Source organism: Pseudomonas sp. GM30, from assembly GCF_000282275.2.
Lineage (GTDB): Bacteria > Pseudomonadota > Gammaproteobacteria > Pseudomonadales > Pseudomonadaceae > Aquipseudomonas.
The window spans coordinates 115,344-172,618 of record NZ_AKJP02000026.1 but is presented as its reverse complement, the minus strand read 5'-3'; the positions used below and the strand labels follow the sequence as shown (position 1 = coordinate 172,618).

The 57,275-nt window shown below is 58.6% G+C and carries 53 protein-coding genes (2 of these 53 cut by a window edge); 25 read left to right on the top strand and 28 right to left on the bottom strand.

The window, feature by feature from the left end; all coding sequences use genetic code 11:
* Positions 1–335, top strand: the end of a protein-coding gene (locus PMI25_RS16465) for a LysR family transcriptional regulator (protein ID WP_007967075.1). 580 nt of this gene lie to the left of the window's left edge; the window shows 335 of its 915 coding nt (coding positions 581–915); its start codon lies off the left edge, out of view; the stop codon is at positions 333–335.
* Positions 336–380: 45 nt separating this feature from the next.
* On the opposite strand, the gene PMI25_RS16460 is transcribed toward PMI25_RS16465, so the two are convergent.
* Together PMI25_RS16460 and PMI25_RS16455 are read right to left on the bottom strand one after the other, a co-directional pair.
* On the bottom strand, positions 381–1,451 hold the full coding sequence (locus PMI25_RS16460; RefSeq protein ID WP_007967077.1) for a maleylacetate reductase: 1,071 nt from the start codon (positions 1,449–1,451) through the stop codon (positions 381–383).
* A 24-nt stretch (positions 1,452–1,475) separates the two neighbouring features.
* Complete coding sequence (locus tag PMI25_RS16455) at positions 1,476–1,898, bottom strand: nuclear transport factor 2 family protein (protein WP_238547084.1); 423 nt, start codon at positions 1,896–1,898, stop codon at positions 1,476–1,478.
* A 228-nt stretch (positions 1,899–2,126) separates the two neighbouring features.
* Between PMI25_RS16455 and PMI25_RS16450 the strand changes: the two genes are divergently transcribed.
* The gene (locus PMI25_RS16450; RefSeq protein WP_150113641.1) at positions 2,127–2,747 is read left to right on the top strand and encodes a TetR/AcrR family transcriptional regulator; all 621 of its coding nucleotides are present in this window, start codon (positions 2,127–2,129) and stop codon (positions 2,745–2,747) included.
* Positions 2,748–2,756: 9 nt separating this feature from the next.
* Here the strand turns inward: PMI25_RS16450 and PMI25_RS16445 are convergent, their stop codons facing one another.
* Both PMI25_RS16445 and PMI25_RS16440 read right to left on the bottom strand, forming a co-directional pair.
* Complete coding sequence (locus PMI25_RS16445; protein WP_007967083.1) at positions 2,757–3,521, bottom strand: hypothetical protein; 765 nt, start codon at positions 3,519–3,521, stop codon at positions 2,757–2,759.
* Positions 3,522–3,628: 107 nt separating this feature from the next.
* Entirely contained in the window at positions 3,629–4,990 is a 1,362-nt protein-coding gene (locus PMI25_RS16440; protein WP_007967085.1) for an outer membrane protein transport protein, read from the bottom strand.
* A 379-nt stretch (positions 4,991–5,369) separates the two neighbouring features.
* Between PMI25_RS16440 and PMI25_RS16435 the strand changes: the two genes are divergently transcribed.
* Together PMI25_RS16435 and PMI25_RS16430 are read left to right on the top strand one after the other, a co-directional pair.
* Positions 5,370–6,518, top strand: coding sequence for an MFS transporter (locus tag PMI25_RS16435; RefSeq protein WP_007967087.1), 1,149 nt, complete (start codon positions 5,370–5,372; stop codon positions 6,516–6,518).
* Positions 6,519–6,591: 73 nt separating this feature from the next.
* Positions 6,592–7,209, top strand: a complete 618-nt coding sequence (locus PMI25_RS16430; protein WP_007967089.1) for a TetR/AcrR family transcriptional regulator — start codon at positions 6,592–6,594, stop codon at positions 7,207–7,209.
* A gap of 92 nt (positions 7,210–7,301) precedes the next feature.
* Here PMI25_RS16430 and PMI25_RS16425 read toward each other — a convergent pair whose 3' ends face one another.
* From PMI25_RS16425 to PMI25_RS16405, 5 genes are all read right to left on the bottom strand, one after another.
* A complete protein-coding gene (locus PMI25_RS16425) occupies positions 7,302–8,612 on the bottom strand; it encodes an ArnT family glycosyltransferase (protein ID WP_007967091.1) in 1,311 nt (436 codons plus the stop codon).
* A 349-nt stretch (positions 8,613–8,961) separates the two neighbouring features.
* Positions 8,962–11,583, bottom strand: a complete 2,622-nt coding sequence (locus PMI25_RS16420; protein ID WP_007967093.1) for a bifunctional diguanylate cyclase/phosphodiesterase — start codon at positions 11,581–11,583, stop codon at positions 8,962–8,964.
* A 168-nt stretch (positions 11,584–11,751) separates the two neighbouring features.
* Positions 11,752–12,690: an AraC family transcriptional regulator gene (locus tag PMI25_RS16415; RefSeq protein WP_007967094.1), complete on the bottom strand. Its 939-nt coding sequence runs from the start codon at positions 12,688–12,690 to the stop codon at positions 11,752–11,754.
* A 24-nt stretch (positions 12,691–12,714) separates the two neighbouring features.
* Entirely contained in the window at positions 12,715–13,548 is an 834-nt protein-coding gene (locus PMI25_RS16410) for an oxidoreductase (protein WP_007967096.1), read from the bottom strand.
* A 165-nt stretch (positions 13,549–13,713) separates the two neighbouring features.
* Complete coding sequence (locus PMI25_RS16405; protein WP_007967098.1) at positions 13,714–14,574, bottom strand: type 1 glutamine amidotransferase domain-containing protein; 861 nt, start codon at positions 14,572–14,574, stop codon at positions 13,714–13,716.
* Between the two features lie 101 nt (positions 14,575–14,675).
* On the opposite strand from PMI25_RS16405, the gene PMI25_RS16400 reads away from it, so the two are divergent.
* Positions 14,676–15,590 (top strand): LysR family transcriptional regulator, encoded by a 915-nt coding sequence (locus PMI25_RS16400; protein WP_007967100.1) that lies wholly within the window; start codon positions 14,676–14,678, stop codon positions 15,588–15,590.
* Between the two features lie 30 nt (positions 15,591–15,620).
* Here PMI25_RS16400 and PMI25_RS16395 read toward each other — a convergent pair whose 3' ends face one another.
* Both PMI25_RS16395 and PMI25_RS16390 read right to left on the bottom strand, forming a co-directional pair.
* Entirely contained in the window at positions 15,621–16,364 is a 744-nt protein-coding gene (locus tag PMI25_RS16395) for an anti-sigma factor family protein (protein WP_007967102.1), read from the bottom strand.
* Entirely contained in the window at positions 16,357–16,869 is a 513-nt protein-coding gene (locus PMI25_RS16390) for a sigma-70 family RNA polymerase sigma factor (RefSeq protein ID WP_007967104.1), read from the bottom strand. The genes PMI25_RS16395 and PMI25_RS16390 overlap by 8 nt, the downstream gene beginning before the upstream one ends.
* 153 nt (positions 16,870–17,022) lie before the next feature.
* On the opposite strand from PMI25_RS16390, the gene PMI25_RS16385 reads away from it, so the two are divergent.
* From PMI25_RS16385 to PMI25_RS16345, 9 genes are all read left to right on the top strand, one after another.
* Positions 17,023–17,991, top strand: a complete 969-nt coding sequence (locus PMI25_RS16385; RefSeq protein ID WP_007967106.1) for a metallophosphoesterase family protein — start codon at positions 17,023–17,025, stop codon at positions 17,989–17,991.
* A gap of 14 nt (positions 17,992–18,005) precedes the next feature.
* Positions 18,006–18,314 (top strand): plastocyanin/azurin family copper-binding protein, encoded by a 309-nt coding sequence (locus PMI25_RS16380; RefSeq protein WP_007967109.1) that lies wholly within the window; start codon positions 18,006–18,008, stop codon positions 18,312–18,314.
* A gap of 238 nt (positions 18,315–18,552) precedes the next feature.
* Positions 18,553–19,221 (top strand): GntR family transcriptional regulator, encoded by a 669-nt coding sequence (locus PMI25_RS16375; protein WP_007967111.1) that lies wholly within the window; start codon positions 18,553–18,555, stop codon positions 19,219–19,221.
* A 79-nt stretch (positions 19,222–19,300) separates the two neighbouring features.
* Positions 19,301–20,107, top strand: coding sequence for an ABC transporter substrate-binding protein (locus PMI25_RS16370; RefSeq protein WP_007967113.1), 807 nt, complete (start codon positions 19,301–19,303; stop codon positions 20,105–20,107).
* Positions 20,108–20,118: 11 nt separating this feature from the next.
* Complete coding sequence (locus PMI25_RS16365; RefSeq protein ID WP_007967116.1) at positions 20,119–20,895, top strand: amino acid ABC transporter permease; 777 nt, start codon at positions 20,119–20,121, stop codon at positions 20,893–20,895.
* Positions 20,896–20,897: 2 nt separating this feature from the next.
* The gene (locus PMI25_RS16360) at positions 20,898–21,677 is read left to right on the top strand and encodes an amino acid ABC transporter ATP-binding protein (protein ID WP_007967119.1); all 780 of its coding nucleotides are present in this window, start codon (positions 20,898–20,900) and stop codon (positions 21,675–21,677) included.
* Between the two features lie 20 nt (positions 21,678–21,697).
* The gene (locus tag PMI25_RS16355) at positions 21,698–22,789 is read left to right on the top strand and encodes a polyamine ABC transporter substrate-binding protein (RefSeq protein ID WP_007967120.1); all 1,092 of its coding nucleotides are present in this window, start codon (positions 21,698–21,700) and stop codon (positions 22,787–22,789) included.
* A 23-nt stretch (positions 22,790–22,812) separates the two neighbouring features.
* Entirely contained in the window at positions 22,813–24,423 is a 1,611-nt protein-coding gene (locus PMI25_RS16350; RefSeq protein ID WP_007967122.1) for a gamma-glutamyltransferase family protein, read from the top strand.
* A 107-nt stretch (positions 24,424–24,530) separates the two neighbouring features.
* Complete coding sequence (locus PMI25_RS16345; RefSeq protein ID WP_007967123.1) at positions 24,531–26,390, top strand: ABC transporter ATP-binding protein; 1,860 nt, start codon at positions 24,531–24,533, stop codon at positions 26,388–26,390.
* Here the strand turns inward: PMI25_RS16345 and gabP are convergent.
* Entirely contained in the window at positions 26,381–27,787 is a 1,407-nt protein-coding gene (gene gabP, locus PMI25_RS16340; RefSeq protein WP_007967124.1) for a GABA permease, read from the bottom strand. The two genes, PMI25_RS16345 and gabP, sit on opposite strands and share 10 nt — an antisense overlap.
* A 391-nt stretch (positions 27,788–28,178) precedes the next feature.
* Positions 28,179–29,081 carry a LysR family transcriptional regulator gene (locus PMI25_RS16335; protein WP_007967125.1) on the bottom strand — a complete coding sequence of 301 codons (903 nt, stop codon included), beginning with the start codon at positions 29,079–29,081 and terminating at the stop codon, positions 28,179–28,181.
* A gap of 122 nt (positions 29,082–29,203) precedes the next feature.
* Here PMI25_RS16335 and PMI25_RS16330 point away from each other — a divergent pair, with 122 nt between their 5' ends.
* Positions 29,204–30,634 carry an aldehyde dehydrogenase family protein gene (locus PMI25_RS16330; RefSeq protein ID WP_007967126.1) on the top strand — a complete coding sequence of 477 codons (1,431 nt, stop codon included), beginning with the start codon at positions 29,204–29,206 and terminating at the stop codon, positions 30,632–30,634.
* 70 nt (positions 30,635–30,704) lie between these two features.
* On the opposite strand, the gene PMI25_RS16325 is transcribed toward PMI25_RS16330, so the two are convergent.
* A complete protein-coding gene (locus PMI25_RS16325) occupies positions 30,705–31,754 on the bottom strand; it encodes a 3-oxoacyl-[acyl-carrier-protein] synthase III C-terminal domain-containing protein (RefSeq protein WP_007967127.1) in 1,050 nt (349 codons plus the stop codon).
* A 451-nt stretch (positions 31,755–32,205) separates the two neighbouring features.
* Here PMI25_RS16325 and PMI25_RS16320 point away from each other — a divergent pair, with 451 nt between their 5' ends.
* From PMI25_RS16320 to PMI25_RS16305, 4 genes are all read left to right on the top strand, one after another.
* Positions 32,206–32,877, top strand: coding sequence for a lipopolysaccharide kinase InaA family protein (locus PMI25_RS16320; RefSeq protein ID WP_007967128.1), 672 nt, complete (start codon positions 32,206–32,208; stop codon positions 32,875–32,877).
* 398 nt (positions 32,878–33,275) lie between these two features.
* The gene (locus tag PMI25_RS16315) at positions 33,276–34,730 is read left to right on the top strand and encodes a DUF1254 domain-containing protein (RefSeq protein ID WP_007967129.1); all 1,455 of its coding nucleotides are present in this window, start codon (positions 33,276–33,278) and stop codon (positions 34,728–34,730) included.
* 34 nt (positions 34,731–34,764) lie between these two features.
* The gene (locus PMI25_RS16310; protein WP_007967130.1) at positions 34,765–36,258 is read left to right on the top strand and encodes a DUF1254 domain-containing protein; all 1,494 of its coding nucleotides are present in this window, start codon (positions 34,765–34,767) and stop codon (positions 36,256–36,258) included.
* An 83-nt stretch (positions 36,259–36,341) separates the two neighbouring features.
* Positions 36,342–37,376 (top strand): hypothetical protein, encoded by a 1,035-nt coding sequence (locus PMI25_RS16305; RefSeq protein WP_238547083.1) that lies wholly within the window; start codon positions 36,342–36,344, stop codon positions 37,374–37,376.
* 156 nt (positions 37,377–37,532) lie between these two features.
* Here PMI25_RS16305 and PMI25_RS16300 read toward each other — a convergent pair whose 3' ends face one another.
* Entirely contained in the window at positions 37,533–37,802 is a 270-nt protein-coding gene (locus PMI25_RS16300) for a hypothetical protein (RefSeq protein ID WP_007967133.1), read from the bottom strand.
* Positions 37,803–38,124: 322 nt separating this feature from the next.
* On the opposite strand from PMI25_RS16300, the gene PMI25_RS16295 reads away from it, so the two are divergent.
* The 3 genes from PMI25_RS16295 to PMI25_RS16285 all read left to right on the top strand — a co-directional run bounded on the left by PMI25_RS16295 (position 38,125) and on the right by PMI25_RS16285 (position 40,428).
* Complete coding sequence (locus PMI25_RS16295; protein ID WP_007967135.1) at positions 38,125–39,099, top strand: quinone oxidoreductase family protein; 975 nt, start codon at positions 38,125–38,127, stop codon at positions 39,097–39,099.
* Positions 39,096–40,034, top strand: coding sequence for a LysR family transcriptional regulator (locus PMI25_RS16290; protein ID WP_007967136.1), 939 nt, complete (start codon positions 39,096–39,098; stop codon positions 40,032–40,034). The genes PMI25_RS16295 and PMI25_RS16290 overlap by 4 nt, the downstream gene beginning before the upstream one ends.
* A 151-nt stretch (positions 40,035–40,185) precedes the next feature.
* Positions 40,186–40,428 carry a hypothetical protein gene (locus PMI25_RS16285; protein WP_007967139.1) on the top strand — a complete coding sequence of 81 codons (243 nt, stop codon included), beginning with the start codon at positions 40,186–40,188 and terminating at the stop codon, positions 40,426–40,428.
* A gap of 50 nt (positions 40,429–40,478) precedes the next feature.
* Here the strand turns inward: PMI25_RS16285 and PMI25_RS16280 are convergent, their stop codons facing one another.
* The 9 genes from PMI25_RS16280 to PMI25_RS16240 form a co-directional block, all read right to left on the bottom strand.
* Entirely contained in the window at positions 40,479–41,381 is a 903-nt protein-coding gene (locus PMI25_RS16280; protein ID WP_007967141.1) for a bestrophin family protein, read from the bottom strand.
* A gap of 164 nt (positions 41,382–41,545) precedes the next feature.
* Positions 41,546–42,832 (bottom strand): carbohydrate porin, encoded by a 1,287-nt coding sequence (locus PMI25_RS16275; protein ID WP_007967143.1) that lies wholly within the window; start codon positions 42,830–42,832, stop codon positions 41,546–41,548.
* A 105-nt stretch (positions 42,833–42,937) separates the two neighbouring features.
* On the bottom strand, positions 42,938–45,343 hold the full coding sequence (locus tag PMI25_RS16270) for a glucose/quinate/shikimate family membrane-bound PQQ-dependent dehydrogenase (protein WP_007967144.1): 2,406 nt from the start codon (positions 45,341–45,343) through the stop codon (positions 42,938–42,940).
* Between the two features lie 205 nt (positions 45,344–45,548).
* Positions 45,549–45,992: a tryptophan-rich sensory protein TspO gene (gene tspO / locus PMI25_RS16265; RefSeq protein ID WP_045122098.1), complete on the bottom strand. Its 444-nt coding sequence runs from the start codon at positions 45,990–45,992 to the stop codon at positions 45,549–45,551.
* Positions 45,993–46,049: 57 nt separating this feature from the next.
* Complete coding sequence (locus PMI25_RS16260) at positions 46,050–48,239, bottom strand: ATP-binding protein (RefSeq protein ID WP_007967146.1); 2,190 nt, start codon at positions 48,237–48,239, stop codon at positions 46,050–46,052.
* A gap of 160 nt (positions 48,240–48,399) precedes the next feature.
* Positions 48,400–49,938 carry a cryptochrome/photolyase family protein gene (locus tag PMI25_RS16255; RefSeq protein WP_007967147.1) on the bottom strand — a complete coding sequence of 513 codons (1,539 nt, stop codon included), beginning with the start codon at positions 49,936–49,938 and terminating at the stop codon, positions 48,400–48,402.
* Entirely contained in the window at positions 49,935–50,477 is a 543-nt protein-coding gene (locus PMI25_RS16250) for a DUF3833 domain-containing protein (protein ID WP_007967148.1), read from the bottom strand. Before PMI25_RS16250 ends, PMI25_RS16255 begins: the two co-directional genes overlap by 4 nt.
* Before the next feature lie 390 nt (positions 50,478–50,867).
* Positions 50,868–51,992, bottom strand: a complete 1,125-nt coding sequence (locus PMI25_RS16245) for an alkene reductase (RefSeq protein ID WP_007967150.1) — start codon at positions 51,990–51,992, stop codon at positions 50,868–50,870.
* A gap of 94 nt (positions 51,993–52,086) precedes the next feature.
* Complete coding sequence (locus PMI25_RS16240) at positions 52,087–52,764, bottom strand: type 1 glutamine amidotransferase domain-containing protein (RefSeq protein ID WP_007967152.1); 678 nt, start codon at positions 52,762–52,764, stop codon at positions 52,087–52,089.
* A 197-nt stretch (positions 52,765–52,961) separates the two neighbouring features.
* On the opposite strand from PMI25_RS16240, the gene PMI25_RS16235 reads away from it, so the two are divergent.
* Both PMI25_RS16235 and PMI25_RS16230 read left to right on the top strand, forming a co-directional pair.
* Positions 52,962–53,546 carry a TetR/AcrR family transcriptional regulator gene (locus PMI25_RS16235; protein WP_007967154.1) on the top strand — a complete coding sequence of 195 codons (585 nt, stop codon included), beginning with the start codon at positions 52,962–52,964 and terminating at the stop codon, positions 53,544–53,546.
* Positions 53,547–53,706: 160 nt separating this feature from the next.
* On the top strand, positions 53,707–53,955 hold the full coding sequence (locus PMI25_RS16230) for a CsbD family protein (protein WP_007967156.1): 249 nt from the start codon (positions 53,707–53,709) through the stop codon (positions 53,953–53,955).
* A gap of 132 nt (positions 53,956–54,087) precedes the next feature.
* Here the strand turns inward: PMI25_RS16230 and PMI25_RS16225 are convergent, their stop codons facing one another.
* Positions 54,088–54,747 (bottom strand): carbonic anhydrase, encoded by a 660-nt coding sequence (locus PMI25_RS16225; protein ID WP_007967157.1) that lies wholly within the window; start codon positions 54,745–54,747, stop codon positions 54,088–54,090.
* Between the two features lie 242 nt (positions 54,748–54,989).
* Between PMI25_RS16225 and PMI25_RS16220 the strand changes: the two genes are divergently transcribed.
* Positions 54,990–55,601: a dTMP kinase gene (locus PMI25_RS16220; RefSeq protein ID WP_007967159.1), complete on the top strand. Its 612-nt coding sequence runs from the start codon at positions 54,990–54,992 to the stop codon at positions 55,599–55,601.
* A gap of 184 nt (positions 55,602–55,785) precedes the next feature.
* Here the strand turns inward: PMI25_RS16220 and PMI25_RS16215 are convergent, their stop codons facing one another.
* The 3 genes from PMI25_RS16215 to gmtZ all read right to left on the bottom strand — a co-directional run.
* Positions 55,786–56,301 carry a cupin domain-containing protein gene (locus PMI25_RS16215; RefSeq protein ID WP_007967161.1) on the bottom strand — a complete coding sequence of 172 codons (516 nt, stop codon included), beginning with the start codon at positions 56,299–56,301 and terminating at the stop codon, positions 55,786–55,788.
* Positions 56,302–56,484: 183 nt separating this feature from the next.
* Entirely contained in the window at positions 56,485–57,144 is a 660-nt protein-coding gene (gmtX, locus tag PMI25_RS16210) for a gamma-mobile-trio protein GmtX (protein WP_007967164.1), read from the bottom strand.
* Positions 57,119–57,275: the 3' end of a gamma-mobile-trio integrase GmtZ gene (gene gmtZ / locus PMI25_RS16205; RefSeq protein WP_081755214.1), read on the bottom strand. It continues 2,432 nt past the right edge of the window; only the last 157 of its 2,589 coding nucleotides appear in the window; the start codon falls outside the window, past its right edge; it ends in the stop codon at positions 57,119–57,121. The genes gmtX and gmtZ overlap by 26 nt, the downstream gene beginning before the upstream one ends.

The window sequence follows — 57,275 nt, the reverse complement described above, 5'->3', positions numbered from 1 at the left end:
GCCACGCCAACCAGCCTGGAATCCTGAACTTCCGGCAGGGCACCACCGAGGCGTCCATCACGGTTGTACCCAAAATGGAAACCAACGATGGGCAGATTGTCAGAGCAGCGGCTTTGGCAGGCTTGGGCATCCTGGTGCAGCCGATGTACATCATTCACGACGATATCGTTTCCGGTCGCCTTGTCTCTGTGCTGGATGACTGGCGCCTGCCGAGCCTCACGATCAATATTGCATTCCAGAGCCGACGGTACATGCCGGCCAAGACACGCCTGTTCATCGACTTCCTGCTGGAAGAGTTTGAAGCGCAGCAATACGAGAAATACTGGACGCGCTAAGGTCTGAAATTCCGGCCCAGGTTCGCCGCCTTGGCCGGAGAACCCTTACATCGGACGATTGCCCTCGAACGCGTTTTGCAGCAGTTCGCGAATCGCCGCACGTTCGATTGTCCTAGGGTTCCAGTAGGGGTTGGCCAGTGCGATCTCGGTGGCACGGTCCAGATCAGCCTCCTTCATCCCTAGCTCCTGAAGCGTCAATGGCGCACCGAGCGAAGCGGCCAGGTCATAGAGCGCTTGCCCTGCGCTTACGCCTTCGGCACCCAAGGCGCGGTTAATGCGCTGGGCCGCTTCAGGTATGTGTGCGGCGTTGTAGGCGATGGCATGAGGCAGCACCACGGTATGAGTCGGTGCATGGGGCAAATTAAAACTGCCGCCCAATGTGTGGCACAACTTGTGGTGAAGCGCCATGCCGACGTTGCCCAATACCGTGCCGCACAACCAGGCGCCATACAGGCAATTGCTACGCGCCGCGATATCTTCAGGGGCGTTGACGATAAGGCGAAGCCCGCTGGCAAGTGCGCGAATGCCTTCCTCGGCGAGCAACGACATCACCGGGTTGCCATCCTGGGCGTACAGGCCCTCTGCAGCGTGGGCAATGGCATTGATACCGCTGGTGACCGAGAGCCCGACCGGAAGCGAAAGGCTCAGGGCAGGGTCATAGATAACCGTCTTCGGCAGCACGCGCGGGTTCTTCCCCGTCTTCTTGATTCCGTTTTCGGTCAGGCCGTACACCGGCGTCATCTCCGAACCGGCATAGGTGGTCGGGATGGCGAGGATAGGGAGCCCGGAGTCCAGGGCAATCGCCTTGCCGAGGCCAGTGGTCGAGCCGCCACCTATCGCCACAGCACAATCTGCCCCGAGATTGCGGGCAACCTCACGTGCTTCCCGGGCAGACTCGATCGGGACATGCATGACCGCCTTGTCGAAAATTCCGGCAGCTCGACTTCCCAGGATCTGAGCGATTCGCTCGGCCTGGGGACGCTGTTCGGGTGTACACAAGATGAGCGCACGCCTCGATCCAAGGCGGTCGATCTCTTCTTCCAGTTTGCCGATTGCGCCTTGGCCGAAGATGACGCGACCGGGCTGTGAAACACAGGTGAAATCCATGAGTGACATTAGAAGTGTCCCGGTAGTTGAAGATCAGGCGATGGGGGTTGGCTGGTAAGCCAGGAATTTCCAGGTATCGCCATCGTTGACCCATACTGCGAGCGACTTATTGCGCAAAGTCTTGGGGACACCGCCGGAGGTGATTTGCGCGTTCATCTCACCGAACACCAGAGCAACGCTGCCTTCTATGCGGATGCTGTCGATCGGATGCTCGACCTGATGGTAAACATAGAATCCTTCTCGACACTTCTTGAGGTAAGAGTCGACCGTATCAATAACTCCGTTGGAGTGGGCGTACTGAAGGTCGGGGTGGGAAAGGTTGGCAAACGTGTCGTATGCCCCTTCAAGGATTGCCGCATAACGCAAGTCTTCTTGAGCGCGGATGAGTGTTTCGATATCGCTGGCACTATTCATAACAGTCTCTTTGTTGTGAGGAAGCCGCTGCAGAGCGGTCATGAGATGTCTTTAGGCTCGAGTACATCTGATCGTCTGCAGCCTATAGCCGCACGACAGTTGAAAAAATGCGTGAGATGAAAATCTAAATTCCCGCGCTGGAAGAATGCGGCGACCTGAATTTCATCGAGTACAAGCTGAGCGTTTTGTATTGGGTTCCGCCTTTTTGGAATAAGCGCTAATGTAGGCGGCAGTTGCCCGCTTTGGCTCAAGACACCTGCTCGGTTCACCGTGTCTATTGATGAAAAACATGAGATGAATGAAAAAAACCAACAACAGGCACCCAGTAGACGCGTGGGTGGTCGCTCAGCCCAGGTAATTTCTGCTGTCCATAGCGCAACCCTTTCCCTGCTTGAAGAAAAAGGCTTCAGCGGGTTTGAAATTCCAGAGGTTGCTGCCAAAGCCAACGTTAACAAAACGTCTATCTATCGCCGTTGGCCCTCCAAGCTGGAGCTGGTCGCTGATGTCGCCAGGGCTCAGGCAAAGCTTGATGTGCCATTGCCTGACACAGGCTCATTGCAAGGGGATCTTCATGCCTTGTTGCTGCACCTGAGGACCACACTGGAAAGCCCACGTGTGTTGGGCTTGCTTCAGTTGGTTATTGCACTCGGGAGCCAGGACGTTTCCATTCAGAGAGAGCGGGATTCATTCTGGCTGGAGCGCTTCGAATTAAGTGGAAAACTGGTAGAGCGCGCAATAGAAAGGGGAGAGCTACCCGAGCAAACCCAACCTCGGGAGTTTCTCGAGTGCGCCTGCTCCCCGCTGTTTTTTCGAGCACTGATCACCCGTACGGGAAGCTCCGATCTGGAGATCGAGCGGGGCGTCAGTCGTTCGATCAAGGCATTTGCGTAGGCTTGGTGGTTAACAAGGCTTCCAGTGGCTTGCTGAGTTTTCAGAGGCCAGATAGTCAGCACGGGCGGCCGCTTCGATCCAGTTCGAGAACTCACTGGCCAGATGAAATCGATGGCAGCGAATCAGCCACGGCATGACGGCGTAGGGAAATTCGACGGTCAGTTTCGCGCGAAATCCATTGGCCTCATTTCTGAATTGATGCCTGACACCCCCTATCGCGAGGCCGGTGGAGTCTCTGGCGACACCGGCAATCTGGTAGGCGTAGCTGGGGTCTACGGGGGATTTCAAGCTGCTCAAGTCTTCGTAGTCGATGAAAAAGTGGGTGGCTAAAGGCGAACCACCAGTCGTCTCGATGACTTCCTGGCAATTATTCCCGTCGGTGTGAATGACATAGTGATCGGGCGCTGCGGCGATCATCGAGACCTCATCATTTTTAATCCCGCACTCAATAAACCAGCGCAGGAAATCTTCTGCACGGCCGTGATCGACCAGAATCTCAATGACGCTGAAACGTCGCTGGTTGAATGACAATCCAGCGATGACCTTGGTCAGCATTTCAGCGGTCGCCAGCTCTGTTCGCAAAAGCGTGCGTAGCCCCTCATTGCCGAGCTGCATTTTTCTCTCTAGCAGTGTTTTCCGTAAGCGTTCCAGCGACCAATTCGAGTCAAATGACACGCCCAGCTTTTTTAGCACACGGTGGGTACGACGTTTTTCCCAGTTGAGGACATCCTGGGTAGGAACGAGTTGGCCCTTGATGTAGATATTGATGTTCATCGCCTATGCCGGAGGAGCAAGGCCTCATACCCGACGGATTTTTTCCGGGGTGAGACAGTGCATATATGTGGTGAGGCCTCTCGTTCGAGAGGGTGCCCGAGTGGTAGTTAAAAACGGTAGGTAAGCTGGGCTGTAAGGCCGTGGGCACTGTTGTCATACTGGGCCTTGTAGGCCGGGACAATCGGAAGTGACAAGCCTGAATCGGTGGTTATATTTCTTCCGGGCTGATTGACCGACGCGGTGCTTTCCCACAAATAGGCATACGCCATATCGAACGTCAGATCAGGGGTGGGCGAGTAACCGGCCCCGAAGGTAATGGTTTTTCGATTGCCGACAGGTGCTCTTACACTGCGGTTGTCATTTCCTGCCGGGGAGGGGTCATAGGCAAAGCCACTGCGCAGGACCAGACTGTCTGTCAACTTGTAGGAGGCGCCAATCGATGCGGCAACGGTATCTTTCCAGTCCATCGTTTCGCTAATTTCTCCGAACATGGCGTCTGCTGGAGCTGACAATCCGCTATTTCTTACATTAAGGCTCTTGATTCGGCTCCAGCGCGTCCACAACAGTCCGGCATACAGTGTCCACTGATCATCAAATTTGTGAGTGATGGACGTGTCAATCGACTCGGGAAGGGTCACATCCAGTTTTGCCGAGTATTCTCCATTTAACGCTTGAGCCAAAGTGCCAGGTGTGGGCGTGCCCGTTATTATTGAAAGCGGTGTATTGGGGGCGTTGCTGATCGAGGTATTTCCGCCCATATGCAAATCGACCTTGGAATGATAAGTAAGCCCCCAGGTGGTGTCTTTATTGATGTCTACCATTACACCCAGGTTATAACCAAGCGCGGTATCGTCGCCTTTGATACTGACCCGCGTATCTCTACCCGTCCCCCCCAATGCGGGTGGTAGTCCACCGGTATTCAAATCGTTTTCCAACTTGCCCTTGCCGTAGTTGATAGTGGGGCCAAAGCCCACAGATATGTTGTCGCTTATCCGGTAAGCAATCGCGGGCTGAACAGCGACAACTTGTACATTGCTGTAAGAGCCCAAACCGCGACCAGCAAAACTGCCTTCGTAATCATTGATCAGTCCGAAAGGAACATAGATGCCAATACCTGTGGAAACACGGTCATTGATTGGTGTAGACAGAAAACCGAATGGAATGGCGCCTATAGGGATGGAATCCCCCTTGTTGGTCCCGCCTGGGGAACCGCCCGAAGTGTTGCTGAGGTCATCCTTTGCTGAAAATACGGCAACCCCACCACTGACCTCCGCTCGTTTTAACCTGGTTAATCCAGCAGGGTTTCCGTAAATCGTACTGGCATCATTCACGCTGGATGAACGACCTGCATAAGCAGTTCCAGCGGAACTTGAACTTTGTTCGTTTATTGCAAGCCCATTGGCAAAAGCCGCAATGCAATTTGAATAGACAGCAATAGTAAGGATGGACTTCGGCCAGTGTATTTTCATTGTGTCAACCGTAGGCTGGTTATTGTTTTAATTTGGTCGTTGTACACAGCTTGTTTTGCGGGGGGCCTGTCAAACCCTGTTGTCGCGCAGGACGATTCCTGCGCTGAATCAGCCGTCCAGACAAGGTATTCGACAGGCTTATAGCAACTGTAGTTGCGTTAAATTGACGTGTCAAGACCATCCGCGAGCAGCCGTCGTCAGTGACTGAGCCGCGAGGGAAGGGGATCACGTAAAACTAATTATCTCTTGCGATACGCTACGTATCGTTACAGTATGTGTTCGCAATGAGCCATGCTCAGCCCTGCAAGCCTTACCTCCGCTGCGAGTGGGAGAGGGCTCGCGCCTACTTCATCGAACATCCTTCAGCTCAGGTTTATCCATGTACTTTCGTTCGCTCTGTCTACTTGCCACCTTGATGTGTGCAGGGTTGATGGCTTCTGGTCAGCTCTATGTAACCATTCCCATCGCCGATGGCATCGCCCAACACTTTGGTGTATCTGCGGAAACGGCGGCGCTGGTGGGCACGATATTTGGCGTCGCCTACTCGATGGGGTTTCTTCTTTGGGGGCCGGTTTCGGATCGATATGGGCGCCAGATCGTGCTGGTGCTCGGCGTCGCGGCGACCAGCGTTGCGACACTCGGCGTAGCGTTTGCCCCAGGTTTTCAGTGGGAACTGGTTGCGCGTGCTGTTCAGGGCGTATGTGCCGCCAGCATCGCCCCTATCGGATTGGCAATGATTGGCGAAAGCCTGCCAGTTGCTCTGAGGCCCACTGGCTTGGCGATGATGAGTTTTTCATTTATCGCGGCCGCCCCCATCGCCCAGACGTATGCTCAGGAAAGCCGATTGGCCTTCCCGGCACTGATGGCTACGGGAGCGGTCAGCTACGCCGCCTGCGCATGTGCTCTGGCGTTGCTGGGCTGGAAACGCAATGATCATGGTGATCACCGTCCCCATCTGGTGAGCAGCAGTATCAGTCAACTGGTGCGGGATCCGGTCATCCTGACCGCCTGGCTTATTTCGCCGGTGGTGCTGTTCAGCTTTGTTGTATTTCAGGTTTCTCTTCACGGCGTTATTGATACCCATGGGTGGGATAACGCGTGGATTCGGGGTTTGACCCTGTTCGGCATGCTAGGCAGCTTTTTAGCCGGCTCGATCATCAACAAAGTCGGTGGTATCACCACCACCAGGATTGGTTTGTTTGCCTCGGCAATTGCGCTGGTAATGGCTGCGGTTTGGCAACCTTTGCTGCCTGTTTCGGTGGTCGTGTTGTCGCTGGGCATCTCTATTACGTTGCCCGGTATCATTTCGACCATTTCGCAGCATGCCAATCACGGTAGTCGTGGATTGGCCATCGCAATCTATTCGTTTTCTGTATTTCTGGGGGCCAGCCTGGCTCCGATCTTTGTTCACAGGGTGCCCGTGTCTGCGCACAGTGTGTTGTTTCCTCCCGTCGTGTTGCTGTTGCTCGCGGCCGCATGCATAAGCCTTCCCTGGATACGCATTCGGGGGCGTCAGCCTCTCAAATAGCTTCTCGCGTATCATGGGCGGCCAGGATTCTCGACACATACCGTGCAGAGACAATCGATACCAGAGTATTCAGATGAGTATTGAGAAGGCAGCCCCAAGGCGGCGTAATCAAGCGACATTGGAGGTCATCCTCGCCGCGACTTATGAGCTGCTGCAGCAGAATGGCTTTGATCGGCTGACCATCGAGGGTGTAGCCGCCAGAGCCGGCGTGGGCAAGACCACCATTTATCGCTGGTGGCCCAGTCGCGGAGCACTGGCGGTCGATGCCTTCCTTGCCGTCGTTTCGCCTCAGTTGAGCTTCAATGAAACGGCGTCTGCCAGTGAAGATATTCGCCAGCAAGTCAGGCGCTTGGCGGCGGTATACGATGGTGAAGTCGGGAAAATCGTGCGCGAGATGATTGGGTCCGCGCAGTTTGATAGCACGACATTGGCGTTGTTCAACGAAGGTTATCTCCAACCTCGCCGAACCGCCGCAAAAGCGGCGCTCCAACGCGGCATCGAGCAAGGGGAGTTTCGTGCCGATCTGAATCTTGAGCACGTCATCGATGCGCTGTATGGCCCTGTTTACTACAGGCTTCTGACTGGAGCATCTATACGGGATGAGGCATTTTTATCCACGCTGGAAGCCTATGTGCTCGATGGCATTTCTCTCAAAGGTACTGCCTGTGATCAGCGGAGCCTGCGCGAATAATCGTCTACCCACGATCCAAGTGGGGTTGTTTTGAAAGGAAGACACAGCACCTTGGCCGGTACTGCCGCAGACTCATGAATCAGGAAGAGGCTTCACCAAAACCAATATGGCAGAAACTTTGGCGTGGGTTCGATCATGAGTTCCAGGTGGTAGGTGATCGGGTTGAAGAAAAACATATCCAGTATCAAAAAGGCTCCTACCCCATAGGAAAGTGTCATGAACTCACGATAGGGGTGTTCGACGAAGTACTCCTGTTTAACACGGTAGAAGCTCAACAACGCAGACAGCCCCAGGCCTGCGCCGAGGTAGTTGGGTTGTAACGGGACATCGGCGAAATTGTTGTAGACCAGCACCGCCACCAGCAGCCCCAACCCCAGCAGGGGCAACTTCAGGCAGAAATTCATCAGGCCGTTTCTGGCGCGGACGAAACTGGTTTCCTTGCTGACGAAGAGGTAAGCGGCCAGCAGCGAAATCGCCGGGGTGATTGCCAGGATGTAGCGCGCTTTCTTCGAACTTGGAATTGTGAACAGCACCAGCAGCACCAACAGCCACCCGGTTAGATACAGCAGCAGGTCGATGTCTTTATCGCGGGTCGAGCGGAAGAACTGTTGGTACTTCTTGAGAATTACATTAATGGCGTAAAACACCGTGATGCCGTAGGTAAACAGGCCTGCGGAGAAGTAGAAGTAATAGCGTGGCGCGTGGTCGGAACCGAAACGTCCGATGCCTTGCATGTTCAGCACGTCGTCGAGGAACGCTTGCCCCCCTTGCAAGTAGGCCGCCCATGCCAGCAGCGCAACCCCCAAAGCCAGAATCACGCCCGAGAGCAATGAAAACAGCAGCAACATGCGCCACTGTCGGCTCAGCAAGTAATAAGCGCCAATGACACTCGCCGGTCCGATTAAGCCGATAGGCCCACGAAACGCGAATCCCAGCGCCAGGCCGAGGTACAGAAACACCAGGCGCCGCGGGTCCTTTTTCATTTCCGCCGAATAGGCAAAGTAGAAGCACATCACCGTTAACAGCGCCGGATAGATATCCAGGGCCAGCGAGTTGACGCCGTCAAGAAAGGCCCAGGTCAGCAGGCTGAAAAGCACGCCATACGCACCCCATTTCTTGCTGTGCAGCGCCCCCAGCCGATAAATGAATACCAGCATCAGCGACGCGGCTACGCAGGACGGAATACCCATGGAAAGAACGGACACCCGGCCGAACGGCAGGGAAACCAGATAGACCAACAAGGTATTGAGGACCGTGTAGTCGGGATAAGGCTTGAGGTCATCGGCAATCGGAAACAGCGTGACGCCGTGCTGCAACATGTACTCGGCAAAGTCGACAAAGCGTGTTGTGTAGTTGAGGACAGCGGGTTTGTACTGCAACGCCATGAACACGGCCAGTGTCATGAAAAAAATGCTCAGGCATGGATTTCTCGTAATCAATCCCGTCAACATTCCAGCCCGCGAAGTGCGTTCTACAACAAGCGGGGCATCATATCGATCCATCGTTAACCCTTTAGTGAAGTTGTTCTTTTGACCGTAATCCTGACAGTCCGGTGACGCCTGCATTGAACTTGTGTGTGGCGCGAAATAGACGTTGAGCCTGGCCCGCGGCGAGGACTATTCAAGCATGACGGCCCTAAACACACCCTGAACAAAACCCATTGAAGTCAACACGAACACCTTATTAATGAAGCGTGTCGAGCCGGGCTGTGTGCATTTCGATGATTGATTATTGCCAGCGATGCAAGGCCGGCTAAATGACGCGTCCTTTCTTTGGCGACGGATGATCGGCCGGTTCGGCCCTGGCGCTTTTCAACAACTGCGCAAACGCGCCCTTGTCGATCGGCCGACTCATGAAATAGCCCTGCACCTCGTTGCATTGATCCTTGCCGAGAATCTCCAGTTGCTCCTCGGTTTCCACGCCTTCGGCGGTCACGGTCAGACCCATGGCTTTGCCCAGGCCAATGATCGCCTGGACCACCGCGCGGTCATTGGCGCCGTGGCTGATCGAGGCGATGAAACGCTTGTCGATCTTGATCCCGTCGAACGGGTAGGCGCGCAGGTAACCGAGGGACGAGTAGCCGGTTCCGAAGTCATCCATATTCAGGCGCACGCCGAGTTGCTTGAGCGCATTCATCGTGGCCAGCGCGCCGTCGGTGTCGACCAGCATCACGTTTTCGGTGATTTCCAATTCCAGGCGACTGGCCGGGAAACGCGTCTGCACCAGTACTTCGCGCACGTCCTCGACGACATCGCTGAGGGCAAACTGCGCCGGGGACAGATTGACTGACAACAGGATGTCCGCGGGCCAGGTGAGGGCGGTTTCACAGGCCTCGCGCAGTACCCAGCGTCCCAGCGGCACGATCAGGTCGGTTTGCTCCGCCAGGCCGATGAACACGTCCGGCCCGAGCAGGCCCTTGGTCGGATGCTGCCAGCGCACCAGGGCTTCGACCGAGACGATGTGCTTGCCGTCGACCGTATAGCGCGGCTGGTAGTGCAGGACGAATTCGTCGTTCTTCAACGCGCCGCGCAAATCGCTTTCCATCTGCCGGCGTGTCTGGATCTGGTCGCTCATGTGCGCTTCGAAATAGCACCAGGTGTTTTTGCCCTCGGACTTGGCCTGATACAGCGCGATGTCGGCGCAACGGATCAACTCGCTGGGCACGAAGCCCTGACGCCGGCTCAGGGCGATGCCGATGCTGGCGCCGACGTGCAGCGGATGATGTTCGAAGACCATCGGCTGATGCAGGCTCTCGACCAGCCGGGTGCAAAAGCGGTCGACCTCCTGCCGAGTGTCCATGCCATTGAGCACCACGACGAATTCGTCACCGCCCAGGCGCGCGACAATGTCGAGCTCACGGGTGCATTCGCGCAGGCGACTGGCGACTTCCTGCAACACGGCATCGCCGGCCGGGTGGCCGAGGGAGTCGTTGATCGGCTTGAAGTTGTCAAGATCGATCACCAGCAGCGACAGCGCTGGCGCATGCTCCTTGAGTTGCAGTGCATCATCCAGATAACGCGCCAACTGGTTGCGATTGGGCAGGCCGGTGAGGGCGTCGTGCATGGACAGGTGCTGGATCTGCGCATGGGCGGCGACTTCGTCGGTGATGTCGCTGGCGGTGCCGCGATAGCCGCTCACGGCGTGTTTGTCGAGGATCGGGCGTGCCGACAACCGGCAATGACGTTGCTGCCCGGCGTGATCGCGGTAGGTGCAACGCAGATCACTGGCGTTGCTGTCTTCGGTAAGTTTCTTCAGCCACAGCTCCAGCGGCGTGGTATCGCATGACACCAATTGCCCGATGCTCTGGCCGATCCACTGGGGTTGCGGGTAACCGGTCACTTCACTGAAGCGCGCCGAGAGGTAGGTCAGGCGCAGTTGATTGTCGACCTCCCAGATCCAGTCCGACGCTGCTTCGGCGACCGCGCGAAAACGTTCTTCACTGGCTTCCAGCGCATGATTGGCGGCTTCCAGCGCCTGATTCGAGGCCTGCAGCGTGCTGAAGCTGTGGTCGACGTAGGTCGAAGATCGCAAGGCGTGACGCAAGAAATACCCGGTCAACAGCATCAGCACCGCCATTACCCCGCCGAGCGTTGGCAACAGCGACCACAGCAGTTGCCGGCCGGGGCGTTCGAGGTCCGCGCTGAGGCTGTAACCGGTGCTGTCCAGCGGCACCCGAGGCTGTTCCTCGGCGAGCGTGTCATCCGGGGCAAGTTTCAGGTTCTGCAGGCCATAGGCAGTGCCGATCGCCTGCAGTTTGCTCGGCGTCAGCTTGTCGACGAACACCAGCACCGAGGTCTGTTTCGGATCGCCCAGCGGCCGCTCGTCGTTGGGCAGGATCGCCGCGGCCGTGACCAGTGCCGGCGAGCCGTCGAACAGCGAGTAAGTACTGATCGGCACTGTCAGATCGGTCTGGGTTTGCACCTGATCGATCAGTGACGCGGCAGAGACCTTGAGCAGGGCGTTGATGTCCACGTCGTCGAGTTGACCCTGCACGACGGCGTACTTCGTGCGGCCCCGATCCAGCACAAACACACCGTCATAGCCGTCGCTGGTGAACAGGGTCTTGCCGATGTTCTGCTGGGTGTAAGCCCAGTCGGTATCGATTTGGGTATGCAAGTGTTCGTAAGCCGTGGTCCAGTCGGCGTAGCTGGTGATGTAGCTTTTGGAGGCGGCGATGCGATTTTCCAGCGCACGGGCCGTATAGAACCGGGTTTGCTCGACATCCTCGCGATCCAGGCGAGCGGCAATGCCGAGCAGGGTACCAATGGCGGCCATCACCCCGACGATAAACAGCGCACCGACCGCAAACGCCAGCCGGCGGGTGATTGTGCTTTGCTGAGGCGGAACAGGCGCAGCGGGAGCGAAGACATCCATATGTTCGTCCTTGACTCTCTTTCTGAATCATCTGGAACAGCGGCCCGCGTGCAATGTTCAATGTGTTTGCCGGGCTTGCACCGAGGCGGATTTCTCAAGCGTAGTGAATGCGCGGGGATTTTGCCTTGAGACTGCGGCGGGCGTGCGATGGCCGGGAGCGAATGGTGCTCAGTGCGAAGACACGTACAGGGAGGGCGTGGTGGACTGGGGCAGGGCATACGTGGCCTTCATCCACGCGATCTCGGCCAGCGGCGTGCGGCCGAAGAAGCGCTTGAATTCGCGGCTGAACTGCGAGGCGCTTTCATAACCGACGTTGAACGCCGCCGTCGCGGCCGGCATGGCGCCACGCAGCATCAGCAAGCGCGCCTGATGCAGGCGCGTGGCCTTGAGGTATTGCATCGGCGATGAGTCGGTGACGTTGCGAAAATGCACATGGAAGCTCGGTACGCTCATCCCCGCTTCCTCGGCGAGAGACTCGACATCCAGGCGTTGCTCATAGCTGCTGTGAATCCGCCGGATCGCCCGGCTGACCTTGCCGAAATGCCCTTGCTGCTGGAGCGCCGCACGCATCGAACCGCCCTGGGCACCGGTCAGGATCCGGTAGTAGATCTCCCGAACCAGCGCCGGCCCGAGGATGTGCGCGTCGCCGGGATTGCTCATCGCTTCGAGAAAACGCAGGGTCGAGGCGCGCAATGGATCATCCATCGGCGAGGCGTACATGCCTTTGGGTGCAGCTTCGCTGGGGCCGAACACCTCGTCGACCTGCAACATCAACTCGCTGGCCAATTGCAGGTCGAGGCGCATGTACACCGCGAGCATCGGCTCGGCCGCACTGGCCTCGGTTTCCATGGTGAACGGCACTGGCACCGAGACCACCAGATAATGCTGGGCGTCATAGACGTAGACGTCATCACCCAGATAACCGCGCTTGCGCCCCTGACAGAGAATCACGATGCCCGGGTCATACAGCACCGGAGTATTGCTCAGCGGCCGATTCGAGCGCAGAAACCGCACGTCCTCCAGCGCACTGAGGTTGTAGCCCTCCAAGGGTGCGAGTTGTTCGAGCAACTGCACCATGCGCGCGGTGTACGGATCGGATGGACTCATGGGCATTGACCTCTGTGCCGGGACTCAGCCATCGGTGGAGCGGGTCAGGGTTTCCCACTGCTCGATGTCGCTGAGGCTGCGTTGCAGTTTATCGCGCACCAGATTCAGCGCATCGCTGCCCAATAGCAAGTGTGCGGGTGGTGCGGCGCTGGCGATCAGTTGCAGCATGGCCCGCGCCGCCTTGCGCGGATCGCCCAATTGCTTGCCGCTTTTCTCTTCGCGGGCCTTGCGCACGGGATCGAAACTGGCGTCGTAGTCGGCGATGCTGCGCGCCGTACGCTGCATCGAACGCGCGGCCCAGTCGGTACGAAACGAACCGGGGGCTACCGCCGTGACAAAAATGTTGAACGGCCGTAGTTCCTTGCTCAGCGTATCGGAGAGCCCTTCGAGGGCAAACTTGCTCGAACAGTAATAGGCAATGCCGGGCATGGTGATGGTGCCGCCCATCGAGGTGATATTCAGAATGTGTCCGGCGCGCCGTTGCCGGAAATACGGCACGAACGCCTTGATCATCGCTGCCGCGCCGAACACGTTGACGTCGAACTGACGCCGCATCTGCGCCAGCGGTGACTCCTCGAAAATGCCCTCATGTCCGTAACCGGCGTTGTTCACCAGCACATCGACCGGACCCAGTGTGGCTTCGACATCGGCGATCACCCCGTCGATGCGTTCGAAATCGGTGACGTCGAGCAACACCCCGTGTGCCCGATCCGCTGACAGGGCCTCGAACGACTTCAGATCGGCGTCATTGCGCACGGTACCGATCACCCGGTGACCGGCGTTGAGCGCTTCCTGTGCGAGGGCGCTGCCGAAGCCGCTGCTGACACCGGTGATGAACAGGGTTTTGCTGCTGTGCATGGCAATCTCCGATGGGTAAGTGAGAGGCCATGGTAGGCAGCCAGGAGCGAGAGGGGTATGCCGGTTTGTCTGCGAGGATTGCCTGTTCCTATTGGCAGACCGGTGGGGAAATGGCGCTCCACCAGATAACAACGCCGCTCATTGAGCGGCGCGGTAACAGAAGAATCAGCCCTTCGCTGGGTCAAGGGGCTTGAGCCGTTCGAGGATGACGTTGCCCACCTCCAACGCCGAGCCAGGATTCTGGCCGGTAATCAACTCGCGGTCAGTGACGACGTGAGACGTCCATGGCGCCGTGTTGCTGCTGAAGATGCCTCCGGCTTTTTCCAGCGCCGTTTGTGGATAGAACTTCATCGCGCCGCCATTCAACAGTCCCTTGGCGAGTTCTTCCTCCTGATTACTGATGACCGTGAACTGGTAGCCTGCGTAGGCCCAACCGGCGGCCGTGGTCTGGCTGCCAGTCTCGAGCTGGCGGGTGAAGGTTGTCGGGTCGTTGAGCGTCGACAGCAAGGCAATCGGTCCATGACAGACGAGGGCAGTGGTCTTGTTGTTGACGTGGAAGTTGTTCAGCAGCTTACCCAACGCTGCACTGTGCAGCAGGTCCTGCATGGGAGCGTGGCCGCCGGGTACGTAGACCGCATCGAAATGTTCGTAGCCGATCTGTTCGACGCGCGACAGGCTGATGACCGGGGATTCGCCCGGCGCGGTGATCCGCAGTTTCTCCAGCAGCGCCTTGTGCTCCTGCAGTGCCGTTACATCGTTGTTGAAGTACATCTTGTCATTTGACGACGGGTCCAGCGTAGGCGCCTTTCCCGTCGGCGTTGCAAAGGTCACCGAGTGCCCGGCATCAAGCAGCAGCTTCACCGGTTGCATCAGTTCGTTCAGGTAGAAGCCGGTCGCAAAGACTTTACCGTCCTTGAGGTCGAGGTGGTCGGAGTCAGACAACACGACCAGCACATTGCTGGCCTGGGCGTTCAAGGCGCCAGTGAAAAGGGTCATTGCCAAAGCGATTCGGGTGATGGGGCGCATGGGATTTCCAGGGGGTGAATGAGCGTTGCGACAACTGTATTCATGCCCATACAGGCGATAAACTGGCTCGCGCGAACATCACTTGTTCTTTGGAGGTAAAGGTGAGCCGGCGATTCGATTATCTTGCGGATGTTGAAGTCTTCGTCACAGTGGTGGAGAAAGGCTCACTGAGCGCGGGTGCCGTGTCACTGGCCACAACGCCGTCGGTGGTCAGTCGGGCGATTTCGCGTCTGGAAACGCGTCTGGGCGTTCAGTTGCTGCGGCGCACCACGCGACGCCTGAGCCTGACTGATGCGGGTTTGCTGTACCTGGAACAGTCTCGTACGGCGTTTTCGCTGATCGATGACGCAGAGCGGGCGATTCTCGGGCAGGAAGGAGCGTTGAGCGGTCGGGTACGACTCAGTGTCCCGACCACTTACGGGCATTACCGGCTGCCGGCATTACTCTCTCGCTTCAATCGCCAGTATCCGCAAGTGCGCATCGAACTGAGCATCAGCAATCGCAATGTGGATCTGGTGGCCGAAGGGTATGACCTGGCCATTCGCCTTGGGCCATTGCCGGATAGCGGCCTGATTGGACGCAAGCTTGAGGACGCGAGTCTGTGCGTGGTCGCCTCGCCGGATTACCTGCAGCGTGCCGGCATTCCTCGCAGCGTCGATGAGCTGGCCGGGCATGCCTGTCTGTCGTTTGTGATGCCCAGCACCGGCCGGGTCGGGCCCTGGCTCTTCCGCGAGCATGGCGTTGACCGCGAGTGGATACCGCAGGCGAACGTTCAACTGTCTGATGACGTGCTCGGCACTGTCTCGTTGGCCGAGCACGGTATGGGCATTTGCCAGACGTACGACTTTATTGTCCGGGAACGGATTAAGAGCGCACGTCTGATCCCGTTACTCGAACAGGCTGGCGGTCGCTCCCGACCGTTCTCGGTGATTTACCCGCCCCATCGCCAGTTGTCGGCGGCGTCCCGGGCGCTGATCGACTTTCTGACCCAGGAAGTGGCAGACGAAGCGCTCTGAACGTGATGCCGACTCGGCACGCCGCCCGGATCAGGAGCCATTCCGGAGCAACTGCCCCAGCGCCTCCAGCTCAGTTTTCTCCACATCCGACACCAATACGAAGTGCATGTGTCCGGCCTGCCACGACACCACGTTGAATCCGCGCAGGCTCTGGCTCTGCACGGCTTTATCAGCCTCGCTCGTGGGCAGGATGAACACGTTGATGATGTGTTTGGCATGCCCGTAACTCAGGGCCGCGGTGGTCTGGTGCTGCAGGTAATCCAGGCGCCCGCCGAGCAGCGGAAAGCCCTGCGCCGAGTAGTCGAACACCGGGGGGGAGAAGTCGAGTTTGCCGGTGAACCAGGGCTTGACGGTGTGGCGGTCGGAGGACACCACGTCGTTCAGGTGTTCGCCCATCAACGAGCGCACGTGGCTGGACACGGCCTCGTCGATCAAGGGTTGCTCGCTGCCCGGAGTGGCGACATACAGCACCATCGCCAAGGCCAGCGCTGCGGCGGAAAAGGCCGGGGCCAGCCATTTTTGCCAGCGCTGGATCAACCCCGGCGCAGGTGTGTCGGCGGCGAACACGCTGGCCGTCAGTGAGGCGGGGGCGCGGTAATAGGGGGCATGGCGCTGCACGCTGACCTTGAGCACCTTCGCTTGCTCGTGCAGCCGCGCGCACTCGGTGCAGGCGCTCAGGTGCGCGGCCACCTGCGCAGTCGTCGCCGGATCCAGCTCCTGATCCAGATAGCCGTGTAGTCGGGTCTGGCATACCGTGCAGTCGAGTTCATTCATGATCGTGCAACTTCAGCAGTTCGAGCTTGAGCAGGGCCCGCGCCCGGGCCAGCCTGGACATCACGGTGCCGATGGGAATATCGACCACCAGGGCGATGTCCTTGTAGGGCAGGTCTTCGAGTTCCTTGAGCACGATCACCTCGCGAAACACCGGCGGCAGGGCGCACAGCGCTTGCTGCAGCAACGCGGCGTTTTCCGTATGAATGGCCAGCAGTTCCGGGGTCTGGCCATGGCTCAGCGGGCCATCGTCAGTCACCATGTCGTCATCGATGGCGACCCAATGGCGTCCGGCCGAGGCTTTGAGCCAGGTGTAGCTTTCGTTGCGCACGATAGTCAGAAACCACGCTTTGGCATTGCCATCGGCGAAACGCTGCAAAAACCGGAAGGCGCGCAGGGCGCTTTCCTGCACCACATCGCGCGCAGCGCTGTCGTTGCCGGTGAGCCAGCGCGCAAGGTTGTAGGCCGCGTCCAGATGGGGCGCAATCAGTTCCTCAAATCGCTTCATGGTCGGTTCCGCACCGTCACCCCCCTATAACCGTGCAGCGGCAGGTTTTATTCGCGCAAAAACATTTATTTTTTGCCGTGGAATAAAGCCTCGCGCCGCCAGGTTTACCTCGTGTCAGCTACCTCACTGTAGTTCGCCCGCGAGGACACACCGATGGACATTCAAGCAAAACATCCACAGCGCACCGATGGCCCGCTCGATCCCGATCGGCGAACCCTGCTCAAATGCTCGGCGTGGGCCGGGGCCGGGGTCCTCTGGGCCTTGAGCGGCGGCATTCCCAAAGCCTTTGCGCTCGACGAAGCGGGCAACGTCAGCGACCCCAAGGCGCTGGCCAGCAGCTTTCACTTCGTGCAGATCAGCGACTCGCACATCGGCTTCAACAAGGAGGCCAATCCGGAGCCGGTCAAGACCCTGCAGGTGGCGATCGACAAAGTCATCGCGCTGCCCAAACGGCCGTCGCTGATCCTGCACACCGGCGACATCACTCACCTGTCCAAACCTGAGGAATTCGACACCGCCGCACAACTGCTCAAAGGCCTGCCGTCCACCGTGCATTACATACCCGGTGAACACGACACCCTCGACGAGGGCGGCGGCAAGCTGTACCTGGAGCGCTACGGCAAAGGCACCAAAGGCAACGGCTGGTACAGTTTCGATGACCATGGCGTGCACTTCATCGCGCTGATCAATGTGTTCAATTTCCAGGCCGGCCATGAGGCCAACCTCGGCGCCGAGCAACTGGCCTGGCTGGCGGATGACCTGCGTGCGGTTTCCACCAGTACGCCGATCGTGGTGTTCACGCATATCCCGCTGTGGACGATTTATCAGCCGTGGGGCTGGGGCACCGAGGACGGTGATCAGGCGATTGCGATGCTGCGCAAGTACGGTTCGGTGACGGTACTGAACGGGCACATCCATCAGGTGATCCAGAAAGTCGAAGGCAACATCACCTTTCACACCGCCCGTGGCACGGCCTATCCGCAGCCGGCACCGGGCGCGGCACCGTCGCCGGGGCCGATGACAGTGGCAGCCGATCAATTGCGCAATTACCTGGGGATCACCGACGTGCGCGCGACCCAAGGCGAGCATCCGCTGGCCCTGATTGATTCGACACTGGTGTAACCGAGGGCGAACCGATGAAAACGCGACTGTTGGCGCTGATGGGCCTGTTGCTGGCGATGCCGGTGTGGGCGGCGGAAGTGAGGATCGACATCAAGGAATTCATGTTCGCCCCCAAGGACCTGACCGTGGCCGTCGGCACCAAGGTGACGTGGGTCAATGACGATCAGATTCCGCACACGGTGGCGGAAACCCACAAGGTATTTCGCTCGGGGGCGCTGGACACCAATGACAGCTTTTCCTGGGTGTTCGATACGCCGGGGGCGTTTGAATATTTTTGTGTTTTGCATCCGCAGATGATTGGGAAGGTGGTGGTGACGCAGTGATGCATACCGCAAGGGTGCGGTTGAGGCGAGTGTTACTCAGCTACCAATCTGCACCTTTGCGGGGCTCGCCATGGGCCATCGGGTAGCACCACTCAAGTTTCGAGCTGCAGGATCTGCTCGCTGTTGTTTTCTTAAATCATTTAAATCAAGCGCTTGGCACGGTGCAGAGAAATCTGGCATGCATCGTGCTTTTTTGTATCCGTGGATAATTGGATACAAAAAGACAAAAGGTGCTGCCATGCAATTCGCTCCCGCCTACGACCAGCGTCAACCGATGACCGCCGAGGAAGAGGCCTACAACTTTCTGTTGGAAGGCATTTGCGGTGGGCGTTACCGCAAGGGCGACCGGTTGATCGCCGAGGACATCGCCAGTGAAATCGGCATGAGCCGCATGCCGGTGCGCGAAGCCTTTCGCCGCCTCGATGCGCAGGGGCTGGTGACGCTGAGGCCCAATCGCGGCGCCGTGGTCAGCGGTCTGGATGTCGAACAAATGCACGAAGTGTTCGAGATGCGCAGTGCGCTGGAGGGCCTGGCGATTCGCATCGCGGTGCCGAAGATCAGCGAGCGTCAGTTGACCGCGCTGGAGCGGCTTCTCGATGAAATGGATGACTACCGCGAGGAGAGTGCGGCGTGGGTCAGCCGACATCGCAAGTTCCATGAATACCTGTGCAGCCTCAGCGATCGGCCACGGCTGCTCAAGCAGATCGGCGCCCTCTACTCATTGATCGAAGCGCCGATGCGCCTTTGGCTGCAGCACATCGAAAAGCCCCTGAGTGCGCGCCAGGAACACCAGATGATCCTCGATGCGATTCGTGCCGGCGACGCCAGCAAGGCCGAAGCCGTGGTGCGCGAGCACATCGAAGGCACCGTCCCCGAACTAATCAAATTTTTGCAATCGGAAAAATAACCACAGAGCGGAACACGAGTCCGCCGATGTTTTGACTTTGAGTACTGCCCCGTTACTAACCGAACTGGAGTGTCTGGTCATGCATACGTCTCGCCTGTTACTGGCTGCAATTTCCCTCGGACTCTGTACGCAGTGGGCGCTTGCCGCACCCACGGTGCCGGAGCGTCTGGTCAAGGTCGACAAACTGACCTATTGCTCGGGCATGGATTCGCCGCCACTGGTGTCCTTCGATGAAGCGCAAAAGCCCAAAGGGCTGACCGTCGACCTCGGCCTGGAAATCGCCAAGCGTCTGGGCGACAAGAAGGTCGATTGGCGGGTGATTCCGTTCTCCGGATTGCTCCCGGCCTTGCTCGCCAAACAATGCGACATGATCGTCGACCAGTTGTTCGACAAGCCCGAGCGCCGCGAGGTGATCGACATCGTCAACTACATGTATTCCAGTCAGGCAGTCGTCGTGCCCAAGGACAATCCGAAGGCGCTCAAGACCTTGGCGGATCTGAGTGGGCACAAGATCGCGGTGCTCAACGGTTCGACCATCAAGACCTTGCTCGACACCGAGAATGAAAGCCTGAGCAAGGCCGGCAAGCCGCCGATGAAACTGGTGGTCTACAACACCGACACCGATGCCTTCCAGGCCCTGCGCATCAATCAGGTTGACGCTTACGGCACCACCGTAGAAACCGCCGGCTATTACGCGGCGATGGCCCCGGACCTGTTCGAGGAAGGCGTGCCGGCCTTCAGCCGGATCCTCACCGGGCTGGGCATTCGCAAGGACGATGCGCAACTGAGCGCAGCGGTACAGCAGATCATCACCGACATGCGCAGCGACGGCAGCTACAACCAGCTCCTGAACAAGTGGCACGTCTCCAGCGACACACTCGATTGAGGTAAGCGTTGATGAACTTCAATTGGGATGTGTTCTGGCAGTACCTGTTGCAGCCCAGCGGCGTGTACCTCACCGGCCTGTGGCTGACCTGCCTGATCAGTGTGCTGGCGATGTTGCTGGGCTGTGTGCTGGGGCTGGCCGCCGCGCTGCTGCGATTGTCAAAGAACCCGTTGTTGCATCTGCCGGTGCGTTTTTATGTGTGGCTGATGCGCGGCACGCCGCTGTTGGTGCAGATCGTTTTTCTGTACACCGCGTTGGCGGCGGGCGGGATTTTTCGCTTCGAAGACATTGAGCTGTTCGGGCTGGTGGTGCCCGGCAACATTCAGGCCGCGATCATCGCCCTGGGCCTCAACGAAGGCGCGTACATGGCCGAGATCATCCGTGCCGGGATCGGCGCCGTGGACAAGGGCCAATACGAGGCCGGCCGTTCGCTGGGCATGACCTTCGCCAAACTGATGCGCCGCATCGTGCTGCCGCAAGCGTTTCGGGTGATCGTGCCGCCGCTGGGCAACGAGTTTAACGTGATGCTGAAAAACACCACGCTGGTCAGCGTGATCGGCGTGCAGGAGCTGTTGCTCAGTACGCAAATGGTCACCTCGGCGACTTTTCGGGTGTTCGAGTTGTACTTGGTGGTGGCGATCTATTTCCTGTTGCTCACCACGCTGTGGGGCTTCTTTCAGCGCTGGCTGGAGAACCGTTTCGGCCAGTCCGACCGACCTTCTGCGCCACCTCCGGCCTCTAGCCGGATGTTCGGTCGCAGCACTCTGAAACTGCTGAGGGGGCGTTAATCATGGCGCAGCAAAGTGACGAGCTGATCATCGAGGCGCTGAACATTCACAAGGCCTTCGGTGACCTGCAGATTCTCAAGGGCATTTCCCTGCAAGTGCGACGCGGCGAAGTGGTGGTGCTGATTGGCGCCTCGGGTTCGGGCAAAACCACGTTTATCCGCTGCATCAACCTGCTCGAAGACATTCAGGGCGGAGAGATCCGGGTCAACGGCCGGCCCATGGGTTATCGCGCCCGGGCGGACGGCAGTCTGGTGCGCGACTCGGAGCGCAACATCGCCCGTCAGCGCCGGGACATCGGCATGGTGTTTCAGCGCTTCAACCTGTTTCCGCACATGACCGCTTTGGAAAACATCATCGAAGCACCGATTCAGGTGTTGGGTGTGCCACGCCAGGCTGCGCTGGAACAGGCGCGGGCCTTGCTCAAGCGAGTCGGGCTGGCAGACAAGGCCGGGCATTACCCGTCGATGCTTTCCGGCGGCCAGCAGCAACGGGTGGCGATCGCCCGAGCGCTGGCGATGAAGCCCCAGGCGATGCTGTTCGACGAACCCACCAGCGCCCTCGACCCGGAAACTGTCGGCGAGGTTCTGCAGGTCATGAAGGAACTGGCCGAGGAGGGCATGACCATGGTCGTGGTCACCCACGAAATGGGCTTTGCCCGCGAGGTAGCCGATCGGGTGGTGGTGCTCGATCAGGGCGAACTGATCGAACAAGGCCCGCCGGAGCAGATTTTCAGTCGTCCCCCCCATCCCCGAACCCAGGCCTTTCTCAGCCGCGTGCTGTGAACTTCACAAGGATTTTGACGATGCGTTTATCGAGCTTGTTCGCGGCGCTGTGCTGCGCCGCTGTGGTGCCCATGCTTCAAGCCGCCGACTCGGTGGTGAAGGTATACAACTGGTCCGATTACATCGGTCCCGACACGCTGAAGAATTTCGAGAAAGACAGCACAATCAAGGTTCAGTACGACATCTTCGACACCAATGAAATGCTCGAAGCCAAGTTGCTTTCCGGGCACTCGGGTTACGACGTGGTGGTGCCGTCGAGCCAGTTTCTGTCGAAACAGATTCGCGCCGGTGCCTATCAGCCACTGCAACGCGAATTGCTGGATAACTGGAAGCACCTCGATCCGCGTTTGATGCAGCGCCTGCAAGCTGCCGACCCCGGCAATAAATACGCGGTGCCGTACATGTGGGGTACGGTGGGCATCGGCTACAACGAGGAGAAAGTCCGCGCCGTGCTGGGCAAGGATGTACTGCTCGATTCCTGGTCGATGGTGTTCGACCCGCAGAACCTCGCCAAACTGAAAAGCTGCGGCGTGGCCTTCCTCGATGCACCAGTGAAGATCATCCCCCAGGCCCTGCTTTACCTCGGGCTGGACCCCAACAGCGTCAAGCCCGACGACTACAAAAAAGCTTCTAAGTTGCTGATGACCTTGCGACCCTCGGTGACCTACTTCAACTCGTCGAAGTACACCGCCGACCTCGCCAACGGCGATATCTGCGTGGCGATCGGCTATTCCGGCGACGTGATGCAGGCCCAGACCCGGGCGCGCGAGGCGGGGAAAAACATCGACATCCGCTACCTGATTCCCAAGGAAGGCGTGAACCTCTGGTTCGACATGCTGGCGATCCCCAAGGACGCCGGCAACGTCGCCAACGCCCATGCGTTCATCAACTACCTGTTGCGCCCTGAGGTGATTGCGCCGGTCAGCGACTACGTCGGCTACGCCAATCCGAACAAGGACGCCACGGCACTGATGGACCCGAAGGTCAGCGGCAACCCGGGGATCTACCCGACTGACGAGGTGATCAATCATGCCTTCGTCTCCGCCGATCTGCCGGAAAACATCCAGCGCCTGATTACCCGCGAATGGAACCGGATCAAGTCCGGCCAATGAATTTGATTTGAAGAGCCTTTGCCATGTTGAAATTTTCTGCTCACGAATATCCCTATCCGTCGCAACGTCAAAGCGTGTTCGCCCGTCGTGGCATGGTTGCAGCGTCTCAGCCTTTGGCCGCACAGGCCGGCATCGAGATGTTGCAGAAGGGCGGCAACGCCATCGACGCCGCCATCGCCACGGCGGCGGCGCTGACTGTGGTCGAGCCTACGGGTTGCGGCCTGGGCGGCGATGCGTTTGCGCTGGTCTGGTTCAAGGATCAGTTGCACGGCCTCAATGCCAACGGCCATGCCCCGGCCAGTCTGAGCATCGATGCGGTGAAAGCGGCCGGCCATGAGCAAATGCCGCTGTACGGCTGGACACCAGTGACGGTGCCCGGCTGCCCATCCGCCTGGGCCGAGCTGTCGCAACGCTTTGGCGTGTTGCCATTTGCCGATCTGCTGCAACCGGCGATCAGTCTGGCCAGAGACGGTTTTCCCTTGTCGCCGGTGGTTGCCCATCAATGGCAAATCGCGCTGGATGAGTTCGGCCCGCATCGTGATGAAGTGCTGCAGGCCTGGTTTGATACGTTCCTGATTGATGGTCGCGCGCCCAAGGTCGGGGAAGTTTTCCGTAACCCGGCACAGGCGCGAACCCTTGAAGAGTTGGCGTCGAGCCGCTGCGAAAGCTTGTATCGCGGCGCGCTGGCGCAACGCCTGGATGCGCATTCACGGGCAACGGGCGGCTATCTGCGCGCCACGGATCTGCAGCATTACCGCGCGCAGTGGGTGGAGCCGATCCACGTCAATTACCGGGGCGTGGATGTCTGGGAAATCCCGCCGAGCGGGCAAGGCCTGGTGGCGCTGATGGCGCTGAAGATTCTTGAAGGCTTCGACTTCGATCACCGTGACAGCCAACAGACCTGGCACCGTCAACTGGAGGCGATGAAACTGGCCTACAGCGATGGCCTGCACTACATCACCGATCCGCTGCACATGCGCGTGGCGGTGGCCGATCTGTTGAGCGACGAGTACAGCGCCCGACGCCGCACGCAGATCGGCGAACAAGCGCAACCGCCGAAACCGGGCGATCCCCATGCCAGTGGCACGGTGTATCTGGCCACGGCGGACGGGCAGGGCAACATGGTCTCGTTCATTCAGAGCAATTACCACGGTTTCGGCTCAGGTGTGGTGCTGCCGGACAGCGGCATTGCCCTGCAGAATCGCGGCCAGGAATTCAGCTTGGATCCCGAGCATGCCAACGCGTTGGCGCCGGGGAAAAAGACCTTTCACACGATCATTCCCGGTTTCCTCACCAAGGACGGCCAGGCGCTGGGGCCGTTCGGTGTGATGGGCGGCTACATGCAGCCGCAGGGCCATGTGCAGATGGTGATGAACCTGGTGGATTTCGGCTTGAACCCGCAGTCGGCACTGGACGCGCCGCGCTGGCAGTGGCTGGGCGGCATGAAGGTCGGCATCGAGCAGGGCGCTTCACGGGATCTGGCCAATGCGTTGGCGCGTCGCGGGCACGAGGTGCAGATCGCCAGTGACCTGACGGATTACGGCAGAGGACAGATTATTCTGCGTGATCCAGTGTCGGGGGTGCTGTGTGGCGGGACTGAGCCGCGGGCGGATTCGCATATCGCAGTCTGGTAGAGACGGCAGGCACTCGTCCAGGTCAGGAGCACACACTTTTTCACAAAGACCTCCCGGGATCCGATCGGTGGCAGAATCTCCCTGACTTGTAAGTTCAGGAGAACACCATGCTTCGTCTGTTTGAACGAAGACTCGACCCTTTCCCGCCTGACGAGGTGCCACCGCCACCCAACGGTCTGGCTAAATTTCTCTGGGCCTGCACCCGGGGGGCCCGCGGCTACGTGCTGGCGCTGGCGTTGCTCAGTGCCGCTGTGTCGATTTATGAAGCGTGGCTGTTTTCCTTCCTCGGTCAGGTCGTGGATCTGCTCTCGACCTGGCAGGCCGGTGGTGAGGCGGCCGCGCAGGAGCGCCGCGTGTTGTGGGGCATGGGCATCGTCATGGTGCTCAGTGTCGGGCTGGTGGCGTTGCGCACCATGGTTCAGCACCAGATTCTGGCGATCAATTTGCCGTTGCGTCTGCGTTGGGATTTCCACCGGCTGATGCTGCGGCAAAGCCTTTCGTTTTTCTCCGATGAGTTTTCCGGTCGGGTCACGACCAAGGTCATGCAGACGGCGCTCGCTGTACGCGACGTGCTGTTCACCATGATCGAAATCTTGCCCGGGATTGGCGTGTACTTCATCGCGATCATTGCCCTGGCCGGCGGTTTTGCGCTGAAGCTGATGCTGCCGTTCCTCGCCTGGGTTGTGCTGTTCGGTCTGGCCATGTGGTACTTCGTGCCGCGTCTGGGCAAGGTCGGCCAGGAACAGGCCAATGCGCGCTCGATGATGACCGGGCGTATCGCCGACGCGTACACCAACATCACCACGGTGAAGTTGTTTTCCCATTCCAATCGCGAAGCGCACTTCGCGCGGGCGGCGATGGAAGATTTCAAGCTGACCGGTTTTCGCCAGATGCGTCTGGTCAGCCTGTTCGAGATCGTCAATCAGGCCCTGGTGGTGGCGTTGATCATGTCCGCCGGTGGTTACGCCCTGTGGCTGTGGCACCAGGGTGATGTCGGTGCCGGTGCGGTGGCCGCGATCACTGCCATGGCGTTGCGGATCAACGGCATGTCGAACTGGATCATGTGGCAGATGACCTCGCTGTTCGAAAGCATCGGCACCGTCCAGGACGGCATGGCGACCCTGACCCAGGGCACCAAGGTGCAGGACGCACCGGATGCTGGCGTACTGGTGACCTCCGGCGGCGCGGTGACGTTCGACAAGGTGACGTTCAACTACGGTGGCGAGCGTCAGGTGCTCGATGGCCTGAGCCTGAGCATCCGTCCCGGTGAAAAAATCGGTCTGGTCGGCCGCTCCGGTGCCGGTAAATCGACGCTGATCAACCTGCTGCTGCGTTTTTATGACGTCGACAGCGGCGAGATTCGTATCGACGGTCAGAACATTGCGCACGTGACCCAGGACAGCCTGCGCAGCGCCATCGGCATGGTCACGCAGGATACCTCGCTGCTGCACCGTTCGATCCGCGACAACATCGCCTATGGCCGGCCCGATGCCACTGACGCGCAGATCCGCCGCGCCGCCGCCAATGCGCAGGCTGATGAGTTCATCAGCCAACTCAGCGACCGCCAGGGCCATACCGGCTACGACACCCTGGTGGGCGAGCGCGGGATCAAACTGTCCGGCGGCCAGCGCCAACGGGTGGCGATTGCCCGAGTGATGCTGAAGAACGCGCCGATCCTGCTGCTGGACGAAGCCACCAGCGCGCTGGACTCGGAAGTCGAAGTGGCGATTCAGGAAAGCCTCGATGACATGATGCAGGGCAAGACCGTGATCGCGATCGCACATCGACTGTCGACGATTGCAGCGATGGACCGGCTGATTGTCATGGACGACGGGCGCATCATCGAGCAGGGCACCCACGCCGAACTGCTGGAGAAGAACGGCGTGTATGCGCGGCTGTGGGCGCATCAGAGCGGCGGCTTTCTGGGCGAGGACAAAGGCGTGGTCGAGGCGATGGATCAGGCCTGACCCACCGACGTTGCCTGTGCGGCCGATGCAGGCTGACGCGACGTCATCAGGCCGATAAAGGAGATTGCCAGCGCCAGGCCAATGGTGGTGGTGACTTCGGTGCGATGCTGCGGGGTGATCATCATGACCGCCAGCGCCGCGCAGATGAAGCCGATCACCAGCCACGTCAGCCATGGGAACAGCCACATGCGAAAGGTCAGCTCGACCTTGCGCTGTTGCAATATCCGCCGCATGCGTAGCTGCGACACCGCAATCGCCAGGTACACCAGCAAGGCAATCGCCCCGGAACTGGCCAGCAGGAACTCGAACAGCCCGGCGGGCATGAAGTAGCTCCACACGGTGATCGACGCGCCGAGCACGGTGCTGGCGATCACGGCGGCCCGTGGCACACCGGCCGCGGAAGTCGCCTTCAGCGCTTTCGGCGCATCGCCGCGACGACCCAGCGAGTACAACATGCGTGAGGCAATGTAAATCGAGGAGTTCATGCAACTGGCCACGGCGATCAGCACGACGACGTCGACCATGAATTTGGCGTTTGGAATATTCATGATTTCCAGGGCACGCTGATACGAACCCACTGAGGCCAGCAGCGGATCATTCCAAGGCACCACGGAAATGACCACGAAGATCGACAGCAGGTAGAACACGCCGATGCGCCAGATCACCGAGCGGGTGGCCTTGGCAATGTTCTGCGCCGGGTTATTCGATTCGGCGGCCGCGATGGTCACCGCTTCCGTACCGATGAAGCTGAACATGATCGTGATGAAAGCGCCGACCACCGCCGACAAACCGTTGGGTGCAAATCCGCCGTGCTCGGCCATCAGACCGCTCAAGCCGCTGACTTCGCGCTCGGGCACCCAGCCCATCAACACGGCAAAACCGACCCCGATGAAACCGATGATCGCCACGACCTTGGCCATGGCGAACCAGAACTCGAATTCACCGTACTTGGACACGCTGAACAGGTTGGTCACCACCAGCGCAATGATTGATCCCAACGCGAACAGCCAGGCATCGACCTGGGGGAACCATTGGTGCAGCACATGCCCGGCCGCCAGTGCTTCGATGGGAATCACCAACACCCAGAACCACCAGTACAGCCAACCGATGGTAAAACCGGCCCAGCGGCCGATGGCTTGGTCGGCATAGGTGGAGAACGAACCGGTGTCCGGATTGGCCACCGCCATCTCGCCGAGCATGCGCATGACCAGCACGACGAGCAGACCTGAAAACAGATAGGCGAGAAGCACCGCCGGCCCTGCTGCGGCAATCGCGTGTCCTGAACCGACGAACAAACCGGCGCCGATAATCCCGGCGATGGACAGCATTGTGACGTGACGAGGCTTGAAGCCCTGCGCCAACTGGCTATTCGAATCCATGGAGTTCGGGCTGATCATCGGTATTTTTATTCTCTGCTGATCGACATTTAAGCAATTGAACGGGCATAAGATCGGTCACCATCGTTGCCTGCTGAAACTCCCGAAGAAGCCCGTCCAACCGCCGCAGTTCTTATCAACCCCATGATCCGACTGGGGTTGTTTTGATAGGAAGACACGGCACCTTAGCCGGCCTTGCCGCCGATTCAGTAGCCTGATTGCGCCATGATTGTGTCTGATATCGACATGTGAATACCATGAGGTCGTATTTGAGACCTGTCGGTCACGCAAGGCTCTGGCAATCAAAATCCGGATTGACCAAGTCATGTTCGTTTTTGAGATGGGGGCTTGAATTCGACGGTGAAGCCAAACTGGGCCCCACAAGTCAGGCTATCCAGTGGGCAAAACAGGATCAAACCACAGTGGGCCGCAACTCCTGCGCCAGTTCGATCAATGCGCGCAACCGCGCGGGCACGAAGCGATGGCCCGAGTAATAGAGCCTCAGTCCGCCAAATGACGGGCACCACGGCATCAACACCGGCACCAGGGTGCCGCTCGCCAGCTCTTGCTGGATGAACCACTCGGAAATGAAACCAATGCCAAGGCCTAATAACACCGCCTGTTTGATTGCGAGCATTTCGTTGGAGGCGAAGCTCGCCGGCAGATCCATCTGCAGCTTTTGGCCATCGCGCTCCAATTCCCACTGGTAAAAGCCACCATGGGCCATGCGCATGCCGATGCTTCGGTGGGTGAGTAGATCTCGCGGATGTTCGGGCACGCCGTGGCGTTCGAGGTACTCGGGCGTTGCGACCACAAGCATCCGAATGTCACCTGACAGTGGCACGGCAATCATGTCTTGCGGCACGGACTCCGCGAGGCGAATCCCGGCGTCGAAGCCACCGGCGATGATGTCGACCATGCTTGATTCGCTGACGATGTCGATACGTACGTCGGGATAGCGCTGAGCGTAATTCTTTAATAGCGGATCCAGCAGCAGGTAGGCCGCGCCATGCGGTGCATTGATGCGCAATGTGCCGCTCGGTTCATCGGGGCCGACGCTGGCTTCTTCGCCGGCACTTTTGATCTGTGCCAACGCAGGTGCGATGCGTGCCACATAGCGTTGCCCAATGTCGGTGAGGGCAACGCTGCGCGTGGAGCGATTGAACAGCCGCACTTTCAGGCGTGCTTCCAGACCGGCCACCGCGCTGCTCACGGCCGTAGTGGACATGCCCAGCTCCTGTGCAGCGCCGCGAAAACTGCTGCGCCGCGCCACGGCCAACACCACTTCCAGCTCGGTCATTCCTGTTCTGTGCATGGATCGTCCTGAATATAAGGATGCTTCATCAGCCAAAGGATGGCTTATCGGCATAATGAACCCTTCTTAGACTTCATCACAGAGGCTCGATTCAGACGAGTCGTTTTCAGCGAGGAGTCGCCATGCAACGCATTGAACATATCTATATCAACGGCGAGTTCGTTCTTCCACACGGTCAGGAATGGTTCGACCTTCATAACCCGAGCACCGAGGAAGTCATCGGTCAGGTTCGGCTGGGCGATGCACTGGACGCACAGCGTGCGATCGCCGCCGCCAAGGCTGCATTCCCGGCGTGGGCTCTTACTAGCCGGGAGGAGCGCATTGCGGCACTGCACCGCATGCACCGGGCCGTGGCGGCAAAGGAGGAAGAGCTGCTGGACGCCATCCTCACGGAGTACGGTGCACCTGTGGCTCGCGGGCGCTGGATGGCGACTTATCCGGCCGACGTGATTGCGCAGGCAATCGATGCTCTGGAGGCGTTCGATTTCGAGGAACAGGTCGGCACGGCCAGGGTCATTCTGACGCCCGTGGGTGTGACCGGTCTGATCACGCCATGGAACAGCAATGCGGGCTTCATCTGCAACAAACTGGCCACCGCGCTGGCGACCGGCTGCACCGCCGTCATCAAGCCTAGCGAGATGAGCGCGTTGCAGACGCAGGTCGTGGTCAGTGCGTTGCACGAAGCGGGGTTGCCACCGGGTGTATTCAACGTCGTCAACGGACGGGGTGATGTGGTTGGCGAGGAGATCGCCGGTCATCCCGACGTTGCCAAAATCTCGTTTACGGGCTCGTCCGCTGTCGGTAAGCATCTGGTCAGAACCGGTGCCGACACCATGAAGCGTGTGACGCTGGAACTCGGCGGCAAGTCGCCCACCGTGGTGCTGGATGATGCTGATCTGCAGGCGGTCATGCCGATGGTGCTGCAAGCCGGATTTCTCAACAGCGGCCAGGCGTGCATCGCGGGCACTCGCATCCTCGTGCCGCGCCGCCGGCTGGCAGAATTCGAGCGGATTGCGCAGGAGAGCGTCTCACAGATCCGATCGGGCGATCCGCGTGACACCGACACCGATATCGGTCCGATGGTGAGCCAGAAACAATGGGAACGGGTGCAGCGCTACATCCGTATCGGCCAGGAAGAAGGCGCGAGGTTGCTGGCGGGTGGCGAAGGTCGCCCGGAAGGCTTGCATGCCGGATGGTTTGTGAAGCCCACGATCTTCACTGATGCCAACAACCGGATGCGCATCGCACGTGAGGAAATCTTCGGGCCCGTATTGACGATCATTCCTTACGAGGATGATGCCGATGCGGTCAGCATTGCCAACGATACAAACTATGGGCTGAGCGCCTTGGTACTGGGAAAAAGCGCTGAACGTTGTATGAACGTAGCCCGTCAGATCGATGCGGGACGCGTGCTCATCAACACCCTGACCCACGAGCCGCGCGCCCCCTTCGGTGGATTCAAGCATTCAGGACTTGGGCGCGAAATGGGCAGGTGGGGAATGAGCGCGTATTTGGAGCCGAAGACGTTGATCAGCCATGACACGTTGAAATGACTGGGTCAGGTTCCTGTCGTCAACAGGGTCGAACAACTTGCCGCCTCATGGCGGCAAGCTGCAGCAAGCCCTACAAGGTAAACGACAGTGCAGAGAAAACCATCCCGCCACTGCCTGCCCAACCCATGCAAAACTGGCCGTTCTCGGCTTCGCCCCGACTCATCGCATCGAAGATGCCATAGGGGATGGACGCGGTAATGATGTTGCCGGTTTTATGTCCGACGTGGTGCAGCTTGTGATCGATACCGATCAGTTGGCCGATGTGCTCCCACATCTTTGGCGAACCGGTATGAATAAACACTTTATGAACATCTGCTGCAGAGATGTTTTGCAGATTAAAGACCTTTATCGCTTCATTGCGGCCATCTTCATGCAAGGCTGCCGCGTAGGAATTGAATTGATACTGCCCACCTGTTGGTGAAATACGAGGAATATCTTCCTCATTGCAGAACAGTTTCCAGTCCGGCAGGGAAATTGTCGACAAGTCACTCAAGTCCGGCCGGTTGATGTACGAGAACTTGAAGTTGCCCGGTGCCTCATGACTGAGGATGGTGACGGTGACAGCTTCGCCAATGGTAAAACTCGGGAACTTGTAAGCCAGTTCTGCCGACGACTGCAAAGAGAAGTTCTTGGGCATGACCGGCCCGCCAGCAGACATGCCAAATTCCATATTGACGATCGCCGCGTAGCGAATCTCGCCGGCCTGCATTTTACTGTTGATGACATCCATGGCTGTCACCCAGCCGTTGCAGGCGTCGACCACATCGAAGTTTCTGCAGCTCAGGCCCAGCGCCTTGGCGATGAACGTACTGTTGGCCGGCTCGATGAAGCCGCGGGTGACGTTCGGGTAGATCAACAGATCCAGATCGGCCTTGTCGATATTGGCCTGGGCGAGCGCCGAGTTGAATGCAGTCTCCATCAGCTCCATCGGCGTTTCGTTGGCGCCCAGCCAGTGACGCGTGCCGCTGCCACTCTTTTCAAGCAACTTGCTGATGGTCTTCAATGTTTTAGGCAAGTCTTCCTGGAAGGTATCTTTAGAGTGTTCCTCGACCAGGTTAATGACGTCCTGATTGCTGACGATGCGTGACGGGAGAATCCCGGACAGCCCAACTATTTTCATATGACTTCCTTGTTGAAAGTATGCATCCGTGGGCAATGGCTGCGGATGAGCAAACCCTTACTCATCCCTGTAAGGAGCCATTGGCGGCAATACTTTTAGCACAAAGAAAATGCGGATCAAGGACGTTGCTCGTTATTTCCATCAATCGAATTGAATCATGATCTGGGTCAATTTTAGTGGGCGTTCAGGTTGATTGAAAAACAGTCGGAAGAGCCCTCGCGACTCGGTTGGCGGCGGTCCTGAATACCCGCACCAGTGTGCAGTTCACTCTGCAAGGGCTAAGCCCCCTCAACAACCAATTTTCGTCACCTGGTTGCGTAAAGGCCCCAAGCTGATCCTAAAATCCGCGAACAACGAGGGAACTATTAACGTTCGCTAACAGACTGAGTTGCTGTTGCGACCCTCATGCAAATGTCGCACGAAACGATTTCTACAATAAATGGAGCGCACAATGGGCAGGGCAGGCGATGAATTTGATTTCTGGTGGAGTACGTCCGGGTCGTGGGTGGAACCGCCGAATGTGCGCCGCAGCGGTACCAGCGGTGTCCAGTTGATCGTTCAAGGTGACAAGACGTTTTTCGTAAAGCGCCAGACTGGCCATCTGTTCCGCAGCCTCCGTTACCCCACTGGCCGACCCACCGCATTGCGTGAAGGCATCGCCCTTTCAAGACTCCAGCAACTGGGTGTGAATGCGCCTAGACCGGTATTTTATGGCGCGAGAAAAGTCGACGGCGTTTGGCAGGGGGTCTTGGTTACCAAAGATCTGGGCGGCTTCATTGATCTGGATACCTGGTATAGCCAGGGCGCTGCAAGTCTGTTGACCACCGCGCAGCATCTGCGACTTCTTGAACGTTTAGCGCAAATGCTGGCGCGGATGCACTCGGGCAAATGGCAGCACGGTTGCATGCGTTCCAAACACATCTTTATCAAGGCGTCGATTACCGACACAGACTTCGATTTCGAACTGGCGCTGCTTGACCTGGAGAAATCTCGCGGTCGTGTTACGGCAATGGGCGCGGCGCGTCACGACATTCCTCAACTCAGACGGCATTCTTTGTGGGATGAGTCGCAGTGGCGGCATTTCCTTTCGAGCTATGAGCAAGCCAGTGGTAGAACCCTGTAAGCAGGTGTGCCTGTCGCATTCGGCAGGCGGGCTGATTGTTATCTCTCCTTGGGGCTGCAACAACTTCAAGGAGAAGGTTCACTGGCAAAGGGTCGATGGTTTTTTATTGCAATCGTTGGGGGGTGTAACAAGCGGGGTCTGCGCAGTAAGTGAACAAAAAGCTTACTGCTTATGAATGATTGATTTTCGGCCAATCACGACCCTTCAAAGTCGTACAAGAGCAGGCTTTCACGGATAGACCCCGGTGAGAAGCGGTTATCAGAAATGGAAATATAATCGTAAATTCTCATGCCTTTTTCTGGCTGATCGCTGTTCCTCTGCTAGGTTTTTCTAACGAACAATCTTCCATCAGTAGATTCGTTTGCCGAAAAACCGTCCCAAGCAAGGATGCCTTCCGTATGAACAAAACACCTTTATTCGCCAGCGGCCTGCTCGCTACCGCGGTATTGCTCGGCGCAGTTGCCGCGCAGGCACAGACCTCGCCAGTAGTGCAGGTATCCGGCCCCGAAGCCGATGTGAAGGTGACCGAAACCTACGTACGGATGATGGCGCGGGAGGCGTATTTCTGGGGTTGGCCGATGGCCAACATTTATAATCGTCGCCTTAAGTTCAAGGATCTGCCGCAGGCCGGCTTGATGGGGGGCATCGTGCCCGTGGCGCCGATCAACCATCTGTCGATGCTCACCGACTACATTTCACCGGGGGAACGCCTGGTGGCCTGTCCGAACCAGGATGTGGTCTACGGTGCGGGCAGCATTGCGCTGGATATCGAGCCGGTGGTGATTCAGGTGCCGGACTTTGGCGACCGGTTTTGGGTTTATCAGGTGGTGGACCTGCGCTCCGACAGCTTCGCCGAGCTAGGAAAGATGTACGCCACCAAACCGGGCTTCTATCTGTTGGTGGGGCTGGACTGGAACGGCAAGGTGCCTGAGGGCATCACTCAGGTTTTTCGTGCAAAGACCAACACCGGTTTCGTGATTCCGCGGGTCTTCCAGGACGATACGGCCGAAGATCGCAAGGCCATTCAACATTATCTGTCGGGCATCGACATGTACCCGCTGTCCAAATACGACGGCAAACTCAAGCAGCGTGACTGGAGCCAGTCGCCGAAATTCCCCGCCGAGGCCTCGGGTGACGAGGAAACGCGTTGGGTGCTGCCGGAAAAGTTCTTCGATGAGCTGCCGGCGATTCTCAAGGACGCCAAACCGCTGCCGGGAGAAGAGGCGCGCTATGCGCAATTGGCGGTGCTGGCACAAATCGCCCAGCGCGATCCCGAGCTGAAAAAAGCCATGATCGACGAGGCGCAAAAGTCTGATGCAGACGTGGTCAAGCCGTTGTTGCAGTTCCGCAACTACGGGAAGCAATTGCCCAATCACTGGAGCACCATCGACAACGGCGCAGCGTTCGGCACTGACTACTTCCTGCGTACGGCAGTTGCCCGGTCGAACATCTTCGTCAACAAACAGATCGAGACCAAGTACTTCTATCAGGATCTGGACGAGTCCGGCGTCCGACTCAACGGTGCCCAGCGCTACAGCGTGACCTTCCCCAAAGGCGCGCTGCCGCCGGTCAAGGGTTTCTGGTCGCTGACGCTGTACAACCAGCAGCATTTCTTCGCCGAAAACCCGTTGGGCCGTTATTCCCTCGGCACCAAGAACAAGTCGCTCAAGTCCAACGCCGATGGCTCGCTGACGCTCTATGTGCAGAGCGATTCGCCGGGCGCCGACAAGGAAAGCAACTGGCTTCCGGCGCCAAAGGGCGCGGACTTCTCGCTCTATGTTCGCGCCTACTGGCCGGAAGCGGCCGCGATGAATGGCCAGTGGACGCCACCGGCGGTGGTCAAGGTCAACTGAACCGATTTCCCAACTGCGTTCATAAGGACAGCCCATGAACCGTTTGCGCACCTCAATGACGGCCCTGGCCGTAAGCCTCTCCCTAAGCGGCCTCGCTGATGCCGCGACGCGCTATGAAGAACTGGCCAATCAGCCTTTTGAAAAAGGCTTCCCGACCGAAGCGACCGCGCGCAGCCTGATCGATGAGCTGGTGTTCCAGCGCGCCGTGCAGTCGTACCTGTGGGCTCTGCCGGCGATCAATATCTGGTCGATGAAGGAAGCGTCGGAGAAGCAGTTCGGCGCGGGCTACAACATCCTGCCGACCTGGAAAAAACGCATCAACGCCAAGACTCTGGTGACCACGCCAAACTCCGATCTGGTCTACGCCATGAGTTATCTGGATCTGGCGAAGTACGGCCCGTTGGTGGTCGAAGCACCGCCCGGCGTGCAGGGCATGTTCGATGATTTCTTCCAGCGGCCGATTGTCGGGCCGACCATCGACGGCAGAACCTGGCGCGGTGACGTTGGCCTGGCGGGTCCCGACAAGGGCAAGGGCGGCACCTATGTGCTGCTCCCGCCTGATTACAAAGGGCCGGAGCCGACCGAGGGATTCGTCTATCGCTCGCGCACCAACAACGTCTTCCTGTTCTGGCGGACCTTTTTCAAGGATCCGAAAGACCTCAGCGTGCCGGTAGCCGAAGTCGAGCGTACGAAGATCTATCCGCTGGGCAAGAAGGATTCGGCGCTGCCGATGCAATTCCCCGACGCCACCGGCGCACCGATCAACATGCTGTTCCCCGAAGACGGTCGCTACTTCGACATGCTCTCGCGTTTCATCGACGCCGAAGCCGTTGATCCGGCGGACATGGACATGCGCGGCTTCCTGCACACCCTGGGCATCGAGAAGGGCAAGCCCTTTGCCCCGGATGCCGAGCGGCGCAAGCTGCTGGATGAAGCGGCGCGCACCGCGTTCAAGATGAGCAAGGTAGTGACCAGTCACTTGCTGTACAAAGAGCCGGGGGGCCTGTACTACAAGGATCGCCAGTACGTGAACACCTTCGCCGGGGAGAACACCGAGTTCCAGTCCAGCGGCAGTTTCACCAATCTTGAACAACGTGTGGCGTTCTTCACCTCGGCCTATTCCGACAGCCCGGGCATGGTCATGAACATGGTCGGTGCCGGCGCCAAGTATCCCGCGACAACCCGCGACGCCGAGGGCAAGTTCCTCGACGGCGCCCAGACCTACAAGCTCAACCTTCCGGCCAATGTCCCGGCGGCGTTGTTCTGGTCGGTCACCGCCTACGACAACCTGACCGCGTCAGGTCTGGACAACGGCCAGCCGTTCCCGTCCCTCAATCAGATGGATAAACCGGCGCAGAACAGTGACGGCTCCACTGACATCTACTTCGGCCCGACATCGCCGGGCGAGGGCAAGAACTGGATCAAGACCGTACCGGAGAAAGGCTTCCTGGTGATCGTGCGGTTGTATGGGCCGAAGCAGGCGTTTTTTGACCAGAGCTGGAAGCCAAGCGATCTGATCAAACAATAGAAGCGCCCCGGACGTGAACACTTGGACCCTGCGTTTTCAGTACGCCTGGTGAAATGGAGTGCAAATCGATGCCATCGATAAGGATGCGATCAAGTCTGACACTCTGCGGGGCGGTGCTCAGTGGCTTGGCCTGTGCCGCCAGCCCTCTGCCGAAACTGGGTTCCCCGTCAGTTGCAGGGGCCAAGGTCGATCCGGAAAAGTGCCACCAGCTTCAACAGGACTTCGACATTGACCTGAAAGAGGTGGTCAAGGCCGGCTGCGAACCGTCCACCGAACAGATATCCAGACTGATGGACAACCCGGTGGGCAACCTTGTTCTGCTGTTCAACCAGTACGATTACACCGCGCTCAAAGGTCCGCACAGCAACGGCACACGGATGCTCGGCAAATACAGTTTCATGCCGACCTTTCCGATCTCTCTTGGCGAAGACTGGAACCTGATCAACCGCCTGCCGATCAGCTACGTCAGCGCCCCGGTCAACCGCAAGGCCGGTAACCTGATTGGCATGGGCCCCACCGAGATTCTGCACGATCGCGGTGACTTCACCTCGGTCGTGCAGGACCCGTTCGACCGTACCAGCGGTTTCGGCGACCTGGCCTACGTCGGCGTGTTTTCGCCCAAGGAGCCGATCCGCTTTGCCGGGGGTGGCAAGATGGTCTGGGGGTTCGGCCCGACCGCGATGTTTCCGACTGCCGAAGAAGACGTGCTCGGTACGGGCAAATACTCGCTGGGCCCGGCGTTCGTCGCCGCGTACCTCGGCCCGGACTGGACCCTTGGCGTGTTCCCGCAGCACTGGTGGTCGGTTGGCGGTGATAGCAAACGCAAGGACGTCAGCCTGACCAATGTGCAGTACTTCATTCAGCGGGCGATTCCCGGGCCGGAACAGTGGCGCATCGGCATGACCCCCAACGTCACGGTCAACTGGAAGGCCGAGGGTGGCAATAAAGTCACGTTTCCCATCGGGATCGGCGCTGGGCGAATCTTCAGTTTCGGCAAGTTGCCGGTGAGGGTTTCCGGGGAGATTCAGTACTCGGCGATTCATCCGGATGACCTGATCAGCAGCCGCTGGAATTTCCGGCTGTCGTTCATTCCGGTCATACCTACCTTTATGTTTTGAAGATTACCCCAAGCCGGGGCGTGCATGCGGGGGCATCAGAGCAGAGGGTTTGTGGGGCAGGGCGCTCAATCGCCGAGAGTAAGGACTGTCGCTTGGCTACAACAGGCGCTGGTGCGTGCTCAGCACATAAGTCACGCACCAGACTCGTTTGAATAATTACCACTGACCGCTTCCGAGGCAGGCGATTATTTCCCAGCCACTGAATTCCCACCAGGAATAGCGCTCATCAGAGCAACTTCTGGCCAGGCTGGCCGTCTGGATTTCTCCAGCTTTCTGTTGTGTTGAGAAAGGCGTGTCAATCGAGGCGGTCGCCTGCTTGACCGTCTGTGGAGCACTGATGATAGTTGGATGCACGGCTGCGTTTGTGACCGTTGCGGCGAGAGCGAGTGTCGCGGCGATGGCCAGAGTAGTCATGGACTTTTTCATGTTCGAATCCTTTCAGTTAGCTGACAGCGGGCTTAAACATTGGCCCCGACCTGCCTTCTGAACAGATCGGGCATTCGCGTGATGTCACGCCAGAAAAGCCTATCACTGCGCTATCTGCGGAACAGTCGCACAACTGTGCTATTGACAATTTTGAACCGTTGGTACTTACAGCGCCGCAACTGATGCAGCGCTCCATTCCATGATGTTATTGCTGCAAATCATGCATTAATGTCGTGCAGTCAGCCCGTCTTGTTCATCGGCAAGTCAGTTCTCACACTAGCGGCATCTGTTTGGAAGACTTCTGATCTTAGAGGAAACGACCATGGTATCCGCTATCCGCTTTAATCAGTTCGGCGCGCCTGATGTGTTGAGTCTGGAAACGTTGAGCGAACAATTGCCCGGGCCAGGTGAGGTCTGGATTGAACAGGACGCCATCGGGGTCAATTTCCTCGATGTGACTCAACGCAAGGGTGCGGTGCCTGTTGCGCTGCCATCCGGACTCGGATTGGAGGGGGCCGGGCGAGTCGTCATCGTGGGTGAGGGCGTCAGCAATGTGCGCGTTGGTGATAGGGTCGCTTATGCTACTGGGCCCATTGGCTCATATGCTTCGGCCCGACTTTATCCAGCCGAGCGACTGGTGAAGATACCCGACGCCTTGTCGTTCGATGATGCCGCAGCTGTCATGTTCAAAGGCATCACTGCGCAGTACCTGTTAAAAACCACCTATCCAGTGGCACAGGGCACCACAGTTCTCATCTATGGCGTGGCTGGAGGATTGGGGGAAATCATGGTGCCATGGGCCAAGCACTTGGGGGCGACCGTGATTGGTGTGGTTTCAAAACTGGCCAGCGTCGAAAAAGCGCTGAGATCCGGTTGTGATGAGGTGTTGGTATTCAATGCCGACAACCTGGCGTCTGAGGTCAGCCGTCTTACCCAGGGCAGAAAGGTTGACGTGGTCTACGACCCTATTGGCCGTGCGTCTTTCCAGGCGTCTTTGGATAGTCTCCGGCCACGCGGGCTGATGGTTTCGTTCGGGGCCTCGTCAGGTGCGCCCTCGGCTGTAGAACTGTCGACGCTCAATGCTAAAGGCTCGCTGTTCCTCACACGTCCTTCACTGGCAGCACACACCGCCAGTGCCTGTGAGTACCAGGAACGGGCGCAGGATGTGCTGGCCGCCATAGGCGCAGGTATTATCAAGCCCAGGATTTGGGCCAGCTACGCTCTGAAAGATGCATCGCAGGCGCATACGGCATTGGAGTCGGGGCAGTCATCGGGGGCGATCATTCTAAAACCATGAATCTTGATGTTCTGAATAGTCAGCACAGTGACGAAATCGCTGCGTTTCTGGCCGTTGCCTCCCAAGGCTCGTTTGTCGCTGCAGGTCGGCTCCTGCAGCGACACCCAACCGTCGTATCGAAACGACTGGCCGCCATGGAAAAGCGCCTCGGTGTGCGTCTCGTCGAGCGTTCAACCCGTCAGGTTCGAATTACGCCAGTAGGTGCCAAGCTTGAGCAGCATCTGCGCTCGGCCATCAACCTGATGAATGAAGCGCAACAGCAGGCGACGCAAGGTGCCAGCGAAGTTCGAGGAACGTTGCGGCTTGCACTGCCGGCAGCCATGGGACGGCGCTGGCTTGGTCCGATGTTGCCGGAGTTTCTCAAGGAACATCCGCACGTTTCGATCCTCGCAGACTATAGCGAACGCCTGGTGGACATCATCGACGAAGGATTCGACGCTGCGATCCGAATCGGAGAACTGGAAGACAACCGACTGATCGCCAAACGGTTAAGTGACCACCGCCGGATCCTCGGCGCTTCGCCCGCTTACATAGAAAAGCATGGCATGCCCGACCATCCACACGATCTGATCCAGCACAATTGCCTTCGCTTTAGTGGCCTTGCGTCTTTTCCGCAATGGAGGCTTTTTCGCGGCAGCGAGTTGCAAACAGTCGCGCCAAAAGGAAACCTCACGGCCAACGACAGCGAATCGTTACTTGCCGCCGCTTGCGCTGATTCAGGGATACTCGGCGCAGGCGAATGGCTGATGCGCCATGACATTGCTGCAGGAAAATTGCTTCACGTTCTTCCGGAATGGCAACTCGACACCGCTGGTGGGGTTTACCTGGTCAGGCCGTCAGCCAAGTTTCCCAGCGCTGTGGTAATAGCTTTCAAACAGTGGATCGAGTCAAAGTTTACCCCTGCGCCTCCATGGGCTATTTGCCGGCCTGATTGAAATCCACTTCAAAAATTGCTGGCCTCTTGGTTAAACGCTCTCCAACTCTAAATAATCTGAACCCCGCCCGAACGCCCACGCCTAACGATCAGCTTGTGTTCATTCGCACAGGCCCGGTGCCAATAACGGCACATTCCGAGAGGTGGTCAACGTGGCTAAAGACGAGAAGAAGAGCAAAAAAGACGACGCTTCGAAAGCCAGCAAGGACTTGAAAGACAAAAAGTCCTCGCCGGAGAAGAAATCAGCGGCAGCTTCGGCGCTTTCCAAGTCCTCCGACAAGAAAGACAAGAAGAAAGACGCCGAGCCGAAAAAGTCTGCGAAAAAAGCCGATAGCAAGCCGGAAAAGGCCAAGGACTCAAAGAAGGCTGACAAGCCGGCGAAAAAGAAGAAGTAATACCTGCGACTCGCCAGGGCTTTATGCCCTGGCATCCCTCAGATCGTTGTTCAAGCCGTTTCTTCAACCCTGCGCGCATCCCCCAACGAATCACGCTGCATCGACTGCAGGTTTTTCTCGATGGTTTCGCACAGGGCTTCCATCTGGATCTGGTGCTCGCTGTGGCGAAACGGGCTTTGCAGGTCGGTGCCGATGCGTTCGATGGCCAGCAGCATGAAGCCCACCACCGTCGAGGCCAGCGGGGTGAACCAGCCCAATGATTCCACCAGCCCCACCGGCACAATCAGGCAGAACAGCGAGATAAACAGGCGTGGGAAGTACACGTAAGGGTAGGGCAGCGGGGTATTGGCAATGCGTTCCATCCCACCCTGGCTGTTGGACAGATCGACCATCGTCGATTCCAGCCGTGCCAGCCGAATGCTGTCGAGGCGCCCGGCCTTGTATTCCCGGGCCAGCAACGCCGCGGAACCGGTGAGGATGTCGTTGGCAAAATTGTTGGTGGTGCCGCTGCGGGCGAATTCATCCGCCGGGATGAACGCGCGGACTTCCTCCGGGCAAGGCTGACCTTGCAGATGCGCCGCGAGGCAATTGACGTACGCCACATGGCGGCGCAACAGCGTCGCCTTCACCGGGTTCACTTCGTTATCGGGATCATCCAGCAGCGTCAGCACCTGCCGGGCGAAGCTGCGCGAGCTGTTGATCATCATGCCCCACAGCGTGCGCGCCTCCCACCAACGGTTATAGGCGCTGCTGTTACGGAAACTGATCAGCACCACCAGCGCTGAACCGAGCAGCGTCAGCGGCATCAGCGGCAGGTTGATTTTGGCGTTGAGGAATAACATGAAGTCGACGGTGACGGCGATGTCCCAGAGCAACAGCCAGAACAGCGACCAGCCCACGTAGCCCATGGTCTTGATGATCAAACGGTATTTTTTGACGATGGCTGCTTTCAAACGGAAACCTCGTGGCGAGCGGTAAGCGTTAACGCCCTAGCTCCGACGCTGGTTCGGGGGTAAAGGTTCGCTGTCGACTGAGCATCTTGTTTACGACAATTGTCAGGCAATAAAAAACCCGGTCATTACGCCGGGTTTTTTATTGCCTGCAGTTCTGCCAGAAGTCAGAGCGAAGCTTTCACCTGCAAACCAAACACCAACGCATTGTCGATGTCCTGCCCGGAAAACGCCCCCGGCTCGATGATGTATTGCAGGTTCGGGCGCAGTGTCAGCCAAGGCGTGGCCTGATAACCGTAGCCAAGTTCGATCAACTGCTCGCCACTGTCCAGGTTCGGGAACTGCGTGCCATTGGCCATGGCGGCGTCCTGTTGCACGTCGCGGCTGCGCGGGTTAGGCACGGCGCGGCCGTAGCCCAGAGCGACGGTGTCACGCGGGCGACCTTCGAACGGTTTGTACAGCACCAGACCGGTGCCGTACCACTTGCTGAATGGCGAAGCCGCTTCGCTGGCCGCCGAGTATTGGCCGAACGCATGCAGGCTGCGGCCCTCGGACGTTGGCGAACTCCATACGGCCTGATCGATCAGCAAGTAATGACCGCCGCGACCGGAGACTTCTTTGTCGCTGCCGATGCGTTTCACGTCGGAGCTGTCGTAGTAGTAACCGAGCTTGTATTCGCCGGGCAATTGGCCCGCGTGCTTGTACACCAGCTCGATTGGCACCACGGTGCCGGTCGTGTGTTTCGGGCCCAGATGCCAGGCGCGGCTGGAGTTGCCGTTGCTTTCCGGGTCGACGTTGAACGCGGCCACGCGCAGTTGCCAGGACGGCGACAAGTCGTATTTCACCCGCACACCCAAGTGCGCGTTGGGGTAGTTGGTCCAGCCGCTGCCGCCGGACATGTTCAGCGGATGGCCGCAGAAACCGGCGTTCATGAAGTTGCACAGAATGCCGCTGTCGAGGCCACCAAGGTCGTTGCCCATGGCCATGTAACCGAGTTTTACGTTGAGCGCCGGGGTGAACAGGCTGCGCTCGTAGCTGAGTTCGGTCAGGCGGGTGTAGAGGCCGCCGTAGTTTTCCTGGATCGGCAGACGGTTGCCGACCAGGTCTTCGGAGGCGCTGTTGCCGCGACGGTCGTTGATGGTGAGCTGAACCTTGCCGGCGTTCTCCACGCCATACAACTTGCTCAGGTCGAACTGCGCGCCGAGCTTGATGTTCTGCGAGTAACGGCCGGAGCGGTGCAGACCGCCATCGGCGTTGTAAGCCATTTCGCCGGTGTAATCGCCGGTGAACTTGATCCCGTCCTGATCCATCTGGTGGCGCAGACCGCCCCAGTCACCGGTCAGGGTGTTACGGGTCAACAGGTTCGAATCAGTATCGGCGAAGGCGGGCAGGGTGGTGCAGGTCAGGCCCAACAGCACGCCGTTGACCCAGCCGTTACGAGTAAAACCAAACATGGAGATCTTCCTGCTCAAAGCTGTAGCGATATCGGAAAGCGGCGCGGCACCCTCAGGTGCCGCGCGCAAAAAGAAAGCGCCCGTGTTCAACACGGACGCTGCGGTTTACGGCAAGGCGTAAGCCATCACGTAGTCGCCGCGATCGGTCGACTGACGTGCACCACCGGCGGTGATGACGATGTACTGCTTGCCAGTCTTCGGCGAAACGAAAGTCATCGGGCCGCCCTGACTACCGACTGGCAGACGCGCTTTCCAGATTTCTTCGCCATTGGCGCTGTTGAAGGCGCGCAGGTAGAAGTCCTGAGTGCCGGCGATGAAGATCAGGCCACCTTGGGTCGACAGGGTGCCGCCGAGGGTTGGCAGACCGATCTTGATCGGCAGGTGCATGCGAATGCCCAGCGGACCGGTGTCTTCAACGGTGCCGACCGGAACCTGCCAGGCAACTTTCTGGGTCTTCATGTCGATCGCGGTCAGGGTGCCGAACGGTGGGGCCTGGCAAGGAATGCCGGCCACCGACAGGAAGCGGTTTTTGTTCACCGCGTAAGGCGTGCCTTTGAGCGGTACCGCGCCCATGCCGGTGTTCAACGCTTCGCCACCGGACGAGGCCTGAGCCTTGTTTTGCGACGGGATCATCTGAATCCACAGACCCAGGCGCATGTCGTTGACGAAGATGAATCCGTGTACCGGGTCAGTGGAGATGCTGCCCCAGTTCATGCCGCCCAGCGAACCCGGGAAGCTCAGCGATTTGTCGGTACCCGGCGCGGTGTACAGGCCGTCGTAACGCATCGATTTGAAATCGATCCGGCACAGCAACTGGTCGTACGGGGTGGCGCCCCACATGTCCGACTCAGTCAGGTGCTGCGCACCGATCTGCGGCATGCCCAGCGATTTTGGCTGAGTTGGCGAGTACGGTTCGTTCGGGATGTTCGCGGCTTTGACCGGGACTTCTTTAACCTCGGTCAACGGTTTGCCGGTGGCACGATCGAGCACGTAGATCTGCCCGGCCTTGGTGCCGATGACCAGCGCCGGAACGGTTTTGCCGTCCTTGGTGAAGTCGATCAGGCTCGGCTGCATCGGCAGGTCGAAGTCCCACAGATCGTTGTGTACAGTCTGGAACACCCAGCGTTCATCACCGGTGGTGGCGTCCAGCGCGAGGATCGAGGCGCCGTAGGTGTGATCGAGTTTGCTGCGCTCGACACCATAGATGTCGGTGGACGAGCTGCCCATCGGCAGGAACACGGTGTTGGTCGCCGGATCGTAGGACATCGGTGCCCAGCTGTTCGGCGTGCTGCGCACGTACGTGCTGCCGTCGGCCGGTGCCTGTTTGTCCTGCGGATTGCCCGGGTCGAAGGCCCAGCGCATGGCGCCGGTGATCACGTCAAAACCACGGATCACGCCACCCGGCATGTCGGTCTGTACGTTATCGGCCACGCGACCGCCAACCACCACGGTGGTACCGGCCATCAACGGCGCGGAGGAGAGCTGGTAGTAGCTGTCCGGCACATCGCCGAGACCGGCCTTCAGATCGACCTGACCGTTGTTGCCGAAACCCTGGCAGAACTCGCCGGTGTCGGCATCGACCGCGATCAGGCGGGCGTCGATGGTGTTGGTCAGCAGACGGCGCTGGCAATTGGCGGCTGGGGCCGGTTTGGCTTCGATGATGCTCGAATTGCTTGGCTGAGCGATGCTCTTGGTCGCATCGAAATAGACCATGCCACGGCAACGCTGCCAGACTTTCGACTGGGCGTTGATCGCGTTCTTCCACAGCTCTTTGCCGGTGTCGGCATCCAGCGCGATCAGGTTGTTGTGCGGGGTGCAGATGAACACTTTGTTGCCGATCTGCAGTGGAGTGAGCTGGTCTTCGGCACCGTTGCCATCGCTCTCGGCAACGTCACCGGTGTGGTAGGTCCACGCCACTTTGAGCTTGTCGACGTTGCTGCGGTTGATCTGGTCCAGCGCAGCAAAGCGGCTGCCGCCCTCGGTATTACCGTAGTGCGCCCAGTCTTTTTGCGCCTTGTCCGGCTCAACCGGGGTCAGGCCCGGGCCAGTACCGGTAGCGGCAACGGTCGGGTGCGCGACGAACATGTTGCCGGCAGCCACCGCCAGTGCCACGGCCAGCACCGCAGCAACGCCATAAGCACCGCGACCCGGCACGCCACCATTGGCGCGTTTGAGCAGCGGGTAGACCAGCGTCACCGCCAGACCCACGGCGCTGAACATGAACAGACGCGAGAACACCGGCCAGAACACCAGCCCGGCATCGCTCACCGCCCAGATCGCTGTCCCGACCAGAAACGCCGCGAACAGCCAGGCGCCGGCCGTCTTGTAGCGAGCGATCAGCAGACCGGAAACGGCCATCACCAGACCACCCACGAGGAAGTACCACGACCCTCCCAGGCTGACCAGCTTCACTCCGCCAGCCGCAAGTGCCAGGCCGAGCAGGGCGATGATCACCCCCAGCCCGACCAGAATGAATTTTGATATGCCCGAGAGGCGTTGACTCTGCTTCACGTTGAATGTCCCGTTGAAATGAGGCGTGCATTATATAGATAGGTAACTACCTAGTTAAATCACTAATTCAGTAATGAACTGTTGTTCATTGCGAAATCCCCTTCCTGAGCGGGGACCTGCGCTTTCAAGGGGCTGGAAGATATTTTGTGTGCCTGTAAATAAGCCTTTCTGTCAGAAAAAATGCGAGTTATGACAGCTGTCGCCATCAGCCGCGGTTATTGCGCAGAATCGAGAAATTCAACGCCGCCGCCACACACAGCCAGGCCAGATACGGAAACAGGATCAACCCGGTGATCAAATCCAGACGCAACGCCAGGAACACCATCGCCGCGACCACCAGCCACAACAGCAGCAGAATCACCATGGCGGCGGCGACCTGATGCGCGCCGAAGAACACCGGCGTCCACAACGTGTTCAGGGCAATTTGCGCGGCCCACAGCGCCAGTACCGTCTGACTGCCAGGAATCAGGCTCAAGCGATAACCGGCCCAGGCCAGCAACAGATAGATGATGGTCCAGGCCACCGGAAACGCCCAATTGGGTGGGGTAAAACCGGGTTTGTTCAGCGCTTCGTACCATGGCCCGGGTTTGAAAATCACCCCGGTAGTCGCTGCAGCGCCGCACGCGATCAGAAAAATCAGAAACGTCACCATTTATCACTCCTTGGCCGCAGCCACTCTCTGGAATTACAGCGCCGCAACGGTCGCTCATTCGGATTTCATTGCCAGCAGGTCGCTGACCCGCGCCACCAGCGTGTCGACGGCAAACGGCTTGGTCAGCACCTGCATGTCCGGGCCAAGCTGGCCGGCACCAATCACCGCGTTTTCCGCGTACCCGGTGATGAACAGGGTCTTCAGGTTCTGGCGGATTTCCCGGCCTGCATCGGCCAGTTGCCGACCGTTCATGCCACCCGGCAAGCCGACGTCGGTGATCAGCAAGTCGATGTGAATGTCCGAGCGCAACATCTTCAGTCCGACCACACTGTCAGCGGCCTCTATCAAGGTGTAGCCGAGATCGCCGAGCACGTCAGTCAGCAGCGCACGCACCGTAGGCTCGTCGTCCACCACCAGAATCGTCTCGCCAGATTTGGGCAAGGCTGCCGGCGTGTTGTCCTTGTGATCCTGATTCGGCACAGGCTCGCCATGGTAGCGCGGCAGATAAATGCACATCTCCGTGCCCTGGCCAACCTGCGAATGCACGCGCACCTGGCCGCCGGACTGTTTGGCGAAACCATAGATCATCGACAACCCCAGCCCCGTGCCCTGGCCCAGCGGTTTGGTGGTAAAGAACGGGTCGAAGGCCTTGGCGATGACATCGGCGGTCATCCCGGTGCCGGTATCGGTCACGCACAGACACAGGTATTCGCCCTCGGGCATGTCCAGTGCGCGCGCCGTCTCGCAGTCCAGCGTGCGGTTGGCTGTCTCGATGGTGATGCGCCCGCCGTCCGGCATCGCGTCGCGCGCGTTGATGCACAGGTTGAGCAGGGCGTTCTCCAACTGGCTGGCATCCACCAGCGTTGGCCAGAGCCCCGGCGCGGCGCGGGTTTCCAGAACGATGCTGGGGCCGACCGTACGCTGGATCAGTTCGGTCATGCCGGTCATCAGCGTGTTGACATCGGTGGGGCGCGGATCGAGAGTCTGGCGTCTGGAAAACGCGAGCAGGCGGTGGGTCAGGGCGGCGGCGCGCTTGACCGCGCCCTGGGCGGTCACCATGTACTTGTCGACCTCATTCAGCCGACCCTGGCTGATGCGTGCGCCCATCAACTCCAGCGCGCCGGAAATGCCGGCCAGCAAATTGTTGAAGTCATGCGCCAAGCCCCCGGTCAGTTGGCCGACGGCCTCCATTTTCTGCGACTGGCGCAGCTTCTCTTCGGCTTGCATCAACTCTGAAGTGCGCGATGACACGCGCTGCTCCAGCGTATCGTTGAGCGCGCGCAACGCGGCGATGGCGCGGTCGCGCTCCGCTTCGACATTGCGCCGTTCCTCGACATCGATCAGCACGCCGGGAAAGCGCAGCGGCGTTCCATCATCGGCACACTCAACACGGCCGTTGGCCTCGATCCACTGGTATTTGCCGTCACCGCGGCGCACACGGTACTGGTGGGAGTAGGCACCACCACGGCCGATGGCTTCGTTGATCGCGGTGGTCAGTCCATCCTGGTCTTCGGGATGCACGGTCACCATGACTTGCTCGAGGCTCAGCCCTTCGCGGCCCAGTGCCGGGTCGAGGTCGAACACCCGGGCGAACGCTTCGTCCACGGCGAAACGATCGGTGGGCAAGTCCCAGTGCCAGGTGCCGATAATGGCCCCGGCGGCGAGCGCCAGTTGCACGCGCTCGACGTTCTCCCGCGCCAGCGCTTCACTGGCACGCAAACGCTCCTCGGCGTCGCGCCGCTGGGTGACGTCGTTGAACAGGATAGCAATCTGCCGGTCGGCCGGATCGCCGACTCGCACCGCGCGCACGTCGAACCAGCGTTCGAAGGTGTTGGCGTAGCTCTCGAAGTTCGCCGGTTCGCCGCTCTTGGCCACGTGGCCGTAGGTTTCAAACCAGAAGCTTTCCAGATTGGGCGCGAACTCGGTCACCCACTTGCCGCGCAGGTTGACTCCGCACTGGTGTTCGAACGCCGGATTGGCTTCGACGAAGTAGTAATCGACGGGTTTATCCTCGGCGTCGAATTTGACCTTGACGATGGCGAACGCCGATTCGATGGTTTCCAGAATGGTGATGAAGCGTGCCTCGCTGCGGGCGAGCGCATCCCGACTGGCTTGCAGTTGCGCCGCCATGTCGCGATCGAGGTCAACGACCTGGGTGTCGACCTGAGTGCTGTGAAGCGCCGCGCGCAATCGCCTTACCTCTGACTCAAGCGCTTCGCGACTAAGGTGTTCAAGGGTATCCATGTGACCTGCTTGGTTGAATTTTCAGGGTCTGGCTTCATAGCGCGCGTGGGCACAACACGAGCAGTTGAACGTTGCGCTCGCAGGGGACTCGAGCGCCGATCATCCGTTGACCGGGCGCGCTGCGCTTAAGTTTCACCACCCGCGCAAGCGAGCGTTCATTTCAGATCGACTCGCCGTTATCCAGGCGCGCCAACAGGTTCTGCCCGCGTTGCCAGAGCGCCTCCTGCTTGGCTGGCGGCATGCGGTCGAGGTTCTTGTACATCATTGTCATGCGCTGATTGCCGCGCAGTTGTTCACCGTGGCGCATCAGAAAATGCCAGTACAACGCATTGAACGGGCAGGCATTGTCCGCGGTACTTTCGCTGACCTTGTAGGCGCAGCTTCGGCAGTAGTCGGACATGCGATTGATGTATTGGCCACTGGCGCAATAAGGTTTGGAACCGAGATAGCCGCCATCGGCATGCATGACCATGCCCAAGGTGTTGGGCAGCTCGACCCAGTCGAAGGCGTCCATGTAGATCGCCAGATACCACTCACAGATCTGGCTCGGCGCGATCCCGGCGAGCAGGGCAAAATTGCCGGTGACCATCAGCCGCTGAATGTGATGCGCGTAGGCGTGCTGCAGACTCTGGCCGATGGACTGGCGCATGCAGTTCATCTGCGTAGCGCCGGTCCAGTAGAACTCGGGCAGTGGCCGGTCGTTGCCGAACACATTGCCCAGTGCGTAGTCCGGCATTTTCAGCCAGTACACGCCGCGCACGTATTCACGCCAGCCGATCAGTTGCCGAATGAAGCCTTCGGCGGCGTTCAGCGCAATCCTGCCGGCCCAATAAGCCGACTCGACGTCGCTGCACAACTGCCGCAAATCCAGCAGGCCTATATTGAGCGCGGCACTGATGCGCGCATGAAACAGAAACGGTTCGTCACTGGCCATGGCGTCCTGATAGTCGCCGAAGCCTGCCAAGCCATAATCCAGAAAATATTCCCACAGCGCCTGTGCGTCGGCATGGGTGACCGGGTAGTTGAAGTCGTCGAGTGCACCGTAATGCTGACTGAAACGCGCCTTCACCAGATCCAGCACTTCGCCGGTGATGGCGTCGTTGCTGAAGCGGATCGGGTAGGGGGCTTTCACGCCTTTGGGCAGGGCCTTGCGGTTCTCTGCATCGAAATTCCACGCGCCGCCCACCTGCGTGCCGTCGCCATTGAGCAGCAAGCGACTCTTGCGGCGCATCTCGCGATAGAAGAACTCCATGCGCAACTGCTTTTTGCCGGCAGCCCAGTTGGCGAACTCGGCGCGACTGCACAGAAAGCGCGTGTCGGCGTGCCAGTAAACGGGCAAGCCACAGTCCTTGATCGATTGCTCCAGGCGCCAGTCCCCGCACTCGGTGACGTGCACTTCCTCGGCCTGCAGCCGCTGTTGCCAGCGCTGTAATTCCCCCGGCACCGAGCCGCTGTTGTGCGGATCATCCAGGATCACGTATTCGACACGAACACCTTGGTCTCGCAGGGCCTGAGCGAAATGGCGCATGGCACTGAAGATCAGGGCAATCTTTTGTGGATGGTGCGGCACATGGCTGGCTTCTTCCATGACCTCGACCAGCAGCACGCTGTCGCGCTCGCTATCGAGCGTCTGCAATGAAGCCAGATCGAAGGACAACTGATCGCCCAGCACCAGGCACAAACGGCGAGTAATGTTCATTCAGTGTGACCGACGTCAACGCGACGGAAGAACAAGGTCACCTGTCCGACTTCAACACCGAGCTTGGTCATGCTGGTGCGGTTGATCAGCGTGTCCTCGTCCATCTGGTACATCCAGTCGTCCATGCTCATTTCATAGGTCGAGCCATCAACCGGCAGATTCAGGCGATAACGCCAGTGCAGCGCATTGCCGGCGACCTGGCCTGTGGCGACCCCCACCACATCACCCGCACGCCCGCTCCAGCGCCCCTGGCCCTCGGGCGTCAGGGTCCAGACGCGGCGTTGGCGCGTGCCGTCGCTGTACAGGAAGCGCTCATCGAGAATCAGGTTATCGCCTTCGCGGTGGCTGACGATGTTGACCTCGAAGCGCTTTACCACTTCCCCGGAGCGCTTTTGAAACATCCCCCAGGCTTTCACGGGTTTGCTGAAAAAGCGTTGCAGGTCCAGCGCCGGTTGCTGATCGGCATAGTGGCTGACCTCCACGCTGGCACAGCTCGCTACGCCGAGTGTCAGCGCCAGTAACAGCAGAAATCGGGTCATGGCCTTACTTCCTGAATGCACGCGTGTTGAAGTGAATTAACTGCTTGTACGGCTTAAAGTGTCTGTACAGGTTTATGGCGCCTGTATGAGATCAAAGCCTCAAAAATCTGCACAGCAAATCATTGATGCTGAATACCACTAAAATACCGCCGTCAGCAGTGCATGCGGATTTCGCCTCCGCCAGGAGCATTTGGCAAAATATTGTACGTAGATAGATCATCTGTATAGGTTTTATTCACGATAGGTGGAAAAAATCCACCTGACAATGAATCAGCGATCTTTTTCGTGCAGATGCGAAAAACTCGCAGCGCAGCGCGCGAGGTTGCGGGTGTAGCGGGGGAGAAGAGGAAGCGCTCCCGGTGAGTGGGAGCGCTGTGCGAATTCGCGGAATTATTCGCTGTAGGTCGGGTAATCCACATAGCCTTCGGCATTGCCGCCGTAGACCGTCGCGGGATTCAGTGGATTGAGCGGCCAGTCATTGGCGATGCGCGCCGGCAGGTCCGGGTTGGCCATGAACGGACGACCGAAAGCCACCAGATCCGCCAGTCCCGATTCAAGCAATTGCGCACCGGATTCTGCGTTGTAGCGCCCGGCATAAATGATCGCGCCACTGAAGGTATCGCGCACTGCACGGCGGAAGGTTTGCGGCATCGCGGGCGCGTCGTCCCAGTCCGCTTCAGCGATGGACAGGTAGGCGATGCCCACATCCTCAAGCACTTTGATCGCTTCGATGTAAGTGGTGTGCGGGTCCTCTTCGACCATGCCCAGATAGGTGCGCGCTTCATCGGTGGTAGTGAACAATGGCGCGAAACGCACGCCGACTTTCTCCTTGCCGATGCACTCGGCGACACCCGACACCACTTCGCGCAGAAAGCGCAGGCGATTGTGCAGCGAGCCACCGTACTGATCGGTGCGCACGTTGCTGTGGGCGGAAATGAACTGGTTCACCAGATAGCCATTGGCGCAGTGCAGTTCGATTCCGTCGAAGCCGGCGTCCATCGCATTGCGCGCCGCCTGTATATAGAGCTGAACCAGTTCCTGGACCTCGTCGGTGCTCAGCGCTCGCGGCGCGGATGGCGTAACCAGCTCGCCGGCGCCCGGCGCAGTTTCGATGAACACGCTGACCCGCTCGGTGGCGATCGCAGACGCTGAAACCGGGGCCGCGCCACCGGGTTGCAGCGCGGTATGGGACACACGGCCGACGTGCCAGAGCTGGGCGAATATCACGCCGCCCTTTGCATGAACCGCTTCGGTGACTGTGCGCCATCCGGCAATTTGTTCCGGGGTGTGAATGCCGGGAGTCCAGGCGTAGCCCTGACCGCGAGGCTCGATCTGCGTGCCTTCGGTGACCAGCAGACCGGCACCGGCGCGTTGCTGGTAATACTCGGCCATCAATGCGTTGGCGACATTGCCCGGTTGCGTGCTGCGCTGGCGGGTGAGGGGCGGCAGGACGATGCGGTTCTTCAGGGTGTGCAGGCCCAGTTTGACGGGGGTGAAGTAAAGGCTGTTTTTCATGTGATTCCTGTTTTGGTCTTATTAGACCAGTCGACTAGTGAGGCGGTAAAAAAACACCGTGCGGGATGCGCACGGTGTCTGGACGCTGGAGGGCTCAGGCCAACAGCTTCAGCAGTTTTTCGGCGACGGCTGCCGAGCTGGCAGGGTTTTGACCCGTCACCAGTTGACCATCGGTGACCACGTGAACCTGCCAGTCAGCGACCTTGGAGTAGCGGCCACCGAGACGCTGGAATTCGTCTTCGATCAGGAACGGCACGACATCGGTCAGGCCCACAGCGGCTTCTTCAGCATTGGTGAAACCGGTGACGTCGCGGCCTTGAATCAACGGTTTGCCATCGGCAGCCACCACGTGGCGCAGAACGCCGGGCGCATGGCAGACGAAACCGTGAGGTTTGTTGCTGCGGTCGAAAGCTTCGATCAGCGCGATCGAGTGTTGGTCTTCGGCCAGATCCCACAGTGGGCCATGGCCACCGGGATAAAACACGGCATCGAAATCCTCGGCGCTGACATCCGCCAGGCGCCCGGTATTGGCCAGCGCCTGCTGAGCGGCGGGGTCCTGGCGGAAGCGGTCGGTTTCAGCGGTTTGCGCATCGGGCTCATCGCTTTTCGGATCGAGCGGTGGCTGGCCACCGGCTGGCGATACCAGAGTGATCTGCGCGCCGGCATCCTTGAAGGCGTAGTAGGGGGCCGCGAACTCTTCGAGCCAGAAGCCGGTTTTCTTGCCGGTGGTGCCAAGCTGATCGTGGGAAGTCAGAACCATCAAGATTTTCATAGAGCGCCCTGTATTGGTCTGGTGTCCTCGACGGGTTCGTCTGCGACACCTCGGAAGGAGTGACGGGCACAGAATAGATTCATATTAGACCGGTCGTCTAGTAAATTTTTTACCCCCGTGTTTCCGCGCCATCACTGTGGCAAACTCCTGCTCATCAGAAATATACGACTGGTCTAATATTTGGTATTTTGCGCCCCATGAAACCGACCTACGACGATACCCGCCAACACCTGCTCGACACCGGCCACCGCATGATGGCCGAAAAGGGCTTCACCAGCGTTGGCCTGAGCGAGATCCTGCAGACCGCCGGTGTGCCCAAGGGCTCGTTCTATCACTACTTCAAATCCAAGGAACTCTACGGCCAGGCGCTGCTGGAGGACTACTTTGTCGGCTACCTGGCGGACATGGAGCGACGCCTGACTCTGCCTGGGCTCAGTGCCTATGAGCGGCTGATGGATTACTGGCAGGGCTGGCAGAACCGCTGCACCCTGGAAGGTCATGGCGATGAATGCCTGGTGGTCAAGTTGAGCGCGGAAGTCGCCGACCTGTCCGAGTCGATGCGCCTGACCTTGCGCGACGGCGCCGAGCGCATCGTTGCGCGGATCACGACGTGCCTGGAAGAAGGGCAGTTGGATAAAAGTTTGCCGCAGACTGACGCTCGGCAACTGGCAGAAACGCTCTATCAACTGTGGTTGGGGGCGAGTTTATTGAACAAACTGCAGCGCACGGGGCAGTCGTTGCAGACGTCGATGGTGATGACCAAACAGCTTTTGCAAAGCTGAGGACACCCACCGGCTTGGCCACTGTTCATCCTCGGCGTCTTCTTGATTTCTTGATTCCTGGCCTCTGGCTTTGTCATTTGATGGAACTCCACCTCACAGCCACCAGTCAATTTTTCTGTCGAGACTCAGAGCTTCCCACTTGAAAGAAGGTTTATGAATCATGAAGAGTGAACAGGTAGAAGGTGTAGCGGAAAAGTTGGCTGGCAAGGCGCAGAGCGCGGTCGGGAAATTGATGGGTGATTCGAAGATGGAAGCCGAAGGTGCTGGACATCAAGCAGCTGGACAGCTGACTAAAACCTACGGCGATGCGCTGGATAACGTGTCGACCTTCGTTAAAGAAAAACCGATCGCTGCAATCGCGATAGGTGCTGCGGCATTGATCCTGATAAACCGAATTTTCCGTCGCTGAGTGAGTGGCCAGTTTTTCAGCAGACGTTGAAAAACTGGAAAATTGAATTAAAGGAAAGGGCCCCTCGGGGCCCTTTGTTTTAACCGGTCTTTCATGGACGTTATGGATTCAAGGACCGATCGCTCGTCGCCATCACATCTGTCTGCCGTTACGCGCTGCGATCGCAACGGTGGTCGGCGAATCAGCCAGTGAAACGAATTTGCGTGTCGCGCCATCCAGAGCATCGATGCATCCCGCCTCGATGTCGTAGACCCAGCCGTGCAGATTCATCCGCCCCTGTTCAAGCGCCAGGGCCACCGATGGATGAGTCCGCAGATTCGCCAGTTGCGCGATCACGTTTTCACGCACAAGACCATCCAGCTTGGCGCGGGGCGTGTCGAACTCATGCGCTGCATTAATCGCTTTCGCGGCGTCCGAGTGACGTAGCCAGTTAGCGACCGCCGGAAGATGATCCAGGCACGTGCAGCGTGAAATCGCGCCCATCGCCCCGCAGTCCGAGTGGCCGCAGATCACGATGTCCTGTACGCCAAGCACGGCGACCGCATATTCGACGGTGGCCGAGACGCCACCCGGTTCAGGGCCGTAAGACGGCACAATGTTGCCGGCGTTACGAATCACGAACAGTTCGCCCGGTTCGCGTTGCGTAAGGAGTTCCGGCACCACACGGCTGTCCGAGCAGGTGACGAACAACGCCTTCGGATTCTGTTCTGTCGCGAGCTGCTTGAACAGCTCGACGCGTTGCGGATAAACCTCGCGCTGAAAGCGCAGAAAGCCGTCAATAATGTCCTGCATGAAGTCCTCCAAACCCGAAAAGCAGATGTGGGCACGAGCACTCGATATGCCTTCGCGCCGCTGTGGTCGGCATTATTGCAGACGTCGCAGGTGTTGGCTGTACTGGATGTCCGCAACATGAAGCTCATGACAGCGGACGGCCGGAGAGGGGGCAGGGCCATGCCATTGGAAATGACAATTCAGCCATTGGAATGCCAGGAATGCGGTTAGAGTGGCCCTCCACAAACATGGTTATGTGAACAATGAATCGTCCGCTGTTTGTTTCTCTGGATGGGCCCAAAGGCACCGGCAAAACCACGCTGTTGGAGGCCGTTACGACGGCACTGAGGGCCGGCAACAAGAAAGTCATCCGGCTGTGCGAGAGAAAAAGCGATCCTTTTCGGGGTGAAACCATGGCCCTGATCAACGCGCTTGCCAGAAATCCTTCCGAGGATCTGGAATGGGCTGTGTGCCAGCGCCTGGCTGAAAGTCGGCGCTGGATTTCCGGAAACGTGCTGACGGAGCAGCCGCTGGACAGCATCATCCTGATCGATCGCTGGTATCCGTCCGATGCAGCGTTTCGCCGAACCATCCCGTTTGCCGAGATTCTCCAGTTGAACCTGGATCGGGACGTGCGAGTGCCGGACCTGCATGTTGGCGTCGTCACTGATCCGGATATTTCATGGACAAGGGCTGCAACAAGATCGCGAGGATTGGGCGGCACTGTGATTCTGAAGCACGCAGAGCATGTGGCGTGTACGGAGATGTTCGAGCAAGCGGTCAAGGAGCACGGTTGGGTTCTGTGTCGTAATGAGGGAACCATCGAAGACGCTACGATGCAGGTGGTTTCTGAGATTTATAGGGTGCTGGGGTGATTGTTGGAGTGGAGACAGATGTTGGTGGAGGATGGCGCGTAGCGTAATACATGGTTTAACATAATATACATTACACGTAACAAGATGTTTCAGGATTAGCCCGGTTGCACGTCAGATTTCAATCCAGAACCTCTCTCTGAAACCTCTCGTTTCAAGACCTTCAGATTGCTCGAATTCCTAAACCTCAATCCCCATCACGCGTCAGCTTTTCAATCAGCATTCGATGCTGAGGAAACTGCACGATCAGTTTCCGCCGATCACCCATCTCCATGTCCGCAAAATCAAATCCCGGCGACACGGCTTCACTGATCAAACCAAATCCATGTTCTCCATTCAGTAGTCGCGAAGCTTTCCAGATTCCGCCAGGCACGTGCATTTGCAGATGTTGTCCCGCCAGAATGTCGTTGCCCATTACCAAAGTTTCCAGCGAGCCGTCAGCGTGGATCATGCTGTACTCGATGGGATCGCCCAGATGGTAGAAATGCAGAATGTCCGATTGATTGAAATGAAACTGGCCCACCGGCGAATCTTCAGTCAGCAAGTAATAGATCGAAGTCATCAGGTAACGTGAGCCACCGGCGGTTTGCAACATGGCGCGTTGATCAGCTTGAAAAGTCCGGCGGAAATAACCACCTTCTACATGAGGCTGCAGATCCAGCCTGGCAATCACGTCCCTGACATCTGTCTTGCCTCGATTCATCGTCTGCTCCGTTGATTCGCAGGTCAATTCACTGATAGCTCTACTAAATCTCTACAGATAAGATCACCTATTGTACTAAGATTACCGTTGGCCAGTAACCATGGGGGTTACAGCTGCGAGGGATTGCTAGTATATGTACTAGGCCGGTGTACTAACAAGCCATCCCTCAGCCAGCTAGTCAGCTCAGTCCACCTCCTTCAGAATCTTCTTAATCGCAAGCACATAACCATGCTTGTAGATCTCGCCAGCATCCCCTTTCACCTGGCCAGCTTTAGTCACCATCCAGCCTTGCTTCTCGAAGAACTCGTCCGAGACCGCAGCTTTCAGAGCTGTGATATCCATGTCGTTGAGCACTCCTTTGAGCGAAGGCAGCAGCTGGATTGACTCGTTTGCAGGAGATAGTTGCACCTGATTTGGACGTCGGTCGACAACGATGCTCTTGTGCGATTTGAGCAGGTTGAGTTCAGCTAAGTAGCGACTCCGCTCAGCCAGGATTTGAGTAAATGCGGCACGAAGAGCTGGATCAGCAATGCTTCGAAGCAAGTCATTGTCGCTTGGCACTCCCTGCCCCTTGCCCTTAGCTGGCAGTTTCCTATCCGTACCTACGCTCGCGGCCCAGGCATCAATCAATTGCCTGAAGCGGAAGCCGCCACTGTTGCGGATTGTCGAGGCCGATGGGCCACCGGCTTCAACGGACAGCCGGGCTATCGTAGCGATTGAGAAATTGCGTTCACCCGATTTCTGATGAGCCTCCAAGACGCCATTCAGCAGCGCCAAGGATTTCGCTTGTTGTTTGGTAGCCTGGGCTACCAACTCTTCAAAGATGAGCTTCAGATCGGTCACGGATGGCGTCTCGCACTTGCTTGGAGGTGGATGTGATCAGGTCGGAGAGCTTTGCGACGGGTTGCTTCGTGACACGCTCTAGCGGCTCTAGAGCCGCTGGTAGTAGTCGCAAGCCTTCGCCAGCCTCCAGC

Bases quoted from the DNA above. Each gene is read 5' to 3' on its own strand.
- PMI25_RS16460 (WP_007967077.1), bottom strand. From the start codon at position 1,451: ATGTCACTCATGGATTTCACCTGTGTTTCACAGCCCGGTCGCGTCATC.
- PMI25_RS16455 (WP_238547084.1), bottom strand. From the start codon at position 1,898: ATGACCGCTCTGCAGCGGCTTCCTCACAACAAAGAGACTGTTATGAAT.
- PMI25_RS16445 (WP_007967083.1), bottom strand. From the start codon at position 3,521: ATGAACATCAATATCTACATCAAGGGCCAACTCGTTCCTACCCAGGAT.
- PMI25_RS16440 (WP_007967085.1), bottom strand. From the start codon at position 4,990: ATGAAAATACACTGGCCGAAGTCCATCCTTACTATTGCTGTCTATTCA.
- PMI25_RS16435 (WP_007967087.1), top strand. From the start codon at position 5,370: ATGTACTTTCGTTCGCTCTGTCTACTTGCCACCTTGATGTGTGCAGGG.
- PMI25_RS16430 (WP_007967089.1), top strand. From the start codon at position 6,592: ATGAGTATTGAGAAGGCAGCCCCAAGGCGGCGTAATCAAGCGACATTG.
- PMI25_RS16425 (WP_007967091.1), bottom strand. From the start codon at position 8,612: ATGACACTGGCCGTGTTCATGGCGTTGCAGTACAAACCCGCTGTCCTC.
- PMI25_RS16420 (WP_007967093.1), bottom strand. From the start codon at position 11,583: ATGGATGTCTTCGCTCCCGCTGCGCCTGTTCCGCCTCAGCAAAGCACA.
- PMI25_RS16415 (WP_007967094.1), bottom strand. From the start codon at position 12,690: ATGAGTCCATCCGATCCGTACACCGCGCGCATGGTGCAGTTGCTCGAA.
- PMI25_RS16410 (WP_007967096.1), bottom strand. From the start codon at position 13,548: ATGCACAGCAGCAAAACCCTGTTCATCACCGGTGTCAGCAGCGGCTTC.
- PMI25_RS16405 (WP_007967098.1), bottom strand. From the start codon at position 14,574: ATGCGCCCCATCACCCGAATCGCTTTGGCAATGACCCTTTTCACTGGC.
- PMI25_RS16395 (WP_007967102.1), bottom strand. From the start codon at position 16,364: ATGAATGAACTCGACTGCACGGTATGCCAGACCCGACTACACGGCTAT.
- PMI25_RS16390 (WP_007967104.1), bottom strand. From the start codon at position 16,869: ATGAAGCGATTTGAGGAACTGATTGCGCCCCATCTGGACGCGGCCTAC.
- PMI25_RS16385 (WP_007967106.1), top strand. From the start codon at position 17,023: ATGGACATTCAAGCAAAACATCCACAGCGCACCGATGGCCCGCTCGAT.
- PMI25_RS16380 (WP_007967109.1), top strand. From the start codon at position 18,006: ATGAAAACGCGACTGTTGGCGCTGATGGGCCTGTTGCTGGCGATGCCG.
- PMI25_RS16375 (WP_007967111.1), top strand. From the start codon at position 18,553: ATGCAATTCGCTCCCGCCTACGACCAGCGTCAACCGATGACCGCCGAG.
- PMI25_RS16370 (WP_007967113.1), top strand. From the start codon at position 19,301: ATGCATACGTCTCGCCTGTTACTGGCTGCAATTTCCCTCGGACTCTGT.
- PMI25_RS16365 (WP_007967116.1), top strand. From the start codon at position 20,119: ATGAACTTCAATTGGGATGTGTTCTGGCAGTACCTGTTGCAGCCCAGC.
- PMI25_RS16360 (WP_007967119.1), top strand. From the start codon at position 20,898: ATGGCGCAGCAAAGTGACGAGCTGATCATCGAGGCGCTGAACATTCAC.
- PMI25_RS16355 (WP_007967120.1), top strand. From the start codon at position 21,698: ATGCGTTTATCGAGCTTGTTCGCGGCGCTGTGCTGCGCCGCTGTGGTG.
- PMI25_RS16350 (WP_007967122.1), top strand. From the start codon at position 22,813: ATGTTGAAATTTTCTGCTCACGAATATCCCTATCCGTCGCAACGTCAA.
- PMI25_RS16345 (WP_007967123.1), top strand. From the start codon at position 24,531: ATGCTTCGTCTGTTTGAACGAAGACTCGACCCTTTCCCGCCTGACGAG.
- gabP (WP_007967124.1), bottom strand. From the start codon at position 27,787: ATGATCAGCCCGAACTCCATGGATTCGAATAGCCAGTTGGCGCAGGGC.
- PMI25_RS16335 (WP_007967125.1), bottom strand. From the start codon at position 29,081: ATGCACAGAACAGGAATGACCGAGCTGGAAGTGGTGTTGGCCGTGGCG.
- PMI25_RS16330 (WP_007967126.1), top strand. From the start codon at position 29,204: ATGCAACGCATTGAACATATCTATATCAACGGCGAGTTCGTTCTTCCA.
- PMI25_RS16325 (WP_007967127.1), bottom strand. From the start codon at position 31,754: ATGAAAATAGTTGGGCTGTCCGGGATTCTCCCGTCACGCATCGTCAGC.
- PMI25_RS16320 (WP_007967128.1), top strand. From the start codon at position 32,206: ATGGGCAGGGCAGGCGATGAATTTGATTTCTGGTGGAGTACGTCCGGG.
- PMI25_RS16315 (WP_007967129.1), top strand. From the start codon at position 33,276: ATGAACAAAACACCTTTATTCGCCAGCGGCCTGCTCGCTACCGCGGTA.
- PMI25_RS16310 (WP_007967130.1), top strand. From the start codon at position 34,765: ATGAACCGTTTGCGCACCTCAATGACGGCCCTGGCCGTAAGCCTCTCC.
- PMI25_RS16305 (WP_238547083.1), top strand. From the start codon at position 36,342: ATGCGATCAAGTCTGACACTCTGCGGGGCGGTGCTCAGTGGCTTGGCC.
- PMI25_RS16300 (WP_007967133.1), bottom strand. From the start codon at position 37,802: ATGAAAAAGTCCATGACTACTCTGGCCATCGCCGCGACACTCGCTCTC.
- PMI25_RS16295 (WP_007967135.1), top strand. From the start codon at position 38,125: ATGGTATCCGCTATCCGCTTTAATCAGTTCGGCGCGCCTGATGTGTTG.
- PMI25_RS16290 (WP_007967136.1), top strand. From the start codon at position 39,096: ATGAATCTTGATGTTCTGAATAGTCAGCACAGTGACGAAATCGCTGCG.
- PMI25_RS16275 (WP_007967143.1), bottom strand. From the start codon at position 42,832: ATGTTTGGTTTTACTCGTAACGGCTGGGTCAACGGCGTGCTGTTGGGC.
- PMI25_RS16260 (WP_007967146.1), bottom strand. From the start codon at position 48,239: ATGGATACCCTTGAACACCTTAGTCGCGAAGCGCTTGAGTCAGAGGTA.
- PMI25_RS16255 (WP_007967147.1), bottom strand. From the start codon at position 49,938: ATGAACATTACTCGCCGTTTGTGCCTGGTGCTGGGCGATCAGTTGTCC.
- PMI25_RS16250 (WP_007967148.1), bottom strand. From the start codon at position 50,477: ATGACCCGATTTCTGCTGTTACTGGCGCTGACACTCGGCGTAGCGAGC.
- PMI25_RS16245 (WP_007967150.1), bottom strand. From the start codon at position 51,992: ATGAAAAACAGCCTTTACTTCACCCCCGTCAAACTGGGCCTGCACACC.
- PMI25_RS16240 (WP_007967152.1), bottom strand. From the start codon at position 52,764: ATGAAAATCTTGATGGTTCTGACTTCCCACGATCAGCTTGGCACCACC.
- PMI25_RS16235 (WP_007967154.1), top strand. From the start codon at position 52,962: ATGAAACCGACCTACGACGATACCCGCCAACACCTGCTCGACACCGGC.
- PMI25_RS16230 (WP_007967156.1), top strand. From the start codon at position 53,707: ATGAAGAGTGAACAGGTAGAAGGTGTAGCGGAAAAGTTGGCTGGCAAG.
- PMI25_RS16225 (WP_007967157.1), bottom strand. From the start codon at position 54,747: ATGCAGGACATTATTGACGGCTTTCTGCGCTTTCAGCGCGAGGTTTAT.
- PMI25_RS16220 (WP_007967159.1), top strand. From the start codon at position 54,990: ATGAATCGTCCGCTGTTTGTTTCTCTGGATGGGCCCAAAGGCACCGGC.
- PMI25_RS16215 (WP_007967161.1), bottom strand. From the start codon at position 56,301: ATGAATCGAGGCAAGACAGATGTCAGGGACGTGATTGCCAGGCTGGAT.